Genomic DNA, 57,671 nt, shown 5'->3' with positions numbered 1-57,671 from the left:
GAGCCATCCCTTTCGGATCGCTCAACTCGTGAAACGGCATATTCAAAGACAGTCGCAAACGGGTCTTTTGCGGGACCACATCGACAAAGTTCGTCTCGGCTTTGAACGCTATATAGAGCTTGAGGACTTCTTCAGTGACGCTCGTGTCGAGCGCCAGGACTTCCTTTCGGAGCTGCTCAAATAGAGCGCGCATTGGGGTCCCGTTTGCGAGTTGAGGGTGATCCTCAAGGTTGTAGGCTTCTGGTTTGACGGCCACGTTGCGGTAGGTATCGAGGATCTCGTCCGGCAATACCGGAGCCGCCCAAACCCGCACCGCTTCCTGGGCCAGCTTGGCGGCCCGATTCTTAATTGAGTCCTCATTCCATGCTTCTACAGCTCCCAAGCCCTCGTTGAGCCGTAGAGGGCTTTGTTTGAATCCGCCCTGCATATCGCGCTTCTCGATGAAAGCTCGGTCGCTGTACTCTGAGTTGTAGCCCGTAAGAGTCAGATTACCCAGCGTATGCAGCCAGGTTTCATGCACACGCTTCCATTCCGGACCTAGCTCATCCTTCCATCTAGCAGACAGATTCTCATTCTTCGGCATGATGTGTTCGATCGTGTATTCGTCGACCGGAACCCGTTCCTTGCGCTCGAAATTCTCCAGGCGGCGTAACCAGTAACTCCGACTGCGGAAGTTATAGAGATCGCGTACTGCCAGTTCCCTTTTGAACTCTTCGTCATTCGGAAAACGCCTGTATGACTTCAAACCGAGCAGGTGAGCCTTGATGCTCTCCAGGTAACGGTTCTTCTGCAATGATTTGTGAAAGGTCGCAAAGCTCTTGTTCAGCGAGTTTGTGGGGATGGCACAAACGGCACGACGGAACACATAAGCCTCGATCAGCCGAATAGCGCTATGAAAGTCATCTCGGGACAGATTGTCTTGTTGGTAATCATGGTAAAGTTCCAGCAGAAACGGATATGCCACGTCGACTTTTAGTTCCCGCAGGTCCTTAAATGCCATTCCGAGCTGTTTATCTGTTTCTTTCCCCAATGCCATCGCACAAAAATACCGAGCGAAAGCATGTATTTCAGCAACCAATGAATCGACACCAGCACTCGCAACTTCGGCGCGACGTGAATGCTGTTTGAAAGCCTCGTATACCTCATCTAACCGTGGAATTTCCCCGGTTTTAACCGTGAGGTAGTGGCGCATGAAGCTGTCAAAGTAAACGCCATAGCCTTCTTGCCCGAATTCCACCTCCATCGGACGCCAGTGATCGCGATAGAGCCGAGTTTGATGCTTCGGCTCCAGTCCCATCAGCACATAGTTCCGGATCAGGTCAGCCTGGCTCAAAGCTTTTCCTGTGGAATTCATGCTCTCAAAAATGAGTTGCGGGTTATCCTGGTCTCGGCTCAGCGCAATATCAACGATGATGAGCTTTGAAAGGCCCCGGCAGAGGGTTTCCAGTTCCCCGTTAAGCCGCTGAATTTGGCTGTTGAAGAACTCGAAGTTTTCCTGGATTCGAAGAGAACCGTCATCAGGTAACGGCTTCTGCGTGACCAACGCCAGAAGGCTCTCTTTGTCCGTCTGGGTCAATAGCAGTTTGTACGCTCGCTCACCGTCTTCCAACGGGTTAAGCAGGTAGTAATTGCGCAGCTTCTTAGCCGAAAACCCCTCCAGAGGTTCTGTGTCCCCAAGGTGTCGAGATAGCGCCTCAAGAATCAGCATGGTGGTAGTCAGTCGCTGTTGCCCATCAATGACCAGCAATGGTGATTGACTGGACACCTGATAAAGCCCCTTCTCGATGTAGACCACCGAGCCAATGAAATGTGCTGATATACCATCGTTGGTACCGGCTCGCATAATGTCGTCCCACAGTTGACGACATTGCTGTTCAGACCAGGAATACGTTCTCTGGTAGATCGGAATGACAAATTGTGGCGACTTCTTCAGGAAGTCGAGCAACTTGGCTTCTGTAGCTTTCATAACGGACGTTATCCCTTTTTTGTTCTGTTACTGCGTCTCAACGCTGGTTTTGACCTGGTTATACACAGCCCGCATCAGGTACTGAGAAGCGATATTACGGAAGGACTCGTCGTTCATCAGGCGTATGAAGATGTCTTCGTTGCCGTCCATGCGCTCTACAAACAAGTTCTCAAGCTGCTTGTTAAATACCGGTTCGAAGTTCTCCAGGCTGTTGGCCATGACGGCCTGGCGAAGCTGCTCGTTGGCAACGGCGGTTTCCTTCACCTGATCGAAGAACAGCTGATCCGCCGGGGTAAACTCAGTACCAAACCGCTCATTGAGCTTGTCGACCAGTGTCGATAACTGCACCTCTTCCTCTGCCTGGCCGGTATCGACCTCGGTCGGGCCTTAATTTGTCCTTATCGCTTGAAAGCGTACTTACGCTCTCGCTCTTCGAATGCAAGTTGTCCCCCCTCTAGAACCTCGCAAATATGCTCTCTAATGCCGAATTTCTTAAGCAATGAGGGCGCATCTGGTTCGAAAAACGTGCACTCCATGGCGCCGGAAACATATTCGAATCTAAATTGCTCGTTTTCCATATCATGCTGCTGGCCAGCCTGATTCGCGACGATAACACATTCGGAATCTGTGGATACAACCATATTAGCGTTGTGAGTGACCATGATGATTTGTCTTCTCTCTTTCCTTTCCCTAATAAAGTCGCGGAGTTCATTATAAACTGTGCGGTTATCTAAATTATCTTCAGGTTGATCTATAAGTATAGGGTGAGAGGAATTGCTCAAGTGTAGTATGAGATGGAGAAGCACCAGTCCTCGCTTACCGGGCGACATGCTGATAATGTCGTCATTTTTATAAAGCAAGTTAAAAGATATGTAAAAGCAATCCTGAAGTAGATTTCTAAGGATTAGTTCCTCGTTCGCACTCTTTCGAACTTTATGGGCGATCTGGGAGAAATCTCGAACCTTCTCACTCAGGGTGAATATAGAGTCTAAATGCGTGTCTTTTGAGTAAATATAATTGTTTTCACTATCAATCGAGTCGCCTAGAATACTTGCAAGGCTTCCTCTGGCATCAAAACAGTTTATGAAAGAATCGAAACTATTGTGATCGAATTCCAGGCTAGCTTGAAGCGTTATATTTTCATTGTCGATCTTCGCAGCACCATTGAAAAGCGCCTCTATTTCACCATATGTGTCAAACAACTGCTCATACAGGGCTTTAAGCTGATCAGAAGCTGCTTTCCCTTGTTCGAGAGTGCTTTTGACCTTCTTGCCTGCTTCTTGAATAGCTCTAAGCTTAGCTTCTTCCCGTTTTTGCGCCTCTAGAAGTCCCTTCAATTCGTTTTGGCTTTTTACTTTAGACGAGAATTTTTCAAGACTTTCCGTGGTATTTATAATTCTTTCATCTAGCGAGCCTATCAAGCTATTAGCGCGGCGAATGTTCTTTCCCGCTTCTATTGGCAGGTCATCAATGATTTTCTGAATCTTAGCCAGTGTTATCTGAACAAGGCGGCTTCCAGTGTGAAACCGTTTTTTTTCTGACTCTTCAGAATTCGTCATAAGAGCTACGTTTCTAAACGAATCTTCCATCTCTCTTACTAATTCATTTTTTAGCTCAGTGTGTATTTCAATATATCTTAAAAGAGACGAACGCCTTTTTTCGCTAACTGACAATCTGTCGCTAAGCTTTTTATAAATTTTTCTTTCGTCAGGAGTAAAACCTGATGATTTTTTTATTTTTTCTATTTTTTCTTTTATTTTTTCTTTTTCATTATTTACCGAGTTCTCAGCTCCTATTTTTTCCTTTTCGCCCTTTTCTTTTGCATACTTGTGTCTGAGCGATACAAGTTTTGTAACCTGTGTGCTGATGCTCTCATTCAACGAATCACATTTTTTAAAAAGCTCTTCAGCACCTAGCTTTATTTCCCTGTCTTGATATAGAATTTCGAGTACAAGCTCATTGAGTTGATCTCGACCACTTTCCTCGGCTAATTTATTTATATATAGCTGAGGTATGTAGGTTATTGGTCGTTGTTCGTTTGTTTCTCTAAAGCTTTGTTTAGTGTTGTCGTTCCAAGTGATTTCAAAGTCGAAATTTGATTCATTTTCAAATTCTGGATAAGTACTTGCCTTTGCTAGATCACACTTCTTTACGGTTTCCTCTTTATTTGCCGTCCTTGAAATATGATAGAGTAAAAGCGATTTCCCTGAGGATTTGCCACCAATAATCGAATTTAAATCCGAATTTAATTCTATTTTATATTCAGGAAAAATATTTTTCCCACTGGAATCTTTGAATCGAACAGAGTCTATAACTTCATAGCTTACCTTATCGCCAGGGCAAGTATCTTGAATAGCAACCCGTGACCTCGGCTCAAATACTACCTGCTTGAGGCCCTCAAAAGTAAGATCAGCCTTTATCCAAGTGTTATTTTCTTCGTCAGGCTCAAAAAGTGTTTCGTATGCATGTGCATCGGAGCCCCATATACAAGCTTTAGGTAAGCCAAACTCTTTTCTGAAAGAGGAAGGATTATCGTGATAATCTCCGAGCAAGAAGCTTCTCGTACGCTTGTTAGATGAGAATATCAGTTGGCTCTGTTGAATAAGTGTCTTCCGCGTACCGTGACCGGCCGAGTTCCAACTTACTCTGCTAAGGTCTTCGTCACAAGGCAAAGCTAACAAGTAGTTTTTTTTGAATCTTCCATCTTCGGTGAGTAGTTCAGCTATTTCGCTTGTATTGACCGACGCATTGCAGATCCCTACCGCAAGGGCAGATTGGCCTCTAAACTCGGGGTGTTCTTCAATTAGTCTGTTACCATATTCTATCAAGTTTTCTTTGGTTAAGGCTCTTCTCTCTGCTTTGAGCCCTGTTTCAGCGTGAGTTTCAAACTGTATTCTAGATAAAAACTCGCTTTGGATTAATGTGGGAGACAATTCATTGGAAAGGATAACGTGGAAGTTGGTCCGCCTATTCCATTTTAAGTCGACCTCTTTGCCTACTACTAGTTTGTCCAAGCGAAACTCGAGATTCGGGAAAATAGCAATATTCTTAATTTTCCTGATTTCATCCTCATCAAATAGCTCAGCTAGTTTATCATCGTTGAGAATATAGTCTTCGACTACTTTTTTATAGCCGTCAAGAAGGCAATAGTCGGTCAGGCCAATGGCACTTACATTATGATCTATTGCTGATCGAAAGAGTTTTCTGACGTAATTGTCGAAGTCGTCGCCGAACTGGTTGTTCAGAATTGAAAATGGAGTATGGACATGGAGGTCCCACTTTCTCCAAATTGATCCTTTTGAGCAGTTTTTCACATATCCCTCGCAGTCAACCGTAAGAATTGCTTTTTATTGTCAAACTATCGTATACACAGGTCGGCGCGAATACAAAAAAATCTAGGCCTTTCGACAAGTCTTGTACCCAGAGCATTACGTAGTTCAAGCCAAATACTGTTTGTAATCATCCTCTAAAATAGATGCATAAAGCCCGTCGGAAGGGGACGGGCCTGAATGGTTTTTTGTTTAGGATTCCGGGGGCTGAAGGCCATCGAAGTGCGCCTCCAAATTGTCCAACTGCTTCAGGTTTGCCCTGACGAGACGTCGCATGTGAGTGAGGTTTGCATTCATGATACGCACTATCTCAAACCCGGCTTCGGTCTCCTCAATGATGGGCCTTTCCCAGTCGTGAGCGCGGTTAAATGCGGGTTTTGAGTACCGATGTTTCAGGGCTCGGCGGATGTGTTCACTGAAAACCGCATGCCCTTTACCGTTTTTCACTCTTACGAAGGTGTTGTAATACCAGTGCATCTCCAAGCTGCCGTGCAGCATTCTCACCCGGCAGCCGTGATGGCCAGGGTAGCCTCTCGTTTCCTTGGTTCGATGAGCCTCATTATGTGTCCAGAAATAGTCCGACAGTCGCTGAGCGAGATAGCGTAGGCGTGCTCGCTCCATATCCAGACTTTTGGATAGCGATTGTAGATACTGTCTGCATTGATCAAGCGCCATTCGGCGCCCCTGTTGATGGTCAAACTCCCCGGCGCGAGCCACCTCATGCCACTTATCGGTGATTTCCTGAATGGTTTTGGGTTTGCTCATTAGCATTCTCCTGTTGGTTGATGTTCAAGAGAAATGCTACTGGCCGCAGAGACAAACCCACGGGTCTGTAATTTGCCAATTTGGGCAAAAGTAGCCGTTTACCCCCAGATTATCTGGAATTTTTATCGACCTGGCGGCGTGTTTTAAACTTCCGGTTGAGAAATGCTTCCAGCTTGTCAGCATTCAGGTATGTGATGCCGCAGATCGCCAGGATAACGGCGACAAAGCCGAGGAAAGCAATGAGTGTGACGGACATATCGATCATGTGAGTTCTCCTGTTTTCGTTCTTTGATTGCAAATTGCAGCCTATGCTGCATCTGACTGCTTTTGTTCCTTTGCGACAGAGGCAATCAGATGGCGCGAACAACCCAGGATGTCCTGGATTTCACTATAGCTATGACCGGTGCGCAGTAAACTGGCGATGTGTTGTCGCCTCTTCAGATCAGGTTGGCGACCCTGATACTTACCCTCGCTGCGGGCCTTTTTGATACCCTGATTCTGGCGGCGGCGTCTGTCCTCGTAATCTTTGCGGGCTACCGCTGCCAGCATGTCGAGCATCATGCTGTTGACAGCCTGCAATATGGAATCGGTGAAGCCGGTGTTATCCTTCTTGTCCAGTGCAAGCCAACTCGTGGGCAGTTCTGGCGAGACAATTGCCAACCGTTTGGCTGACAGCTTCTGTTTGAGCGTATCCCAGTCCCGCTGTTTAAGGCGGGCAAGCCGGTCTATCTGCTCCACCAGTACAATGTCACCTTCACCGGATTCGGCAATCAGTCGCATCAGTTCGGGGCGATGCAATGTGGCTCCGGAGACATTCTCGGTATAAAAGGCAGCAATGCGCTGACCGTGTTGCTCGGCAAACTGGATTAGCGATGCTTTGGCCCGCTCGGCATTTTGTTCCTGGGTCGATGCTCTCAAATAGGCGCGTATAAACATTAATGCCTCCTCAGTCTGTTATAAGTGGTTCCGCTTGGCCGGTCTGTTTTAAATGGTTCCTTGTCATGTTGAACGGCCTGAATTGTTGGTTCTCCTGATGTGTACCCATAAGGAACCACCTCAAGAGTCGAAAAACTGCCCGAACGGATCATCCTCCCGGAGGATCGGATTGACTCTGAAGTCATCGAACAGATCGCCTGCGCCTTCTTGACTCCCGGTGTCGGAGGTTGTCGTGCTGCTTGGACCGTTTTCTTCCCTACCACCGCCTCGACTAAACGACGCCATCTTTTTCTCGAATTCAGGAAACGTCATTTCCCCATCGGGTCCCTTGTCGAAAACCGTCTTGTAAGCATCGACTGCGGCCATTGCGAAGCGAATGAGCAGTACGACCACCCAAAGCAGGAACAATAGATACCATGCGTAAAGCGCTGCATCGGTACCCCTTAAGGCGAGCTCCACAACGCCGATCCCGGCGAGCCCCACTGCTACTATTTTTATCACCCTCACCATGGTTTCAGTCCCCGATAGATCTTTACTTCGAAGCTACCAGAACCTGAGAAAATGCAAGTTTTGCCCGACGTCAGGCCGCAGCGGCTTGCCCGGCCAGCCATGGCAGTTTCACCTTGCTGTAGGCATCATTTGTCATCGCCCTCAAATCTTCCGTGTTCAGGCGTGAAACCAGCCACGCAGTGCCTTGATATCGAACGCGCGGATAGTTGGATGGCTGAAATACGCCATGAGGGAGGTCGTCCTCATCACCCAGCCACTGTCTGAGCCGCAGATCGATACACCAGCCCTGTTCGAGCTCAATCCAGCAATGGGGAGCGGTGGCTATTCGGCTCAGCCGGTCCTCTGCGTATCCGATACGACATTGATGGAAGATGCCTTGCTCGCTCAGGGCATTGCTGATCACAAAGGTCATGCAGTCGCTATCGATTTTGGCGTCTTCAAGCGGCAACAGAGCGAACTCAAGTTCATCATGCCAGTCACTCATGATCTGGCTCCTTGAACATCAGTCGCTGGCCCTGCTCGTAAAGCACAGGGTACGGCAGCGGTTCGCTATCCTGGATGACGGTGCCGGGAGGAAAATACATCAACATCCAGGATGGTAAGGCACCACTGACCGTGCGATAGAACTCATCCACAGGGAAGCTGAGTTGCTCACCTGATTGCCGGAAAACGAGGCGAGAATAATTCTCTGGATGATTAGCCGCGATGTTGTAGCTTTCGGGCTCAGCACCTTCCACGTAGGCTGGAGACTTCCAGAGATTCGGCGTTTTGATGTTGTAAGCAACCACACATTGACCTGCACCGCATCCATGCTCAGTGCTTTCAATGGACCAGAGCATCAGTGGATGGCCATCAATCTCAGGCGTCTCCACGTTACTGAGTTTGGTGGCGCTCAACGCCATATCATTGGCAGCTAATCGGATGGCCTGGTCCACCAGATCCACATACTGCTCATATGCCTGAGCCTCCGAAGTGGCCATCGACGCAGGCATCCATCCCATCAGGCTTGGTCTCGCCGACGGATCATCCGGTGTCATCATGATGTCAGTAGCGTTGAACAGAAACGTTTGGCTACCCGAGAGATGTCGAAGCGGTGCATCGAATGAAGTCGCCAGGCTGGCGAGATTCAGTAATGGCACCGACATGCCTTTGCTGTAGGAGCGAGAGCCATCCCCAGAATCACGCAAGTCCATATCGTAGATGCCACCGGCTCTTGCCAGGTTCAAAGCCCGAGACTCTTCCGGGTTGTAAGCTCGTGGGATGGCCGCGCAGCCAGCCAGGGCAGCGACGAATATTGCCGTAATTAAGGGTGCTACTCTTTTCATTATGTCCTCCTGCTTTTATTAAATATTCTCATGAGGTTGAGAATATGCAAGAGAAAAAACAAAAATAATCCTTGTAAATCAATAGTTTGTACTAACAGAACAAAGTTCCTTGAGCTCAAACATATAAATCGGCAGGTACACTGCCGTCACGTTGAAACTCATGCCATTGTAAAACACTATAAAATGATAGATGGTAACGGCGAGGGACGTACCAATTTACAAAGTTGATACAAGAGCATAAATCGAGGCAATAATGAACAAAGGATTTAACGATAATGAGGTCAGCACAACATTAAAAGACCTAATAGGCGACACTAGACTGGCTCGTTTATTCCATGATGACTCTCGACCATGCGCAGTACAGCTTTGGATTCTTCAAATTCTTTCCACAGAAACAACTAAAAACCGGATTATCTATGGTCGTGTAGTACCATACTCACATTCTAATAACTCTTGGTCTTTCAGCAATAACGACAAATTTTCGACTCTTGAACATTGCAGAGCGAAAATCACTCGCCTCAATCTTTACATCGATAGCAATTTGTTAAGTGATTTTCTGGAAATGCTTTGTAATGGAGTTAAGATTTCCACGATCAGCAATACTTTAGGTCTTGAGCGAAGCAATAAGTTTGATGATAAATTCGGCACAATATTTTTAGATCCAAAAAATTTAGTTTATAAACCCGTAACATATCTTATCAACAAGGATGCGTTCGAACTTCACTCGACTACTAGCCCCCATGGAGCAGCGGGTGCCATGAGCGCATCGATCACTCAAGTAGATAAATTATCTATCTTCCAAGCAGATCATAATTATCGATCCGACCTAATAAAGTTTATTGTCGAACATCTAAACTTTGACACTGGCTTGAACTTTGAACAGAACGATAAAGTGCGGTTTGGTGATATCGAATTTCTTGTCTTCCCGACTTTAGATGACAAAGAGAAAAATTTACTTGAAGTTTTTTGGGGCGATAAAAGACGAAAGTTAAGCGTTAAATTCGACTCCAAAAATCTTCCTAATTACTCTGGTTTTATATTCAGCATTAAGATCTTTAACAGCAGCCAAATTATATACTCAAGAATTGCAAATGCGAAAAAGTACGACAACCGCATGTATATGCGCGAATTCGATATTGATAAAACAATTAGATCCATCGCTGACTCTACTGAACTAGAAATCTATGGTTTTAATGCCGAAGATAACGAAGAAAATATATTATGTTGCAGGTGGCGTACCGGATATATTCGAGAAATTAACTTTCAAGCTAATGTGGCCGGTGGTAATTCAAGCTCCGTTAAATTTGATTGGTTAGATAACACGGTAAAAGAAAAGCAATCAAGCCGCGTGAAAGCAGTACTAACTAAAAACACAGGAAATCATGGGTTTGCTAGCCAAGTTGGCGGCCGAGAAGCCGACCCTTGGATTGCTATAAACCGCGAAATAAGCCCTATTTTCAACAAGCTGCACCCAAAAAAATCCGATGCAAGGTTTTTCGAACGTTATGGACCAAGCGATGGTGAAGGCCGTTTACAGTTTGTCGAATGGTTCAAATCTCTTTTTTCAAAATATAATGACAGTCAAATTATAATCTTTGATCCGTATTTTGATTCAGCCGGATTATCGTTGCTTTCTTTATATGCTGCGCCTAAATGTAATTACATTGTGTTTACTTCACTACCAAAGCAAAAAGGCGACGAAGAAAATCCTACTAATCGTAACAGAGTAGATGATCTAGTTACTGCTTGTGAAAACAACAAACGAACTCTCTCAAAAATAAACCTCAGAATCATTGGCTTAAAAGATGGTAAACTCCATGACCGATATATTCTGATTATAGGGAGCGACGGCCTACCAATAGCTGGATTTAATTTGTCTAACTCCTTGCAGAAGGTGGCAGAGAACTATCCCTTACTTATTACGCCGATACCATCTGATACTTTATTAGAGGTCGAAAAATATAAAAGCAGTCTTTTGAAAGAATTAGAGGCAAAAAAATCTGATTCTGAAGAAAATAACCCTGGATTAACCGAACTCTATGTTTCTTCCGATGCTCCCAGGAAAACTGTAAGATACGAGCCACTAAAGATACTGAATAATGAATTAGCAGGCGACATCCTATCAATATGGGCTAACGAGCCTTCATTAATAGGATTATACGGTGCACCACTGAAAGACAAGTTGATATCTCTTGAGCTATTAGAAGGGGACTCACTTAACTTGATCGATCCTCAGGGGTTCTTAGCCTGGGTAAAGAAAAAGGTCAGCTCTGAAGATTTCATGGATCAATGGGAAGTGGTTGGTGAATTTTTGGCAAACTCTAGAGCTGGTGATACAGATTTTCAAGAAATATTAAGTGAAACCTCGTTCTTAGAGAATCTCCTGGGGTACCTTACTAAATCGATACAGCGGACCCATAAAGATCTGGATTCTGATATAACTGTCTTAGAACCTCACCTATTTCAAAGACCAATTGAAAAGCTGCTGTGTAGCTCTTACCAGCTTCATCATATGTGTCATATGACTAAATATACAGCACTTACTTGGCCAGAATATTTTGCAATAAAACTGCTTTGGTCCTATGACCCAAAATCATTGTTAGAACTGGTTACTGAAGAATCGCCTAAAATTCCGAAAGAGCCGGATCATGCTGACATAATTAGGCTGTCATTGTTAAGCCAAATTGTTAGCGAGATCTCCCTATCCATAGAGCTGCTACCAAACTATTCCCGCACATGCACTTTATTGAATAGTTGTAACGGTTTAATTCGATGGATGGGCTTATATGCTCTAGAGCAGATGATTCATCAAACTAAAGACGTCACATCAGAGCTGGGCTTGCTTTCAAGATTTGACCACACGGAAAAGGTAAGATATTTAGGTTGGTTGGTTAACAGATCGGCAAATGATGAAAGAAAACGTGATCAATACGAGAAATTATTAGTCGCACTCAAAAACGAACTACCAGAACAGCTATCTGAAAGTGATTTGAGGCACGTAATCGATTCGATGAGAGGCCATATGCGCCAATTACCATGGACAGAACCGTGGTTGTTTCGGGATCTAGTTTTACCTCTACTTCAAAGTGAGCAAGCTGATACGGATGATGCCTGCAAAATCTGGCTCGAGGAAATCGTTTCATTGATAGGCCCAGCTGAAAGCAGGAATTCAAGACTGTTCCAACTTTCACGGGAAGGGCAGATGACAAATACTTGCGCATTTATCTTCGCTCATAGTACGCCTGAGCAACAAAGAAAAGTAATTGGTATGATTCGACCCATCTTAAATAAGCAGAAAAGAGTTTTACAACAACCTCTGGCAAGTACTTCCAACTGGTCTTGCTGGAACGATGCTTTGGTAGTCTCAATGTGGATATTGGCATTCACTAGGTGGTGCCAATACTATTTAACCGAACTGAAGCAAGCTAATGTAGAATTAGATAACTTGTCAGGAGACGCATACGACCTTGCTATGTTAAGACCTATGGAAGAATTGGAATCAGAGGGGGTAGGAAAAGACAGAGAGCTCGCCTTATTTCTATCCCAAGCTGAAGATCTTATTTCGAAGTCGGAGTAACTCTACTGTCATAGGGGCGAACAACTTGGCAGTCGGTCATACCACTCAATTAGGAGTGGATATTGACAGATGCAGAATAATCGAACAGGAGATACTTTATGTTCCCAGTTTCCCACTTTTCCCGGTTCATTGATGGGGCACCGGCATTCGGATCTACGGAAACTTGCAAATATTTACACTTTTTTTCGCACATTCCAGCACTCCGAGAGTGCTCCGTAAAACTTGCAAGTTACTGTTTTTAAAAGATAATAAACATTCTGTATTGGTAAGTAGCGCAACCAATAAAGTTATAAGTAAGATGGTGAATAACGTAACGGATAAGCCGTACTTACGTTAAGACGACAATTGTAAATAGAGAAGCGACCCAGTAATGAGCAAGCATTTTGAAATCATCGTTGGCACCATGTTAGGTGCCGCAGAATACGTGGCAGATGCCATTGCGGAAAAACTTGATGCGAGCGGGCACACCCACACTATTCACGCTGAACCAAATTTAGATGAGATTAAAACGGAATCAACGTGGATCGTGTGTACATCAACCCACGGTGCTGGCGAATTACCTGACAACATCCAGCCGTTCGCAAAACAGCTAGAGGACGCGGATTTAAGCGCAGTAAATGCCTATGTTATTGGGCTAGGTGACACCAGTTACGACACCTTTTGTTTCGGCGCAAAAGAAATGGAAAAGCATATTAAAAACGCAGGTGGCACGTTAATTACCGACGCGCTATACATCGATGTGCTAGAACACCCTATCCCTGAAGATGCCGCCGTAGAATGGTTTGACGAAAAGCTGGCCAATGCTTAACAAGCGTTTTTACGTGGAACCAATGCGATGAACAGCAACCTTACCCAAGCTGAACTAGCGGCGTTGCAATCTCCCCTTTCTAACGATTGCCGGGTACTGTATTTACTTGGGCTTCGAACAGGTGCAAATTCGGCAACGACATCGTCGGCACCTATTGATTATAAGCAATTATTGAATTTGCTAAACGGCGACAGCAAAGACGAGCCTTACCAACGCGGTCGTCAAATCAATAGCTTGGTGAAGCAGCTTGAACAAGTGGGTTTGGTTGCCCTGCCCCTTGAACTTGATCTTGAGCATACAATCAACGGGAAAACCCTACTTCTTCCGCTTCTAAGCGAGCCGCAGTCAGACTTCGACCAACTACATGTCCGTCATAGCGCCATGACCCCTAATTGGGCACCCAACAAGGCGTTGTTTGAAGAAATGGCCTCGCTACTTGGTATTATCGATAAAACATTTGATGACAACGAGGTGGGTGAATTCATTGCCTATTGGTTAGGAAGACCAAGTTCAGTGTTTAGCGAATTCCAATGGACACAAAAGTTTGCCAACAATATCAAGCGCAAGCGTCTCGCTTCAGGCTACGCCCCAACAAAGGTGGTGGGAACGCAACAAGTGAAAGTTGCAGCCGGCATAGAAGCAGATGATAATGCTAGAAAGCTGGTGGAAAAGTATGCCGCAACTAAGAAGAGTTAATTCGTTATGGATCGTATAACCGACAAAATTGCTAATTTAGCGAGAGCGCTCAACAAAGACGTCGATCCCAATCGTGAATACATCGACTATAAAACGCTGCGTAAGCAGTACGAGGCGAAAGCGAACGAAGAAGTATCACAACTACAGCAGCGTAGTAAAAAAGCGCGTGTAGAGGCTATTCATGGCCGTTCTGATCTGAATCCTAAATGGACCTTCGCCAACTTAGTTGAAGACAGTGACGATGTGATTGAAGCCGTATCTATAGCTCAGTCTTTTATTGCTGCTCATGACGACCCTGCATGGCGTCAAAGCGGCTCGCATATGATGCTGTTTTACGGCGATTACGGTCGTGGTAAATCACATATCGCCGGCGCCATAGCCCATCAACTTATAGAGCAGTACGAAATTTCAGTGCTTTATCGTCAACTGTCTACACTGCTTGAAATGCGCAATTTCTCGTTTGATTTTGGGGCTTCGGACAACGCGGGGCAGCGCTTCAGGGAGATCAATCAGGAACTGCTAGACGTTGATCTGCTTATTCTTGATGAGGTGTGTGTAAACGAAAGCGTGTTAAAGAAAAATGCGCAGAGTTGGTTTGGTAACCTGCTAAGACAACGCTTGGTAAACAAGAAAAACTGTATTTTGATCACCAATCACAATTTAGCCGAACTTGAAAATGCCCTTGGTCCTTACTGTTTTGAGTCGATTAAAGAGTACGATACTTACAAGGTTAGGTTCCAAGGCCCAAGCCGCCGTGAAGGCTTAACCATTGAACAAGAAGACATGCAAGGCTCTGTTTCACAGCCACGCTATCAACCCAACCAGGTGCGCTAATAGCACCTGGTTTCCTATCTCTCTCAAAACCTTGCCCTTACTCTGCTTGGTCTTTTCCTTCATTAAACCTTATTGCATGTTCCTGTTGTGCTAAGTAATAGCGAATCACTTAGTCTGTTGATCCCGCTTTTTACCAAAACGATACGGTTTCAATTCATAGATACACTCAACGATCTCCTTCAGTTAAACAAATAACCATTCTTTCAGACCCACTTCTACCTTATAAAAGTGACTGTATTTTGGTCAGCTCCTATGTTTTTCTCCTGAAAAATGGGCTGTTTTGAAAAAATAATCTTGTCGTTCATAAAAGCCTGCACATTTTTTGAAGATGTTGATAAATGCGATCGGGCGATCTAATCACAGCTTTTGGAAAAGATCTCCTCCACAATGAGATCACGCTATAACGCACGTAACTACACGATCTTTTGATCGCGATACATAAATAGCAAACATTTTATCCCCAGCTGGATCACATCTTGATCACCCCTGTGGATAGGATCCTACAAACCACTGTGTATAAGCTTTGATCGAAAAAAGAATAACTTTTCAAACGATTCGGGGTGTGGATAAAAAGGCCATTTATACACAAGTTTGAGGTAGGGTTATGGATCGGGGTTTCCCAATGTTATTGATCGCGTAACTTGATGATCTTTATGTGCTTTGATCGGTTACCCACAGATCTTGATGATCCTAATAAAAGTAAAAATAAACAGATCTAAAAGAGATCTTAAGATCTTATAATTCGATCACACCTTTTCAAAAACAGGTTTTGAGGAAAATTTAATCATTTTCTTTATCCAATAAGTCAGATAAAATACGCGCCCTTTTTTCAGCAGTCTCTGCGTGAGAAAAATTAGTTTTTAATCGGCTTATCGTAAGTTAATAGTGAGGTTTAACCATGTTTTATGCTGAAGCATTTGATGTCATCGTTGTAGGTGGTGGACATGCAGGTACAGAAGCGGCACTTGCAGCTGCTCGCATGGGTGCAAATACGCTGTTGCTCACTCACAATATTGAGACGATAGGCCAGATGTCGTGTAACCCTGCAATTGGTGGGATCGGTAAAGGCCATCTTGTAAAAGAGATCGATGCGTTAGGTGGTGCTATGGCACTGGCTATCGACAAAGGTGGTATTCAGTTTAGAACATTGAATTCTTCTAAAGGCCCAGCTGTTCGTGCAACGCGTGCGCAAGCAGACCGTACGCTTTACAAAAACGCTATTCGCGACATTGTTGAAAATCAAGAAAACCTAACCTTGTTCCAACAGAGCGTTGACGATCTGATTGTTGAAAACGATCAGGTATGCGGTGTTGTTACGCAAATGGGCTTGAAGTTTAAAGCCAAGTCAGTGGTACTGACAGTGGGTACTTTCCTTGGCGGAACCATTCACATTGGCCTTGAAAACTATCGCGGCGGTCGTGCCGGCGATCCACCGTCTATCGCACTTGCAGATAGACTACGTGCCCTTCCGTTTCGTGTTGACCGTTTAAAAACTGGGACACCTGCAAGACTTGATGCTCGCTCGTTAGATTTTTCTGTAATGCAGCCTCAACCTGGTGACAATCCTACGCCGGTATTTTCGTTCATGGGTGATAGAACCATGCACCCTACACAGATCCCGTGCTATATCACCCACACTAACGAAAAAACCCACGATATCATTCGCGGGGGATTAGATCGCTCACCCATGTTTACTGGGGTTATCGAAGGTATCGGACCGCGCTATTGCCCAAGTATCGAAGATAAGATCACCCGTTTTGCAGACAAGACATCGCATCAAATTTTTGTTGAGCCAGAAGGTTTAAACAGCATTGAAGTTTATCCAAATGGTATTTCAACCAGTTTGCCATTTGACGTACAGATGAACCTTGTCCGCTCGATCAAAGGTTTTGAAAATGCGCACATTGTTCGCCCGGGTTATGCGATTGAATATGATTTCTTTGATCCACGCGATCTGAAACAAACACTGGAAACGAAGTTTATTCGAGGTTTGTTCTTTGCTGGCCAAATTAACGGTACCACTGGTTATGAAGAAGCGGGTGCGCAAGGGTTAGTAGCAGGCGCAAACGCAGCGCTACAAGTTCAAGAAAAAGACCCGATGATTTTACGCCGCGACCAAGCATACATGGGCGTACTTATCGACGACTTAGCCACCATGGGTACGAAAGAGCCGTACCGCATGTTCACTAGCCGTGCTGAATACAGACTACTGCTTCGTGAAGACAATGCCGATAGCCGTTTAACCGCGATGGGCCGAGAGATTGGTCTTGTTGATGATGCGCGCTGGGCGAAATTTAACGACAAGATGGAAGCGGTAGAAAGTGAGCTACAGCGTTTACGCGGTCAGTGGATCCACCCTGATCACGCGGCAACGCCGGAACTTAATACCATGCTGAAAAATCCGGTGAGTCGTGAACATTCTCTTGAAGAGCTAATCCGTCGACCTGAAATGACTTACGGTCAGTTAATGGAAATTGAAAGTGTTGGCCCAGGTCTTGAAGATCCGATTGCTGCAGAGCAAGTGGAAATTCAAATTAAGTACGCCGGCTACATTGCCCGTCAAATGGATGAAATCGCGAAAACGCAGCGACACGAAAACACCCTGTTGCCGGTTGATATGGACTTCAGCAAGATTTCCGGCTTGTCGAACGAGGTTGTAGCCAAGTTAACCGAAGCCAGACCGGAAACTATCGGTAAAGCATCGCGTATTTCGGGCATTACCCCGGCTGCCATCTCTTTACTGCTGGTTTACCTTAAAAAACACGGCATGTTGCGCAAGCAAGAGAAAATCAGTGCGTAAAACACGCGCTTAACTCAACGCATTACTCGCAGCGCTTAGTTTTTCCTATTTATTCGCGTATTATGATAATCATAATTGCCTAAACTATGCGAAAACTAGAAAAACTCGGCGCTTTTCACACTGTCCCATTGCACCAATTTACATTCGTTGTGCGGCTTTGATTAATTTATGTGGCTTCTTCAAGCGCACTTGTATCGAGCATGAAGAGCTGCAGTAACAAACGGCTGTAAATGAGCGGCAAATAACGATTCGCCACGCGTGTTTATGGTATGGACTGTGTAGAGCAAAAAACATTAACGCGAACAGACAGATTTTTCGATGACGATACAGCAAGAATTGCACACCATTTTGGTGTCTGGACTCGATGCCCTTTCACTAGATTTAAGTGATAAGCAACAGCAACAGTTAGTTGACTATGTGCTGCTTATGGACAAATGGAATAAGGCGTACAACCTGACTTCTGTGCGCGATCCTAAGCAAATGATGGTGAAACACATTCTAGATTCGCTGGCGATTGTGCCCTTTCTTGATGGTAACAATATCATTGATGTTGGAACGGGCCCTGGCCTTCCAGGTATGCCGTTGGCAATCGCGTTTCCAGATAAATCATTCACATTGCTTGACTCATTGGGCAAGCGTGTACGGTTTATGACCCAATGTGTGCACACGCTTGGATTAACTAACGTAACTCCTGTGCAAAGCCGCGTTGAAGAGCACAATGGCGATACGCCTTACGATATTGTGCTAAGCCGAGCTTTCGCTTCGCTAAAAGATATGTTGCACTGGTGTCAGCATCTGGTAGATTCAGAAGGTCAATTTATGGCGCTTAAAGGTCAGTTTCCACAAGATGAGATAGACGAAGTGAGTGATCACTTCCATGTGAGCAAAACGGAAAACCTCACTGTGCCAAATTTGGTAGGCGAACGACATCTGGTTTGGCTAAAAAAGAAATAGCCAAAAAATAGACATAGACGAGAACAGGATCTAACGTGGCTAAGGTAATCGCGATCGCGAATCAAAAAGGTGGTGTTGGAAAAACAACCACCGCAGTTAACGTGGCAGCGTCAATGGCAGCAACAAAACGCAAAGTGTTGCTGATTGATCTCGATCCACAGGGTAATGCAACCATGGGAAGCGGCGTTGATAAATACGACGTTGAATCTACCGCATTTGAATTGTTGATTGAAGAAAAGCCAATTAACGATGTTATCGTTAAAGCGACAAGCGGCAAGTACGACCTCATCGCGGCGAACGGTGACGTAACCGCGGCAGAAATCAAGCTGATGGAAATGTTTGCCCGTGAAGTAAGACTTCGCAACGCGCTGAAGCCCGTTATGGATTACTACGATTTTGTCTTTATCGACTGCCCGCCTTCGCTAAACCAGTTAACGGTGAACGCCCTGGCGGCTGCCGATTCGGTAATGGTGCCTATGCAGTGTGAATATTACGCACTAGAAGGCCTCACTGCCCTTATGGATACCATTCAAAAACTGGCATCTGTAGTGAATCCAGAATTGAAGATTGAAGGTGTATTGCGTACTATGTACGACCCGCGCAACCGCCTTGCTAACGACGTTTCAGAACAATTGAAGCGCCATTTTGGTGAACAAGTTTATCGCACGGTTATACCGCGTAACGTTCGCTTAGCTGAAGCGCCAAGCTTCGGTACGCCAGCGATGTATTATGATAAATCATCGACAGGCGCTAAAGCCTACCTGGCACTGGCGGGTGAAATACTGCGTCGTAGGGATAAAACAACGCCTGCACAGGCAAAAGCAAGTTAAACGACAATAAGCTGAACACTATCAGCACATGCCATAGAGGACACTATGTCAGCACGTAAAAGAGGCCTTGGCCGCGGTTTAGATGCGCTACTCGCAACCAGCCAATCATCTGCTCAAAAAGAACAAGATGCCGCCGAGGTAAATTCAACCAACGGTGAGTTGAGTAAACTCCCTATTGAATACTTAGTGCCGGGCAAGTATCAGCCTCGTAAAGACATGTCGCCTGAGGCATTAGAAGAATTGGCATCGTCCATTCGTGCGCAAGGTATTATTCAGCCTATCGTAGTGAGAAAAGTCGACGAGCACCGCTATGAAATCATTGCCGGTGAACGTCGCTGGCGAGCTTCACAACTGGCACAGCTAGACGAAGTGCCTTGTTTGGTTAAGAACGTGCCTGATGAAGCGGCAGTGGCCATCGCCCTCATCGAAAATATTCAGCGTGAAGATTTAAATGCCATGGAAGAGGCGCAAGCCCTCGACCGTTTAATGAATGAGTTCGCGCTTACCCATCAAGAAGTTGCTGAAGCGGTGGGCAAATCACGCACCACAGTGACAAATTTACTTCGTCTGAATAATTTGAACGACGACGTGAAACTGTTAGTCGAGCATGGCGATATTGAAATGGGTCATGCTAGAGCGCTGCTAGCGCTAGAAGGTGATACCCAGTCGGAAACTGCGCAAGTAGTATCGGGCAAAGGTCTTACCGTGCGCGATACAGAAAAGCTTGTTAAAAAGCTTTTGGAGCCAGCTAAGCCTAAGCCTGAGAAGAAAGTTGATCCCGATGTGCAAAACCTTATGACACGACTTTCAGAAAATTTAGGCACTCCTGTGAGTATTGACCACAATGCGAAAGGCAAAGGCAAGCTGACAATTAGCTTTAGCGATCTTGAACAATTAGATGGAATTATCTCTAAAATTCAATAACTTAAAATAAAATTAGTAGAGAAATCCCCTTTGCCTACCCGCAATTGATACGCTGTTCGGTGCAAACACCGGACACTCTCCTTTCCGGTTATAGCAATAGAAAATTTTCAGAATAACTTTCAAAAAGCGTTGTACTGTTGAAAATTGTCGGTAAAACAGTATACTTCTGACGCTTTTTGTAAGACGTGAACAAGCTGCGAGTAAAAGTGACGAACAAGTTAGCAAAACGCGGGTTAGACCTCGCCAAGAAAGGGCTACTTTTTCAGGCTGTCACGGCCCTATTCGTTACCGCTTTCGCAGGCGCCGCAGGAGGAAGTCATTCCGCCATGTCGGCAGCGGCAGGCGCTTTAATCAGCATTTTGCCGAACAGTGTTTTTATGGCTTTCGCGTTTCGTTACGCAGGTGCCAGTAAAAACGACCTTGTTGCACGGAGTTTTAGCCAAGGCTCAAAATTGAAGCTGGCACTGACAATCATTTTATTTGTAATTGCTTTTAAAGGCTTAAATGCCGCGCCATTAGAGATTTTCATGGCATTTGTGATTACAACCGCTAGCCACGGGCTAGCCATGTTTCATTACGGTACGAAAGAATAAAGACAGCGCGAGGCGTTGCGATAACGAAAACAACGTATTCGACCGATTGAGACAAAAGAACCACTCACCAAATTTTTACACTTTACAACTTGGGTTAAACAATGGCATCTGAATACACTACCTCAGAATACATCAAGCACCACTTGACCAATGCCACCATGTGCTCAACTGACAACGGAATTGCTTTTAACAAAGCGTGTTCTGACGCCGGTTTTTGGGCATGGCATGTTGATACACTGGCATGGTCTATCGGTCTTGGTCTTCTTTTCCTAATCATCTTTAGAAGCGTTGCTTCAAAAGCGACAACCGGCGTACCTGGCAAAATGCAGGCGTTTGTTGAGCTAGTTGTTGAGTTTGTTGACGACAACGTTAAAAGCACCTTCCACGGTAAGAGCGCACTTATCGCGCCATTAGCACTGACTATCTTTGTATGGGTATTGCTAATGAACCTTATGGATTTGGTGCCAGTTGATCTAATTCCATGGGTGTCTGGTCTTATCGGCCAAGCGGCTTTTGGCATGGATCCACACGACGTTTACAATAAGGCAGTTCCAACCACTGACCTTAACTTAACGTTCGCACTGGCTTCAGGCGTGTTTATTCTTATTCTTTTCTACTCAATCAAGATGAAAGGCATCGGTGGTTTTGCGAAAGAACTTACTATGCAGCCTTTCGGTCACCCTATCTTTATTCCGGTGAACTTCATTCTTGAAACCGTTACTTTGCTTGCGCGTCCGCTTTCACTAGCGCTGCGTTTGTTCGGTAACTTGTATGCCAGTGAGCTAATCTTCATTTTGATTGCTACAATTGGTTATTTCCAGCTTCCACTGCACTTCATGTGGGCTGTGTTCCATATTCTGGTACTTCCGCTTCAGGCGTTTATTTTCATGATGCTTACCATCGTGTACTTAAGCCTGGCGTGTGAAGACCACTAAGCATTAACGGGTGTCGGTTTTGATTTTTAATCGACACCGTTTTTACAGAGTTTGACTTTTAAACATTAACTTTAAATTTAACTTAAATCGGAGACGTAAATGTTATACATCGCTGTTGCACTACTGATTGGTCTTGGTGCCCTAGGTACCGCTATTGGTTTCGGTCTACTAGGTGGTAAATTCCTTGAATCTGCTGCTCGTCAACCTGAACTAGCACCTCAACTACAAGTTAAGATGTTCATCGTAGCGGGTCTTATCGACGCCATCGCGATGATCGGTGTTGGTATCGCTCTATACCTATTGTTCGCTGTTGGTGCCTAATTCTACTAAACACTTTTTTAGCGAACTTTAAGAGGAGGGGCGATTGTGAATTTTAACGCCACTTTTATTGGTCAATTAATCGCCTTCGCTGTGTTCGTGGTGTTCTGCATGAAATATGTATGGCCTCCACTAATGGCAGCGATTGAAGAACGTCAGAAGAAAATTGCCGATGGGCTTGAAGCTTCTGAGCGTGCAGAGAAAGACCTAGAGCTTGCTCAAGCGAAAGCTACTGAGCAATTGAAAGATGCGAAAGCGCAAGCAGCTGAAATTATCGAGCAGGCTAAAAAGCGTGCCAACCAATTGGTTGACGAAGAAACGCAAAAAGGCCATGCGGAACGCGAAAAGATTATCGCTTCTGGTTATGCCGAGATTGAAGCTGAACGCAATCGTGCCAAAGAAGATTTGCGCAAGCAGGTTTCTGCACTTGCAGTAGCTGGCGCACAGCAAATCTTACAACGTGAAATCGATGCAAACGCACAAAACGACATTGTTGAAAAACTTGTCGCTGAGCTTTAATAGGGAGATGAGCCATGTCTGAATTGACAACCGTTGCTCGTCCTTATGCTAAAGCTGCTTTCGATTTTGCTGTCGAGAAAGACGCCGTTGCAAAATGGCAAGAAATGCTCGCCTTTGCAGGCGCTGTAGCAGCGAACGATGACATGCACCAGCTTTTGTCTGGTGCGGTTGCCGCTGACACGCTTGCCGACATTTTTAACAATGTTTGTGGTGAGCAACTCGACGAACACGGCCAAAACCTGGTTAAGGTTTTGGCTGAGAATAAACGTTTAGCCGCGTTGCCTGAAATTTCTACTTTGTTTGATGCATTTAAAGCAGATTACGACAAAGAAATAGAAGTGGACGTAACCTCAGCATCTACGCTGACTGATGCGCAACAAAATGAGTTGGTTGCATCTTTGGAAAAACGTTTGGCACGTAAAGTGAAGCTTAATTGTAACGTGGACCCTGCCCTGATCGCTGGAATGGTAATTAATGCCGGCGATACAGTTATTGATGGTTCCGTAAAGTCGAAATTGAACCGTCTAGCAGACGCGTTGCAAGCATAACGGGGATAAGAGCATGCAACTTAATTCCACTGAAATTGCTGAACTGATCAAGAAAAGAATTGAACAGTTCAATGTAAGCAGTGAAGCACGTAATGAAGGTACTATCGTCGCAGTAACTGACGGTATTATCCGCATTCATGGCCTTGCAGATGTAATGCAAGGTGAAATGATCGAGCTTCCTGGAAGCCGTTACGCAATTGCACTAAACCTTGAGCGAGACTCTGTGGGTGCAGTTGTTATGGGTCCTTATGCGGACCTTAAAGAAGGCGATAAAGTACAATCTACTGGTCGTATTCTTGAAGTACCAGTAGGTAACGCACTACTAGGTCGTGTTGTAAACACACTAGGTGAGCCTATCGATGGTAAAGGCGCAATCGATGCAGCTGGTTTCGAACCAGTTGAAAAAATTGCACCTGGCGTAATCGAGCGTCAATCGGTAGACCAGCCAGTACAAACTGGTTATAAGTCAGTTGACGCCATGATCCCAGTAGGTCGTGGTCAGCGTGAGCTTATCATCGGTGACCGTCAGTGTGGTAAAACAGCAATGGCTGTTGACGCTATCATCAACCAAAAAGGTACAGGCATTAAATGTGTGTACGTAGCGGTTGGTCAGAAAGCATCTACTATCGCTAACGTAGTACGTAAACTAGAAGAGCACGGTGCACTTGACCACACTATCGTGGTTGCAGCATCTGCATCTGAGTCTGCTGCGCTTCAATACCTAGCGCCTTACTCTGGTTGTACTATGGGTGAATTCTTCCGTGACCGCGGTGAAGACGCGCTAATCGTATATGATGATTTGTCTAAGCAAGCTGTTGCTTACCGTCAAATCTCACTACTACTTAAGCGTCCACCAGGCCGTGAAGCTTACCCAGGTGACGTATTCTACCTTCACTCACGTCTACTAGAACGTGCTGCACGTGTAAACGAACAATACGTTGAGCGTTACACAAACGGCGAAGTGAAAGGTAAGACAGGTTCATTGACTGCGCTTCCAATTATCGAAACGCAAGCTGGTGACGTATCTGCATTCGTACCAACTAACGTAATCTCAATTACCGACGGTCAGATCTTCCTAGAAACTGACTTGTTTAACGCAGGTATCCGTCCAGCGGTTAACGCTGGTATCTCGGTATCTCGTGTTGGTGGTGCTGCACAGACTAAAATCATCAAGAAGTTGGGTGGCGGTATCCGTCTAGCCCTAGCTCAGTATCGTGAACTTGCGGCGTTCTCGCAGTTTGCTTCTGACCTTGATGATGCAACTCGTGAGCAACTTGAGCACGGTGAGCGCGTAACTGAGCTAATGAAGCAGAAGCAGTACGCACCACTTTCAATTGCTGATATGGGTGTATCTCTGTTCGCGGTAGAAAAAGGTTTCCTTAAGGGTATCGAGCTTAACAAAATCCTAGATTTTGAAGCCGCTCTTCACTCTTACATGAACAGCGAACACGCTGACCTTATGAAGACTATCAACGAATCAGGTAACTACAACGACGAGATTGCCTCTAAGTTGAACGACGCTTTAACAAACTTTAAAGCGACACAAACTTGGTAATCAATGGTGCTGGTGTTTAACCACCAGCGCAATTCGTTGAGTAATCGGAGAGATAGTCATGGCCAGCGGTAAAGAAATAAAAGGTAAGATTGGGAGTATCAAAAATACTCAGAAGATTACCAGTGCGATGGAAATGGTTGCTGCGTCTAAAATGAAAAAGGCGCAGGAACGCATGGCTTCTGGCCGTCCATATGCACAAAATATGCTTAAAGTGATTGGTCACATTGCAAACGGTAACCTTGAATATCGCCATCCTTATTTGGAAGAGCGTGAAGTCAAGCGCGTCGGTTACATTGTGATTTCCACTGACCGAGGCTTATGTGGTGGCTTGAACACCAATGAATTTAAGCTCGTCACTCAAGACGTCAAAAAATGGCGTGAACAGGGTGTAGAAGTGGATTTCGCTGCATTAGGTTCTAAGGCGTGCAGTTTCTTCAACCGCTTTGGTGGCAAGTTGCTTGCTGCTGAATCTGGTTTAGGTGACAAGCCGTCTGTGAGCGATGTAGTGGGTGTTGTACGCGTTATGCTTAAAGCGTACGACGAAGGACAAATTGACCGAGTATTCTTGGTATTCAATGACTTCGTTAACACCATGACACAGAAACCTGTGATCAATCAGTTATTGCCTTTGCCAAAGTCAGAAGACGAAGAATATCAACATCGTTGGGACTACATCTACGAGCCAGATCCAAAAGAAATTTTGGAAGCACTAATGGTTCGTTACATTGAGTCTCAGGTGTATCAGGGTGTTGTAGAAAACGCGGCGTCAGAACAAGCTGCGCGAATGGTTGCCATGAAGGCAGCAACCGACAACGCCGGTAACCTCATTGATGAGTTACAACTGGTATATAACAAAGCGCGTCAGGCTGCGATCACACAAGAAATCAGTGAGATTGTGAGCGGTGCCGCAGCGGTGTAGGCAAAGGTTTAAAAGAGATAACGAGGACAAATTATGAGTCAAGGTAAGGTCGTCCAAATCATTGGCGCCGTTGTGGATATTGAATTTCCACAAGATGCGGTACCAAGAGTTTATGACGCACTACAAGTTACCGAAGGTGACTTGTCAGGTCTAACCCTGGAAGTGCAACAGCAATTAGGTGGTGGTGTTGTTCGTGGCATCGCACTAGGTACTACTGACGGACTAAAACGTGGTCTTGCAGTAGAAAATACCGGTAACCCAATCATGGTTCCAGTTGGTACGAAGACACTAGGTCGTATCATGGACGTATTGGGTAACCCAATCGACGAAGCAGGCCCAATTGGTGAAGAAGAGCGTATGTCTATTCACCGTGAAGCGCCTAGCTACGAAGATCAGTCTAGCTCGGTAGAACTACTAGAAACTGGTATCAAAGTAATCGACTTGGTTTGTCCATTCGCTAAGGGTGGTAAAGTTGGTCTATTCGGTGGTGCGGGTGTAGGTAAAACCGTAAACATGATGGAACTTATCCGTAACATCGCGATCGAGCACAGCGGTTTCTCAGTATTCGCTGGTGTTGGTGAGCGTACTCGTGAGGGTAACGACTTCTATCACGAAATGAACGAATCAAACGTACTTGATAAAGTATCGCTTGTATACGGTCAGATGAACGAGCCACCGGGTAACCGTCTACGTGTTGCACTTACCGGTCTAACAATGGCTGAGAAGTTCCGTGACGAAGGCCGTGACGTTCTATTCTTCGTAGATAACATCTATCGTTATACCCTAGCAGGTACTGAAGTATCAGCACTTCTAGGTCGTATGCCATCTGCGGTAGGTTACCAGCCTACTCTAGCAGAAGAGATGGGTGTACTTCAGGAACGTATTACGTCAACGAAGACAGGTTCAATCACTTCAATTCAAGCGGTATACGTACCTGCGGATGACTTGACTGACCCATCTCCAGCGACAACCTTTGCTCACTTGGATGCAACGGTAGTACTTTCTCGTGATATCGCGTCTCTTGGTATCTACCCTGCGGTAGACCCACTAGATTCAACGTCTCGTCAGCTAGACCCGCTAGTAATTGGTCAAGAGCACTATGACGTAGCACGTGGCGTACAGACTGTTCTTCAGCGCTATAAAGAGCTGAAAGACATCATCGCGATCCTAGGTATGGACGAACTATCTGAAGAAGACAAGCAAGTGGTATCACGTGCTCGTAAGATTCAGCGTTTCCTATCTCAGCCGTTCTTCGTAGCAGAAGTATTTACTGGTGCACCTGGTAAATATGTATCGCTAAAAGACACAATCAGTGGCTTTAAAGGCATCCTAGACGGTGAGTACGATCACCTTCCAGAGCAAGCCTTCTACATGGTTGGTTCTATCGAAGAAGCGCTAGAGAAAGCCAAGAAAGCATAATGACAGGGCTAGCAGTTGCTAGCCTAGCATCATGCTAACGTACCTAATCAGGAGGTTCACATGGCAATGACAGTACATTTGGACGTAGTAAGCGCGGAGAAAGCGATTTTCTCAGGTCGCGTTGAAGCGATTCAGGTGACAGGTAGCGAAGGTGAGCTGGGTATTCACCCAGGGCACGCGCCACTTATCTCTGCTATTAAACCTGGTATGGTGCGTTTGGTTAAACAGCACGGTGAAGAAGAAGTAATCTATGTTGCTGGTGGTGTACTAGAAGTACAACCTGGCAATGTTACCGTACTGGCTGATACCGCGGTTCGAGCTGAAGATCTTGACGAGCAGGCAGCAGAAGAAGCCAAACGACGTGCAGAAGAGCACATCGCCAACCCAGGCGCTGACTTTAACTACGCTGAAGCAGCTCACGAGCTTGCAGAAGCTATTGCTCAACTTCGTCTTATTCAGAAGTTACGCAAATAAAAAGCACAGCTTTGAAAAAACCCGCCAAATGGCGGGTTTTTTATTGCCGAACGAAAAGTGGTCGTTCACATTCTCTTACGTTTATTTTTATTGCTATCGCACTACACAAAGCTTATCGTTAGAGCGTTTTAACCGATTTAAATTAAAACGTAATCGGCGCTAATTCTAGTGCCACCTTTGCCTGTAACGAATTATAGAAATGAAGCTTAACCCGTATTCCAACATGCACAAAGGTGCCTCTATTGGATTTTTTCCTCTGCTAACAACACTGATTTTACTTTCAGTGCATTATTTTACGGGTGCGTTAGATTGGCCTGAAGTGGGAAATGTACGTGCACAGCGCGACTTCAACTCTGCTATTGGTATGTCGCTTATTACAGGATACTTTTGGTTTGCGCTTCGTTTAATGCATCAAAACGTGGCTAGCACCCTTATTTCTTTGCTTGTAAAAACCAATCAGCTTAGTCAGTTTTCGGCGCATAGGCGAGAACTCGCCATTGAATTTAGACACCATATTTTTAATGCAATCATCATTTCTATTATGATCACGATTGTGTACTGCATATTCGAAGGATTGATCACGGTAAAACAAGAAATACACGTTTTATTCTTAACGGCCACAGCCGTCCCCTTTTGGTTCTTGGCCATTTTATTTTTGTTTCAGATCTCCTCCAACATTAAGTACCTAACTTCTAAAGTTTTGCCCCAAGCCGGTGGGAATATTGACCGACTTAAGTCCATCATGACGATTTTAAAATTAGGAACAACCAACAGCATATTTGCGATGGGGGCACTGGCCATTTTTCCTATCTTTTGGTTGAAAAAAGACATTCCTTCCATTGATGTACTAGTAGTCACGTTCTTCACGGGCATAGTGAGCGTTTATCTATTTTGGCCGGTAATAAAGCTTAAAAGTATGCTTGAGAAAGAGCAGAAAGCTGCTGTTCTGCACCTTGAGGAAAACATAGAAGACGGTATTAAACGATGTGCAAAGCACGAAGAATTCTCTACAGCTGCGTCAATTGAGCAACTAGAAAGCGAAAAAGAACGAGTCTTAAAAATGGGGGCGCGGGTTTTTGCCCCAAGAGATAAGGCTAGAGTGGCTGCATGTATTGCGTTAATACCGATTTCTTGGGTTCTATTGTTCATTGTTGAATGGTTAATTCAACTCTCTCGCTATCATTAGTCTATTCGGGTCTGTTGTTCTTTGCCTTATCTTTTCGCAGCGGTCTATGTGGTATTTAGACAAGGCACGCTTAACCCCTTCTCGCACCCTAACAGCTATTAATAATTGTCGTATTCACATTGCGTTGGTATGGTAAATCTTCTTAGGTCATAGAGATATCATTATGCGAATATACGGCGACACGCGTTCAGGAAACTGTTACAAACTCCAACTGCTTCTTTCTTTGTTAGGTAAAACCTGCGAATGGATTGATGTGGACATTATGAAAGGAGAAACACGCGCTCCTTCTTTCCTAGAAAAGACCCCTAATGGGAAAATTCCGTTGCTTGAACTAGACGACGGCAGGGTGTTGTCAGAATCCAATGCCATCATGCACTACCTGGCATCTAACACTCCTTTAATCCCCTCTTCTCCCTATAGTTTTTCGCAACTTTTACAGTGGCAGTTTTTCGAACAATACAGTCACGAGCCTTATATCGCCGTTGCTCGCTACATCAATGTTTATTTAGGGCTACCCGAGGACAGGAAAGCGGAGTACGAATCTAAACAAGCGGGTGGATATCGAGCACTAGCTGTCATGGAGCATCAACTTAAAACTACCCCGTTTTTGCTAGGTGACACGTTAACTCTTGCGGATATTTCATTGTTTGCGTATACCCACGTTGCCCACGAGGGCGGGTTTGACCTTTCCGCCTATCCTGCCATTCGAAATTGGATAAGTTTAGTCAAAGATCAAAAGGGCTTCATTCCCATGAACGCGTAATGTGCGCTAAACGAAGTTCTACGCTACAAATGCCTTCTATGTGACATAGGGCCTTGCCACTTATCTTGTAAGGCTGTCTGCGCTCTGTAAAGCCCAGAAACGTCGATTTGATCTAAGCACTGTAGTGCATAAGCTGTTGCTTCTAGCGTAGAGAGGGCATTGCTTAATGTCGTATGACGAATAGCATAGTTAGAAGTGGGTGCAGAAATGAAGTGAAACGCTGGTAACTTTGTTAACCATGGGTTCTGTTTAACTAGACCAAATGCTTGTTTCCAACTTCCATCTATTAGAATTAGCGTTGTGATCTCAGAACGTGCAACGGCATCGACATTTTCTATCGGTGTACTGCATTCACTTGGGTAAACAAGCACTGAATGTCGACGTGAGCAGTGTTCGGATAGGGATTGCATAGCGACGACATCATTAGCAAGTATGATTCGCGTCGAAGGAATACACAATGAAACTAAGCGCGCCGTATTCTTGGCGTGAAGTGCTTCTTTTTCGTGTTGAATTATCACAATCTCTAACGATGTATCTACTGTGTTAATGTGAGAGCAAATACAGGTTTTTTGAGGATATCCACAGTGTTCACAATAAAGGCGCATAACTGAATTTCTTTATTCTCTTTTGAACGTTTATCGCACTTATTAACTAAGTAACTTAATAGATAGGATAATATACAACATGCCGAATGAAGCAGTACAATCTCGAGTAGAGAAAACGCTTTCTTTAGTGCCAGAGGGACAGGTAATAAGTTACGCCTTGCTCGCTGACCTGTGTGGATTACCCGGCAGAGCTAGAATGATGGGAAAGTGTTTAAGAGAGATAAATGCTGACTGCCACTGGCATCGCGTACTACGTGCTGACGGTAAAATTGCTTTTCCTGCTGGCTCTGATAAAGCGGATGAGCAGCGAGAGCGATTAGCAGAGGAAGGTGTGGTCGTTAAAAACTACCGAGTGAATATGACGAAGTTTGGTTGGAAGCCAGATTTACACACTATACTAGTAGAGTTAGAGTACTGAGCTTTCACTTTTTATATGAAAGCAGTTAGCAAATATATGGCGATTAATATAGTGCAGTGCATATAAGATGATAAAAAAGATTACTATTGATCAGTTAGTGCCAGGCATGTTTGTTCATCAAATTTTAGAGCAAAAAGGTGCGTTGAGGGTTACGAGCCAAGGCCGCGTTACGTCTGATGACGTGGTTAAAACACTTAGAAAGCGAGGTGTGAAAACCCTCGCCATTGATACAGATAAGGCGTTTAACGTTGAGCAACCTAGCTCATCGGCCACTGTGGAAAAGCACCAAAACTCGCCTTCTGATCAGCCGGTAAAATCAAAAAAAGTATCACTAGAAAATGAGCTGGTAAGAGCCGAAAAGCTTCACGAGCAAGGAAAGGCAATTCAAAAGTTGTTACTTGCCAATGTACAAAAAGAGACGCCTTTTGATGCGAGTATTCCCAAAGCATTTTCAAATAAGTTAGTCGAGTCGGTAGATAGAAACCCCGATGCGTTGCTTTGTCTAACTAAAATTCGAGAAAAAGACGACTATTTACTAGAGCATTCTCTGAACGTCGCTATTTTACTCGCCAATTTTGGCAAGTATTTAGGGATGTCTGAAGAAGAGGTGCAAGACCTTTCCTATGCTGGCTTTCTACATGACTTGGGCAAAATCAAAATTCCAGATGAAATTCTTCATAAGCCAGGCCGCCTCACAGACAGCGAAATGGAGATTATGAAAGGTCATGTAAAGCACGGGGTCGACTATTTAAAAAGTACGGAAATTGCGCAGCCACTGATTCAAGCGATTAGTGAGCATCATGAGCGATTGGACGGGTTAGGCTACCCTGCTGGGATCAAAGGTGAGGATATTAGTCAAGCAGGCCGAATGCTTGCCATTGCCGATATGTACGATGCACTCACCGCGGACCGGGTGTATAAGGCCGGTATGTCTAGCCAAAAGGCATTCTCTATTTTGATGAGTGATGCGCCAACGCGTCTTGACCAGTCGCTCGTTCAACAGTTTATAAAGTGTCTGGGCGTTTATCCCGTAGGAAGCCTCGTTCTATTATCAAATGATAAATTAGCGATGGTGCTTGAACAGAGAGACTCCCCGCTTACGCCACTCGTAAAGGTTTTTTATTCGGTTCGCAGTAACCACTATCTAACGCCGAAAGATGTTGACCTATCATCGGATAAAACAATCAGTATCAACAAAGCCGTCATAGCGTCTGACTATAAGATTGATGTGAACGCATTCTTTGAGCGTTCAGTTTCAATAGGCTAAAACGTTACTTTTTAGCAACACAGTGTAGTATTTACACTGTGTACCAACGCATTTTTTCTTCTTTATTCCAACGTTCATTTAGCTAACGTTCAGGTTTGATGTCCTACAATCCTCTAAACATGAAGTGCTGTAGTGCCTTTGAGTGCTGATCTTTAGGAAAAGTTAAGCAGGAAGCGAACTCGTGGCGCTCAGATACTCGTTGTTGCTTATATACAGAATATTTGCCAGTGGAACGCTAATTGCTATCACAGTAGTTGTTTAATGCAAAACTAACACTGAGCTTATTGAGAGTGGCAATGGATAAATGCAACTCATCAATATTAAGCTTTTAATTGAAATAAGAGGAAGTTATGAAAAAGACTCTTGCTGTAAGTTTGATTGCTGCGTCACTAACGGTAGCAGGTTGCGCAACCGATCCGAATAATACGCAAAAAGGTGCCGCTATTGGTGCGGTAGTAGGCGCATTGCTGGGTAAAGCGACAGGTGATAACGACAAAAGTCGTTATGCGTGGGGCGCTGCGGTAGGTGCAATCGCAGGTGGTGCGATAGGTAACTACATGGACAAACAGGAAGAAGAGCTTCGAAATGAGCTTTCTGATACCGGCGTTCAAGTTGTGCGAGAAGGCGATAATCTGCGATTGATCATGCCGGGCGACATTACCTTTGCTACTGACAGTTCTAGCATCAGCCCTAACTTCAATCCGGTTCTTCAAGACGTTGCCAAAGTCGTAAACAATTACGAAAAAACCGTTCTTATGATCAAGGGTCATACGGATGACACTGGCTCTGAGCAGTACAACCAGTCTTTATCTGAGCGTCGTGCAGGAGCGGTTAAGAATTTACTTATTAACTATTCCGTTAACCCGACGCGTATCACGACGGTAGGTATGGGCGAATACGCACCTAAAGTACCTAACAATAGTGCAGCAAACCGCTCGATGAACCGTCGAGTAGAGATGGAAATTCAACCACTCACACAGTCTAATACCTAAAGGTAGTTAAGACCCAAAGAGAAACAAAGGCCCCGTTACGTCGGGGCTTTTTTATTGCATGGTTTTAATTTGATTAGCAACGCTATCTGCAAGCGCGTTGGGGATAGGGATCGTTAAATGGTATTGGGTGACTTTCCACTTTGCTCCCTCTTTTATTAAGACACCCGTGCCTCGTGTTTCTCCCAGGCTTTCATTATCGAGCAGTTCATCGAACCAGGCTACATCGTGATTAGGGGAAAAATAGATATGCCTGTCTCGCGGGTGGTATGTCCATCCTCTGCCCTTGTCAAAGTGAGGTTTGGCATACGTCTTAAACGCTTCTTTGGTCCATACCTCAGATGCGTCGGTGCCAATAAAGATCGCGCTGTCGTGATACAAACCAAAATACTGCTTAAAGTCTGCAATAGACGCATTGTGATGTAGAGCATTAAGTGTCTGATTCACTGCGTCGCGGTCGTTGTTCGCAACGGCCGTCGTTGCAACAGCAAGCATGACCAGACCTAACAATAGATATTTCATAGTGACTCCGTTTTTCTTCTAATATTTCTTATTATGCTGTTGAACGCATCATTAGTATATTCGAAGCAAATAATTGCCACTGTTTACTGCAATGTTATAGCATTGGGTTAATCGTTTAACTATCGATGCTGTGAGTGGCTAAAACTACCGCTAAATTCTGAACGAAGTTGTGTTGATAGCAAATATTTCCTCCTTGATGTAATGGCTAAAATGTCTTCTAGTATTCAACGAAACCGTATTCGAAGCATCGATATGATGCGTGGCTTGGTCATGCTGATTATGCTTATCGATCACGTGCGAGAGCGCTTTTTTCTGCATTTGCAGGTATCTGATCCTATGGATATCGATACCACGTCACCTTCTCTATTTTTCACACGGTTAGCCGCCCATTACTGTGCACCCACATTCGTGTTTTTGACGGGGCTGTCTGCATGGCTCTATGCCAATCCAATGGACTCAACGAATAAGGCCAAGCCGACACGCAATGTCAGAGAGTTCTTAATTAAGCGTGGATTGTTTATTTTGTTCTTAGAGGTCACATTTATTACGTTTAGCTGGGGAGCGAGTTTCCAAACGCTTTATCTTCAGGTGATGTGGGCCATAGGTATCAGTATGATTGCTCTGGCTGTATTGAGTTATCTTCCAAGAACTCTGTTGCTCATTTTAGGCCTCTTAATTGTCTTTGGACATAATGCACTAACGCCAATTAGCTATGTTCCACATGAAACAGGCTATACGCTTTGGACAATGTTGCACGATAGAGGATATATACTTCAGTCAGCCGCCTTAAACTTTAAAGTGAGTTATCCCGTGCTTCCTTGGATAGGGGTAATACTGCTCGGTTATGCATGTGGGCCTCTTTACAGTCAACAGCTTGATAAAGTGCGACGCGGTCGGTGGTTGCTTGGTTTATTTGCAGTGTCGCTCAGCCTATTTTTCCTACTTCGCGGTTTAAATATTTATGGTGAGACCTTGCCTTGGGAGCTACAACAAAGTGCCATCACTACGTTGATGTCATTACTTAATTTGACCAAATACCCCCCATCTTTAGCATTTTTGCTCTTTACGCTGGCCGGCATGTTTCTATTGTTGTTTGCTTTCGAGCGCGTTAAAGATACGCAGTTTGCGTTTCTCGACACCTTTGGCTCGGTCCCGATGTTTTTCTACATCCTGCATTTGTACGTATTGCTGGTGATGTACGGTATTGCATTCTTTATTTGGGGGGCGAATAAAGGAAAATACGTGGGCGTAGACCATATTTATCAAATATGGTTAATAGCTGCTGGCCTTAGTTTAGTGCTTTATTTCCCTGTTAAATGGTTTAGCGCCTATAAATCAAAGCACCACGCCCCTTGGCTTAAATACTTGTAAGACAGGCCTTCGCGTCTATTATGGGGTGTACCATCATTAAGGTGGATAGCAAAGTGCGCTATTGGGAGCGAAAGGCACTTAATTGAAAGTTTTAATTAAGAGTTTAGATGAAGGTCGGTTTTCGACTTACCAGCTTGGCTTCATCCTTCATGTTTTACCGTAGATTCCCGAACAACCAAGGAAGGTTCGAAATACAGCTGAACGTTATTAGCCTGACCATATACTTTATTAAGAATGTACTTGGCTGACATTTCAGCCATTTCCGCAATTGGGTTACTGACCGTGGTAAGACGAGGAAAAACATGGTGGGCAAATACCACGTCATCGAAACCAACCACAGACAAGTCGTGGGGAAGGCTCATGCCTAAATCTCTCGCGCAGCTTATCGCACCCGATGCCATCCAATCGTTGGCGCACACTAAAGCCGTGAAAGGCACATCGCGCGCCATGAGCTCTAACAAGCCAATCTTCCCGTCTTCTTCAGAATAGTCGCCGTTAAATATCAACTGTGGGTTTATGGGCAACCCTGCTTCCGACAAGGCGCGTTTATGTCCTTCCAAGCGCAAGCTCGCGTCACACTTGTCAGTCGGTCCAGAAATATATGCAATGTCTTTATGGCCTAGCTCGAGTAAGTGGCGGGTAGCCAGATATCCGCCCTTTTCATTATCGAGGCTAGTGCATGCCTCAGGTAGCCCCTCCACCTGTCTGTTAACCAAAGCAACGGGAAGTTTCGACTGGTTTAACTCCAATAAATACTCATCGGATAATGCTTCTGCATGCATAATGAGTGCATCGCAGTTACGGCTAATAAGAAACTCTACCGCATCTTTCTCTGTTTCTAGGCAATTCCGTCCTACCGAAATAATGACATGTTTATCTGCGGCGCGCAGCGTTGACTCTACAGCTTGCATCAGATCGCCAAAAAACGGGGCGTTGAGTTCAGGTACAAGTACCCCGACGCTGTCAGTGCGGTTATTTGCCAATGAACGAGCGACAGAGTTTGGACGGTAATTTAGCTCTTTAACCGCTTTCTCTACGCGTTCTTTCAGTACTTTGTTTACCGAAGCCTTACCATTTAATACGCGGGATACCGTAGATAAAGAAACACCTGCACGCTCGGCAACTTGATAAATGGTGGGCACGTGATAAGACCTCGTTCTCTAAAACAATCACTCTAACTGACTGTATTATGCCGATATCGGCGGTTGTTCGCTACGTCGAGAGAGTAAAGCTTGTGTAACTTCTTTTTGTTTTTCGTCATTTAATGGGTACAGACAGATTAACGCCGCGCCAGCAAAGCCAAATAGCGCCGGTATCCAACTCATTAAAGACTTCATACCTGGAAGCGTTTGATTAATTGTATTGATATCAAGACCGTTATAGCCATAGCTTCCTAATACCAACAAGACGAGCGCCCCTGCGAAGCCTCCCCCTGTTTTTTGAACAAAAGAGCCTGCAGAGTAGACGAGTCCGGTGGCTCTTCGACCTGTCTTATATTCGCTGTAGTCTGCCGAGTCTCCTAGCATAGAGAAAAATAAGGTAGGCAATATGGCTGCAAAAAACTCTGCACTGCAACCTAGAAAGAATATCGCGCTCACGCTTTTCTGAGGAACAAAATAAATGCCAGAGGTCAATACGCTACTTGCTAACAGCGCGATAATAAAGAGCTTCTTGCGACCAAACATAGCGGCTAATTTGGACGTTGCTAATGCGCCGAAAATCGACACCACCAGCAGCGAAATGAAAAAGTAGCCTGTGAGTAGCTCATTGCCCATGTAATATTTGAAATAGTAGGCAATAACGCCATATTTGATGCCATTAAACATCATGGTTAGAAAACCCATTCCTAACAGAATTAGCCAGGGTTTATTGGAAAGCAGGTCGATAATATCCTGCTGAGAACGGGTGTTCTCGGCTTCCGGTCGGCGAGTTAACCGTTTAATTGCAATAGTAGTAAGCGCTATAACAGTAATGAAGATTGCCCCAGTTAAAACGTCTCGATAGTAAAAGAAGGCGGTTATCGCTGAAAGAGGAACTAGAATTAACGGTAGTTGCTTTCCCAAGTCGATGAGTTCAGATGTTAGTGAACGCGAAGCGGGCGCTACTTGGGTACCTGCCTCTGCTTTTGGAGAGGTTAGTTTAGTGTCTTGAGGCTTTGAAACCTGCTGCGACGTAACGCGCTCTTTCGTGGTAAAAACTGTTACACACATTAATATGACAAGCAACGTGGCAAACAACCACATGGTATATTGATACCCTACAGCAGTGTTCCCTTGGCCTAGCAAGTCCACCAGCATAGGCAAACATCCCATAACAAGCAGTCCACCAAAGAATGCCCCAGCAAAGCGAAAGCCAGACAAACTTGTACGCTCTCTATCATCACTGGTCATCACGCCCATTAGCGCTGAGTACGGTACATTATTAACCGTATACGCTAAGGTTAGTCCGATGTAGGTCAGGTAAGCGTAAATGAGTTTGCCTGAATACGAGAGATCAGGTGTGGTAAAGCAAAGGACCATGAAAAGGCCAAGAAAAGGAGTGGAGCCTAATATCCAAGGGCGAAACTTTCCCATCTTAGTCTGGGTTCTGTCAGCAATCATTCCCATGATAATATCGGTCACACCGTCAGAAAGACGAACGACAAGAAATAGCATCGCAGCTGCAGCGGCTGTAATACCGAACGTATCGGTATAAAATACCGCCAAATATGCAAGTGCGCCCCGCCAAACTAAATTGGCCGCAGCGTCGCCCATGCCATAACCCACTTTTTCTTTTAATGTCAGCTTATGGTTCATTGCTATTTCCACTGTTGTTATGTTCGACTTGCTATGAGCGCTTTATAAGCATTGGCGCTAAGTTTAAGCGTACGCTTTTGCGTTTCAAAATCCACATAAACTAGCCCAAATCGCTTTTCATAACCTTCCGCCCACTCGAAGTTATCAAGAAGGCTCCATGCGAAGTAACCACTCACTTCAACTCCATCAATTACTGCGTTGTGTACCATGTTTAAATGGGCATTGTAGTAATCAACCCGATCAACATCATTAACAAGACCATCTTTGAGTTCGTCTGCCATTGCAGCACCATTTTCAGTTATAAAAATGGGAGGGAGCGTGTACCGTTCGTTTAATGAAGTAAGTAAATCATAAAGCGCTTTTGGATAGATTTCCCAACCAATATCGGTCAATGGACCTTGATGAGGATGCTCGAAATACAATGCGCCTTTCTCTTTGGGCGCAGAATACTGTAATCGCGTGTAGAAATTTACCCCTAAGAAATCGATGGGCTGACAGATTGTCTCCATATCACCAGCTTCAACTGGTGGTCTATCCGCTTCGTCTATATCAAATAACACTTCGGGGTAGCTTCCCTCCATTACAGGCTGCATATACCATTGGTTGATATAGTCATCTGCTTTGCGGGTGGCTAATAGGTCTTCTGTCTTTTGTGTGGCGGGGTAGCATGGCGTAAAATTCAATACTATACCGGCTTCGCTATTTGGGACATTTTTTCTAAGCACTTTCATCCCAAGGCCGTGTGCTAGCAAAATGTGATGAGCCGCAGTTCTTCCGTATTTTCTACCCGTTCTGCCCGGGGCGTGTACGCCTATTTCATACCCTAAATAAGCACTGCAAAAAGGTTCATTGAACGTTGCATAGGAAAAAACGGACTCGCCTAACGCCTGCGTTATTTTGTCAACATAGTCTTCAAATGCAAAAGCAGTTTGTCGGTAAAGCCACCCACCCTTATCTTCTAAGTGCTGCGGGAGATCCCAGTGATAAAGGGTAACAAATGGCTTAATGCCTTTTTCATTTAACGCATCAACTAGCGTTTTATAAAAGGCAACGCCTTTTGGGTTTAGCTCACCTTCTTGAGTGATAACGCGCGGCCAAGAAATAGAGAAACGGTAAGCGTCTACATTTAAGTCTAACAAAATGTCGAAATCTTCTCTCCAGCGAGCAATATGATCACAGGCGACATCGCCATTGGAGTGATCAGCGATGGCTGAAGGCCGTTCACAAAATCTATCCCAAATACATTCGAGACGGTTATCGACATCCCCTTCTATCTGAAAACTTGACGTGGCAGTTCCATAAAGAAACGAATTTTTGAGTAAGGGACTGCCTGCGGGAAGCGAAATGTTTTTCATATGTCGATAACCTTTTTCTTACTGCACAAATTCTAAACGGATGCTGGCAGTACAATGAATCTGAAATAACAAAGCGGTTTATAGCACAAATAAAAAACAATTAGAAAGCGCTTTCTCATATTTATGTCATTTTTACGTTAATGGAATTAAGTGAATGATAATATTTAAATGACTATTACCGGAATCTAATGGAGCTTTGGTTTTCTTGTAAAGTATTGAATTAAGTTGTTTTTAATTTTCCTGTGAGAAGTTTGGTGTTCTCGATACAGTTGTTGCCTGTGAATTAATTGTAAAAAATGTGTTGATCTTAAACTTTTGTTGAATTAATGTTCGGAAAGCGCTTTCTTACGTCTGGGTGTTCTAGCTTCTCTTTGGGAAAGCCCTTTCTGGTAGCGCATAAGGTTCACAACTCACATAAAAGCCACTATTAAAGAGAGATAGACCGTGACACAAACAACACCAAATAAAAGCAAGATCGCAGCAAGTTTGTCATTGATACTCGGGACCGCTTTGAGTAGCGGTGTGATGTCATCTGCGACGGCGCAAGAAACAGAAAAAGACATAGAAGTTATTCAGGTATCAGGTATACGAAGTAGTGTTCAAGAGTCGATGGGTATCAAGCGTGACTCTGCTGGTGTTGTTGATGCCATCTCAGCAGAAGATATTGGTAAATTTCCTGATACCAACTTAGCAGAGTCACTACAGCGTATCACTGGTATTTCAATTAGTCGGAATAATGGTGAAGGAAGCCAAGTCACAGCGCGTGGTTTTGGACCTGACTTTAATATGGTAACGTTGAATGGACGTACGATGCCTGGTTCTGCATTACCTGGTGGTGGCGGAGCAGCAAATTCTCGCGCCTTCGATTTTTCTGACCTTGCTTCTGAAAGTGTTAGAGCGGTTGAAGTGTACAAAACAGGTAGAGCGAGTATTGCAACTGGGGGGATTGGGGCTACGGTAAATATACGAACAGCACGTCCCTTTCAAGCATCTGACAATGGTATTACCGCAAGTGTAGGCGCAAAAGCACTACATGATACGACTAACCGTGTAGGTGATGATGTTACGCCTGAAGTATCAGGCTTTGTCAATTACCTCAATGATGACAATACCTTTGGCGTTACGTTTACCGGTTCATTCCAACAGCGCGACAGTGCTGCACAAGGTGCGTTTGTGAACGAGTGGCGCGTAAACCCATTTGATGGCACGGTGCCCCAATCACCTGATCCAGCGAACCCAGATAGCGGTGACCCAATTGTGCTGAACAACGCACCAGCCATGGGACAGCTTTTCGCCATTCCCTCAGATTTACGTTATTACATGGCAGACCGAGAGCGTGAAAGAACGAATGCACAGCTAACGTTCCAGTTTGCTCCTTCAGAAAAAATGACGGCCACGCTTGATTACACCTATTCAAAGCAAGACTTATATGAAGCTCGAGCCGAGCAATCGATATGGATGGATGATAGGTACTTCACCGAACTAACCTTTGATGATGAAACGGTAAAAACGCCAGTATTGATAACTCAAGAACGCCGAGATTTGCTACCTCGTGATCTAGGCTTGGCGCTTCAAGAACTAAACCAAGTCAACGAAAACAAGTCGATCGGCTTAAACCTTGAGTACTTCGTAAATGACGAGCTAACTCTAGTCTTCGACCTTCATAATTCGACGGCAGAAGGACGCCCAGATGCGCCCTATGGAACGTGGACAAATCTTGGTTTAGGCGCAAACGTAGTTAAAGGGCAAGGTGTCGATTTCAGAGGCGACTTCCCTATTATGTTCGTCGATTTTGACGATGAAGCTCGTGATAATCTTAACGGTAATGGCGTGCTTGACCAAGATGACGTAGGTACATCGATATTGGACATGAATTTCTCGTCGCAAGACACCGAAATTACTCAAGCTCGTCTTGATGGCTCTTACGTTATGGATACCGGAAGCATTAACTTTGGTATTGAGTCACGCTCAATGGAGAGCACATCGCTCCAATCTCTAACCCGCCACACCATGGGCAACTGGGGAATTGAGAACCCGGGTGAGCTTCCTGCTGGTTCTTTAACACCGCTGGATTTGGCGAGTGAGTTTAGCGATTTCAATACTGAGGGGATGTTCTCTCAGGGCTTTACCGGTAGCGTTGCGCAAATTGGTGCATTTGCTGCTCAAGAATACGGTTTTGATTTTCTTGCCAACAACCCGTTTGCAACTAACCGTACTATTGAAGAAGACATAACTGCGGTTTATTTCGAATTGGATTTATCTGGCGAGTTAAACGGCATGGAGTACAACCTGTTGGCAGGTGTACGCTACGAAAATACCGATGTAACTTCAATTGCAAATATAAGTTTACCTAGCGGCATTGCGTGGGAAGGTAATAATGACTTCAACGTCCGCTTTGGAAGCGACATGGAAGATGTTGAAGTTGAATCAAGTTACGACCATGTACTTCCTGCATTAGATTTCGATATCGAAGTTGTTGAAAACATGATTGCGCGATTCTCTTACAGTAAGACAATAGCGCGACCCACGTACAACAACTTGAGCGCCGCTGCGACAGTATCGCCTCAAAGCGGGCCGACAATTCTTACTGACAGCATTACCGCCACCGCGAGTTCAGGTAACCCATCGCTGATACCATTAGAATCAGACAACCTTGATCTTTCATTCGAATATTATTTCGATGAGACAAGCTATGTGTCGGTTGGCTTTTACGATAAGCGTGTTAAGAACTTTATCGGTAATGAACAAGTTGAAGAAAATATCTTTGGGTTGAGAGACGTTACCAATGGACCGCGTGCAGAGGCGGCTCGCGCTGAATTAGAGGCGCGTGGTATTCCAATTAATGACACGTCATTGTTTAACATGGTTGCTGCGATGGAAAACGGTATCGAGTATGACTCATTGACTGACGAACAGTTTGAGCAGCAATTCGATGTGCTGCCCAATAGCGAAGATCCGTTGATTACCTTCATTAACTCTAAACCTGTTAACAATAAAGCGGCGAATATTTACGGTTTCGAACTTGCTGCGCAGCACTTCTTTGGTGATAGCGGCTTCGGGGTACTGGCTAACTACACCACAGTGCAAGGTGATATCGGTTTTGATAATGACGCAAATCCATCGATAACTCAGTTTGCCCTTGTGGGACTAAGTGACACAGCAAACCTCATCTTGATGTATGAGAAAGATGCTTTGCAAGCGCGTATTGCCTACAACTGGCGTGATAAGTTCCTTGATACAACCTCTCAGTACATTAATGAGCCGGGCTATACCGAAGACTATTCACAAATAGACTTCAATGTTTCTTACGACATCACTGAAGATCTTACGGTGTCATTTGAAGGGATAAACATCACAGATGAAAATATCCGTAGACACGGCAGAACAAGTGCTATGTTGTGGAAATTAGATGAGCTTGGCGCTCGCTATGCACTGGGAGTTCGCTACAAGTTTTAACGATTGGGGTGTGTTTACCCGCTAAAGTGCTTAGGGTTGCGCTTTAGCGGGTTTTTTTGTCATAGTGCTGTTTGAATAGTAACCAGAAAAACGACTGAACATGTTTGTAGAAGTGCAGTGGGGCATATCGTGGTTCTTAACGTATGAGTGATAACGAAAGTCATAGCAGTATGCACAGGGTCGTCATTGTCGGTGGTGGTACGGCTGGGTGGCTTGCAGCAGGGATAATTGCCGCAAAACTAAGCGCGAATCACACCGTTACCTTGATAGAGTCACCCAACATCCCTTCTTTAGGTGTGGGCGAAGGCTCTTGGCCGTCACTGCGCGATACCCTTCTTGATATTGGTATTAGTGAAACGGAATTCTTAACGGTGTGTCATGGTGCTTTCAAGCAAGGCTCCAGCTTTGTTAATTGGCGTAAAGGCGGGCACTGCTATCATCATCCATTTACCGTTCCAACAGGGTACAACGAACTTGATATTCATACTTGCTGGCAAGAACTCGCTCCCAATACGTCATACGAAGATGCGTTTTCGTTACAAGCCGCCATGTGTGCCGCAGGCAAGGCGCCCAAGCAAATTGCTACGCCGGACTACGCCCATGTGCTCAATTACGGTTACCATTTCGACGCCACAAAGCTTGCTGAGCTGTTAAAAAATCATTGCATAGACAAGTTAAATGTCGCTCATGTCGTTGGTCATGTTGACAGTGTTCACTCTCATCAAAACGGGGATATTGAAAGCGTATCAACAAAGGACGGGAAAAAAATAGTTGGCGATCTATTTATCGACTGCTCTGGCAGCAGCGGCTTGCTTATCAAGGAACACTTTAATATTCCCTGGGTACCGGTTAAGCGCACAATGCTCAACGATCGCGCCGTTGCGCTTCAAGTGCCTTATTCAAACGAAGATGCTGAAATAAAAAGTACCACAGTGGCCACTGCACAAACCTGTGGGTGGACGTGGGATATTGCGTTGCAGCACCGCCGAGGTGTAGGCCTAGTTTACTCTTCTCAATTCACAAACGAAGAGCAAGCAAAGCAGGTGCTGATTGACTACGTTCGTAAACGTTACCCTAGTGCACAAGATGCAGAGCTTTCTTTTCGTACACTCTCCTTTGAGCCTGGCTATAGATCACAGTTTTGGGTAAAAAACTGTTTGAGCTTAGGTATGTCTTCGGGGTTTGTTGAACCGCTTGAAGCATCAGCCATTGCCATGGTCGAACTTGGCTTACGTATGCTCTGTGAGGCTTTTCCGCAAAACAAAGCACACATGGAAATAGTCAGTAAGCGCTACAACTCGCGCTTTGCATATCGCTGGCAGCGCGTTATCGACTTTCTAAAACTACATTATGCTTTAAGCGATAGAGAAGAGCCGTATTGGTTAGCGCAAAGAGAGAAGACGTCCATACCCGATTCTCTCGCTGAATTGCTTGAACTGTGGAAGTATCAAAGCCCTTCACGCTTAGATCTTATCGAGAACGAAGAGATTTTCCCCTCTGCTAGCTATCAGTATGTACTATATGGAATGGGCTTTTCTTCTTCTACATCGCCTTTACGGCTAAATGAAAAGCATAAGCGTAAAGCAGTTCGCATTCGCGAAACCTTACAACAAACTAAAAACGCTTATCTGCAGGGATTGCCGTCTAACAGAGGTTTGCTCAATGATATTGCAAAGCGCTACAACAATGAAAAACAACACGTGCCCTCGCATGCTCAACGTGAAAAGAACGAACACGCTTCAGCTTCGAGTTGTAATGACATAAAAAATACTTCAGATAAAAAGGACACCTCTTATGACCGTATCGGGTTTAGATAGCAGTAAAAATCAAACGCCCGTTAAGAACGTAGTCATTGCGGGTGGCGGTACTGCGGGATGGATGGCGGCCACAGCGCTGTCACGGCTTTTGGGTAAGTCAATAAACGTTACGTTAGTCGAGTCGAAAGATATTGGTATTGTAGGTGTGGGCGAGGCGACTATTCCGCCTATTAGAACATTTCACAAGTTGCTTGGCATCGACGAAAAAGCATTTATGCGTGCCACACAAGCCACGTTCAAACTGGGTATTGAGTTTGAAAATTGGCGTGAACAAGGTCACAGCTATATTCATTCTTTTGGTATAACCGGAAGAGAGTGTTGGGCTGGCGAGTTTCACCATTTTTGGCTGAGGGCTAAAGAATACGGATTTGGTGGTGAATTTGGTGATTATTGCCCGGAACTTATTGCCGCTAAACAGAGCAAGTTCGCCACATCAGAAGCCATGCCGCTTAACTTTGCCTATCATTTTGATGCTGTTGCCTACGGTCGATTTTTAAAGTCTCTAGCGTGTGATGCTGGGGTAACTCACAAGGAAGGAGATATAGAAAAGGTCGTAGTATGCCCGCAATCAGGCAACATCCAGTCCCTTCGATTAGCAAGCGATGAAGTCATAGATGGCGACTTTTTCATAGACTGTACAGGCTTTAAAGGACTGCTTATTGAACAAGCCCTTCACACCGGTTACGACGATTGGCGACACTATCTTTTTTGCGATAGTGCGGTGGCCATGCAAACTGAGCTTACTGCCCCACCCGTGCCATACACCAAAAGTGTGGCACATCAGGCCGGTTGGCGCTGGCAAATACCTCTTCAAGAACGAATGGGTAATGGATTGGTATTTTGTAGCCGATTTATGAGCGATGAAGACGCCATCAATACACTTAAATCGCAGGTGACAGGCGCGCCCATTAATGAGCCGAGAGTGATTCGTTTTACTCCTGGAAAACGCAGGCGTGGTTGGAATAAAAACTGCGTGGCGCTAGGGCTATCCAGTGGCTTTATTGAGCCTTTAGAGTCGACCAGTATCCATCTAATCATGACTGGCCTTATACGCTTAATGCGCCTATTCCCTTTCGATGGCATAACCCAAAGCGCAATCGACGAATACAATAATAAGTTTGATAGCGAAATGTCGGCCATACTCGATTTTATTGTTATGCATTACAAGGTGACACAGCGCGAGGACAGCCCCTTTTGGCAGCAGTGTCAACGCATGGACATTCCGTCTTCTCTTAAACATAAATTGGATTTGTTTGCTGAATCTGGCCGTGTATTTTTAGATGACGGAGATATTTTCCGTGTTGATTCCTGGACCCAAGTATTAATGGGCCAAGGCATGACACCTAGCCAGTATCATCGTGTTGCCGATGAGATGAGTGAACAGTCTCTTAGGCAGTTTATGGCAGGATTAAAGCAGCAAGTGGATCATCACGTGGCTAAACTCCCCTCTCACGAGGTCTTCTTAACACAGTATCTGAGATGAGTTATTAGAAGCGTTTCTACGGCCCAAAAAAGCTATCCCTTCTTTACGCTTTAGGTCTTACGAATGTAGCAACCCGAAGAACTGTTCTTAATTCACGATAAATTTCTTTGTTACGTTAACTGAGAATGAGCAAGTCAGGTAGCAAGCGAAATATCGGCGACTACTTAGACTATTGTTATAAAAGTTTCTTTTAAGTCATAGGCATCGACAAGAGTATATAAATACTTTATGTAATATGTTATCGCTGATACTTGCTAATAGCTCCGTCGACGAAGGCTATTAGCTTTGAATTACTTAATAAGGGGAGCAGCGCTGAATGAAGCTGAAAACAACCTACTATTTCTTCTTGTTAATAAAGCGCAGACGAAGATGTTGAATTATGTCTTTTAATCAATATATTAACCTTGTCAAAATTAATAGCAGGGAAGAATCAAGGTAATGTCGGTAACGGATGAAATAAATAGAGTTAGAGTAGAACTTGGAGATACTGCGGCGACTTATTTAAGAAATAAACTAACAGGAGGAAAGAGTAATGAAAATGGTAGTCGCTACGAATCAAATTTTGCTGTCTTTAAGCTTTCTCAATGTATCAAAGAGTTGCAACTAAACCAAAATCGAGACATCGAACTTTTTTCTCAAGCACCTAGCTTTGTTGATGATTTTGTAGTCAAAGACAATGATTTATCACGTAAACAAAGCTTTCAACTTAAAAACTCTCCGAACATTAGTTGGAAAGGGGGGAGAAACCCTATTGCCTTAGATTTTCAGTATTGTCACCGAATGGATAAAGAAGAAGGGGTGGAAGATTCTGAAACAATCTTGACGGTAAGTGATCATGATTTACATGCTCGATTGTCTTCTACAATTCCCGATGAAATTGCACACCATACTTCTTGTGAACATTTTGAAGACTATATTTCGTCAAACAAAGCATTAATTGATAACCACGCTATTAAAGATGCTTTATCACAAATTTGCTGCATTAACGAAATAGATAAGCTTTGCCACATGCACTCAATAATTAAAGGCATATGGGAAGATCACAAGAATGAGGGCTGTTCAGTAAAAGATTTCGTTCAAAAAGTAATTGAAGTTAAGCCTGAATATTTACGTTCATTTGCCCCTCCTTTCGTGTTAGAATCGCGCGCCGCAGTAATATTGAACAATATTGTGGGGTTTTCGTATAGAATACTTGATAAAGTATTGAACTATGCGTACAGTTCTGATAGTGGCAACACGATTAACGGAACTTTACACCTCGATAATGACTCAAAGTTGGAAGAGTTTGCACAAAAGGTTATACAAAATAATCCTAGTTCATTTGAAGAGTTGTGGTCGTTGGGTGTCTTGGGGGACTTATGAAAAGCAGAACTTTAAAGTATGAAGACAGAGCAGATATAAATGCTAGCTTGTCTCGTCTTGTTATGCCTGTTACTCCATCAGAATATCAACATGAAATGCTGACGTTAGGCCAGTATTTGGCGGAAAAGTTGTCAAACCGATTAAAAGACGAAGAGACATATTGCGTAGCATCTACAGCAGAGGATGCTGATTTTTTGGCTAAAGGAGTTATTGATGGCCTTCTAGCGAGTGTAGCAGACGTTAAGTTAGCCTGTTTCTGGAATCATCACACAACACCTGTTAAAGGTGGAGAGAGCACGGCGCCTATTGTACGTAAGTTTTTTGAAAAAGGTGCTACAGACTGTCAAAACCTGATTATCGTGAAATCTGTAATTTCTGGCGCTTGCGTTGTTAAAACGAACCTTACAGATTTGATTCAAAAGATGAACCCTAACCGAATTTTTGTTGTGTCGCCAGTAATGCATGTTGATGCTAAAATGAAATTGTCGCGCGAGTTTCCTCCAGAAATTTCTAATAAATTTGATTTCGAATATTTCGCTACCGATGCAGAACGAGATGCGCTCACTAATGAAGTGAAACCTGGTATTGGTGGTGATGTTTATAAACTGTTAGGTTTTTCTTCTCAAGAACATAAAAACTCTTTTTTACCAGAGTTAGTTAAGTCGAAAATATTTTAAGTGAAGCCGGATGTCTATCCGGCTATATTTATTTAACTTATCAAAACAATAAAATTGAGCTTCGTTTTTCTGGCGCGGCCAAAATAATCTTTCTCTCTTTCTTATCTTAGCGGAACATCGAGACGTTTTGAGTCCACCTAACGCCTTTAATCGATTGGATAATACTCTTCCGTTTTTCTAGCTTTTATTTCAATACCTCGAAGATAAAATTGGTACAACCTTAAGTCATTTTTAAAAGTAGTCTTAGGGGCTAGTCTCGCCTCTTTTTTGTTAAAGGAGTCTTCTATTGGCCAGTAAAGTTAATTAAGCGTTTTTATGATTAATCTCAGTAAGCAGATATTGTGTTTTCAAAAGTCTGTCGTAGCCCTGTTAGTTTAATTTTTAGATTAACTTTTTCTCAGCTTATGAGTATTTTTGAACGCTAGCGAAACACTACTCGATATTCTGAATTTGCTCGCGCATCTGCTCAATCAGGACTTTAAGTTCAACCGCCGATTGTGTGATGTCGGTGCTGATAGACTTTGAACCTAACGTGTTCGATTCGCGGTTAAACTCCTGCATCATGAAATCAAGACGGCGGCCTACTGCTCCACCCTTTTTAAGGATATTGCGGGTTTCCTTAACGTGAGCATTCAGACGATCTAACTCTTCTGCCACATCTACTTTTTGCGCCAGCATGATCATTTCTTGTTCAAAACGGCCTGCATCAAGTTCAACCTTTGCCTCTTCAAAGCGGGTTTGCACTTTTTCTCGCTGCCACACCATGATTTCAGGCATACGTGCGGCCACTTTTTCAGCTTCCACTTCAATGGCATCTAGGCGCTGCGTGATCATACCTTTAAGGGCTTCACCTTCGGTAGCGCGGGCACTGATAAAATCGTTAAGAGCTTGGTCGAACGCGGTCATTACGTCAGCGTGGATGGCGTCCATATCGGCTTCTTCAGCGGCAATTACGCCAGGCCAGCGCAAAACGTCTAGTGGGTTAACCCCCGTGGATTGGCCATGGGATTGCACCCAGTCAGCGGCGTGAAGTACTTGTTTCGCCAACTCTTCGTTTAAGCTTAGCTTGGTTACAGCAGCATCGTTGGCGGTAAAACGCAGCGCACATTCCACCTTACCTCGGGCTAGCTTTTTACGGAATCGTTCACGTAAAACCGGCTCCAATGAGCGAAACTGTTCCGGCAGGCGAAAGTAAGTTTCTAAAAAGCGTTGGTTGACCGAGCGTATTTCCCACACGGCTGAGCCCCACTCTTTTTTGGTTTCTACGCGTGCAAACGCTGTCATGCTGTAAATCATAAATATCCTTTAAATTTAACTGAAAGCCTGCAAAAACAACCCGAATGTCGTGTTGTATACGTGAATATCTACAGCAGGTTTTCTTGTATTTTGTATATTAGCGCACATTTACGTAATTCAATAAGCAAACATGTAAAGTTCGTTTTTAACGGCCGCGGGTATTGCGTTATACTTAGGCGCAATTTCGTAGCTACATCGAATTTATAGGTTTTGACCGCGAATTGGGCTTTCTATTCACATATCGCCAATAAAACCTGTAAAACGCTACCCTTTTTTAAGCACTTACGTTGTGGAGAACACTATGCGTCCAAGCGGCAGAACCGCCAGTCAAATTCGCCCTGTTACAATTACTCGCCAATACACTTGTCACGCAGAAGGCTCTGTTCTTGTAGAGTTTGGTAACACTAAGGTGTTGTGTAATGCGACGGTAGAAGAAGGTGTGCCACGCTTTATGAAGGGCCAAGGGAAAGGCTGGATTACAGCTGAGTACAGCATGCTTCCACGTGCTACTCATACGCGAAGCGGCCGTGAAGCGGCGCGCGGTAAACAAGGCGGCCGCACGTTAGAGATCCAGCGTCTAATTGCGCGTTCACTACGCGCAGCGGTAGATTTAAAACTTCTGGGCGAAAACACCATTACGTTAGACTGCGACGTTATTCAGGCCGACGGCGGTACGCGTACAGCGTCAATTACCGGTGCGTGTGTAGCTCTTGTTGATGCACTTACTTACATGCGTGCAAAAGGCATTATCAAAACTAACCCGCTTAAACATATGATTGCCGCCCTTTCAGTAGGTATTTACGAAGGTACGCCAATCGCTGACCTTGAGTACACAGAAGACTCTGAGGCAGAGACAGATATGAACATCGTAATGACCGAAACCGGCAAGCTGATTGAAGTTCAAGGTACTGCAGAGGGCGAACCGTTCTCGTTTGAAGAGCTTGACGAGATGCTGAAAATTGGTAAGCACGGTTTACGTGAATTGTTCGACATTCAAAAAGCGGCGCTAGCGTAAGCGAGTCATCGACACGTAGTTAGAACCAACGCGTAAATTAGAAATTAAGAGGTCATCATGAAAGCGTTTCAGCGTGATTTTATTGAGTTTGCCATTGAACGTGGCGTACTGAAATTTGGCGAATTCACTTTAAAGTCAGGCCGCGTTAGCCCGTACTTTTTCAATGCCGGTTTGTTTAATCGCGGTGGCGATTTGGCTAAGTTGGGGCGTTTTTACGCTGATGCGTTAATGGACGCAGGCGTTGCGTTCGATGTACTTTTTGGTCCAGCCTATAAGGGCATTCCTATTGCGACAACAACAGCCGTTGCATTGGCCGATAGCCACAAGCTTGATGTCCCTTATTGCTTCAACCGCAAAGAAGCGAAAACCCACGGTGAAGGCGGCAATCTAGTTGGCAGCCCACTAGAAGGTAAGGTTATGCTGGTGGATGACGTGATCACTGCGGGTACGGCTATTCGCGAATCGATGACCTTAATCGAGCAACAGCAGGCTAGCTTGTCTGGCGTGCTGATTGCGCTAGACAGACAAGAGCGCGGTAATGGCGAACTGTCAGCTATTCAAGAGGTCGAGCGCGACTTTGGCACTCAGGTTATCTCTATTGTATCGCTTGCCGATGTCGTGGCTTATCTGACCGAGAAAGGCGGGTTTGATAGCGAAATCAGCGCCATTAACACCTATCGTGAAAATTATGGCATCTGATTTTGACAGCGCATTTAGCGCGGCTAGTCAGCATTTAGATGCGCTAGGATTGCGTTGCCCAGAGCCAGTAATGATGGTGCGTCTGAATATTCGAAAGCTGGCCGATGGGGAAACTTTATCGGTCACGGCTGACGATCCCTCAACGGCCAGAGATATTCCTAGCTTTTGCCGCTTTATGGACCACACGCTGGTTGCGTCTCAAACCGAGACCATGCCTTACCAATACGTTATTAAGAAAGGGCGCGCTTGAGCGCCTTTTTTGTTACTGTTTCTATTCGCGGCCGCTAGCAGCCTGCAATAAAAGTTGCTTCAAAACCTGCTTGCTTCGCGAACAGGTACAGTGAATATCTGTCATGTGTAGCACTTCACCATTAAGCATTTTTTGAAGTACAGAAGCTCTAACGTTTAATGAGACAAAGCCGTCTTCGCTTGAAATTTGTTTCGACGCCATAACTATCTCCTTTTATCTAAAGTATTTAATGCACGGCCACAGAAGCGAGTCGTTTGCTTGCTTGGGGGACATAGGTTTGCTCAAGGGTATGCTGAATGGCCGCGATTAGCCTGCATATAGAAGGATTGGTGGCATGCAGGGGTAATATGGCAATAAGCTGTTGCTGACATTCTTGTAAAATAGCGTGAGATTCTCGCTTCCTATGTTCTTCGGCAAGCAGAGAAGATAAGTACATTCCCATAGTGGAAAAAGCGAGTACGTCTTCTTGAACTACACTGACTTTCTGCAAAGAGGTAGGCTGAAGCGCATTAAGGATAACCTTTGCGGCCTCAAAGGTTTGATAGCCTAACTCTCTCGCATAATCCAATCTGCCCTGTTGATGGGCTTGCTGCGTCTGCGCTTGCATAGCATAGCGATGCTGTCGCGCGTTTGAAGGGTTTAGCTGTAGCCACTTTTTGTAAACTGGGCATAGCCGCTGAACATTCATATAAGCACCTCCTGTTTTTTATTACATTAGTGCAAATAAGAATCATTATCAAATGTAAAGTTCAAAAAATCTATTGGGTTGATTTGATATTTACGTTGTCGTGAACCAACGGCATCGTTTGTCTCGCCTATTAAGTGCTTTGAGTCACTAGTACAGGCGAGCTTATTAGCTGATTAAATTTGAAAGCCACCATAAAAGAAGCACCGCAACTGTGATAGCAATAACCGCTTTCATTTTGTAGCGCTTAATGAGCTGCTCAGCTTTGTCTCCTGTGTAATAAACCACGGCTGCGAGTCCGAAATAGCGAATTGAACGTGCAATAACAGTAGCTAAAAGAAAAAGCGGAAGTGAGTATTGGGTTGCACCTGCTGCAAGCATCGCAACCTGAAAAGGAATAGGGGCAATACCTAAGGTCATTACGAACCAAAAACCTTGGTTTTGCATCTGCTGTTTTACATTGTCGAATTGCTCTTGGCTAAAAAAAGTATCTATAAGCCACTGACCAACCATATCGAAGAGGTAGTAACCGAGGGCATAGCCGAAGACTGCGCCAATCACACAGCCTATGGTGGCCATTAATGCAATTTTCCAAAGCGACTCCCGTCTTGCTTGCATTAGTGGCACCATTACGGCTTCTAGTGGTATGGGAACAATGGTTGATTCTAAAAATGAGGCAAGAGTGATGCCCTTTAACATATGCTTAGAATCGACAAGTTTTTTGGTTTTGTGCTTAACCTTTTTACCTAGTTCCATGTAATCCCTACCACTTTATTTTTTCTACTGCTTGTAAACGACTCCGTCTTTCATCACAAAAGACACGCTTTCCATAAGCGATATATCGTCAAGCGGGTTGCCTTGAACCGCAACAATATCAGCCAACTTACCCTCTTCCAGCGTGCCAAGAATATCGCTGATACCTAGTAAATTCGCGCTATTCACGGTGGCACTTAGCAGCGCGTCGGCAGGCTTCATACCAGCTTCAACCATTAATGAGAACTCTTGCGCATTGTCGCCGTGGGCTGATACACCACTGTCTGTACCAAAAGCAATTTTTACGCCTGCTTTATGTGCTTGTTCAAAGGTATTTTGGATAAGCGGGCCAATGGCTGCAGCTTTCGGGCGCACCAATTCCGGAAAGAAGCCATCAATTTTGGCTTTGTCTGCTACAAACTTTCCTGCCAGTATTGTTGGTACATAGTAGGTGCCGTGCTTCTTCATTAATTTGCGGATTTCGTCATCCATATAAGTGCCGTGTTCGATAGAATCTACACCGGCTTCAATAGCCCGCTTCATTCCCTCTTTCCCATGCGCGTGCACCGCCACTGTCATACCGTAGTCTTTTGCCGTTTCAACAATTGCTTCTAATTCATCGGTCATGAATTGTGGGTTTTGGCCGCTTTTAGCAACGCTCAATACGCCGCCGGTTGCGGTGATCTTGATTAAGTCCGCACCATCTTGGTAACGAGTTCTTACTGCTTCACGGGCTTCAGCTTCGCCATTAACCACACCTTGCTTAGGGCCTACGTCTGGGCGAAGTAAATGAGATAAGCCATTACTTGGATCGGCGTGCCCGCCTGTAGTGGCAATAGATTTGGCAACGGTATAGATTCGCGGACCTGTAGCATAGCCTTTACTAATAGCGTTCCTTAGCGCAACGGTTTCGTTGTAGCCATCCCCTAAGTTGCGAACCGTGGTGAAGCCCGAATCTAACGTAATCTTAGCGTAGTTCGCTGCCCGTAATGCATAGTCGGCTTCATTTAGTGAAAAGCGCTCCAGATACGTTTGTGGACCACCGTGCTGCGACGATAAATGAACGTGCATGTCCATCAGTCCAGGCATAACGGTTGACGACCTTAAATCGATGACAGTGTCGCCTTCTTGGGCTTCAGCAAACCCCTTTTTTACTGCTTTGATCTTGTTGTCTTCAACAACAATAGTCACATTTTCCTGAAGAGAGTTTGATGTGCCAGTAAACACTTTTCCTGCATGAATGAGCGTGTCGGCTACAGTGGAAAAGGGCGATGAGAGTAAGGCACTGGCAACAGCCAGCGTAATCAGAGGCTTTTTCATGATATAGGTCTTCTTGTTGATTGTTTTATAGACTATATCGAATGTAATGCAGTCAGAGGTATAACGCAAAACAAAGCGCTGTTAACGGTGCTTTATTGAAGATGAATTACGTTTTGATATGTTCGAAGAGACAGAAGCAACAAAGTAGGCTAGTTGCTTACTTCACCTAAAATAAAGATGATGCCGTTTGACTGAATACTAAATTGCGTGCCGGCTTCATCCGGTTTTTCATCAGCTTGTTCAAGCAGTTGATAATAGGCATTTTGATGTAGTCTTGCCCACAAGTTTCTGCGAACGCATAGGTAGGGAATGGGCGTTGCCTCTGGATCTTGTATGGCTTTAGGCGGAACGCGAAGTTCGAGCTGATCAGCACGCTCTAACCTTACAATGTCGCCTGTTTGTGTGGTAAACACATAGGTGTTATCACTCGCTGATTCACCCTCTTCCCTATGCCATTGAGTTACAAGAAAAGGTGTGTCTTCAACGGTAATGCCTACTTTCTCTACGGGAGTAACTAAGAAGTACTTGTCACCTTCCCGCTTTAACACCGAAGCAAAAAGCTGAACCAAGCTTGCGCGCTCAATAGGACTGCCTTCATAAAACCATCTTCCATCAAGCGCTATAGTTAGATTAATGTCACCGCAAAAATCGGGGTTCCATTGTTCAACAGGAGGTAAAGGGCGCGCTTTTGACGACGTGCCCTTAAGCTGCTGCTGAAATCTAGTTAGATCCACGCTCTTCAACCAATACTTTCAGTTCGCGTAGCTTTGCCTTTATGCGACGCATGTTATCTGGGCCAGTACGAAGAAGTTGTTTCTGTGGCTCGTTTAAACTCTCTAGACGATCATCAGCATACTTGTAGGCGACCGAGTCGGTATAAACCTCTACAGGAACCGGCACTTCAGGTGTATCAAGAAGCTGATCAATCGCTTCTAGTAATACGCTGTTGAAGTTTTGGTCAGGGCTTCCAATTTCGGCGTACTTCGCCTGAATGTCGTCTTTATAAATACCGTATATGTTAAGCAGTGCTTCGTTATTGAATGACTCCAACATATCTACGTATGGTGTATAACGTTTATAGCTTGCAGCATCAATCCATTGCTTGCCTGCTTGAGAGTATACGCGGAAGTTCTGCTCAGGTGGCGTTAGTAACTGGTGATTAGGCGCCATTTCATCATTTGCTAGATTCGTAACCGACACCACAAAGCGTTGAATTAGACCTTCGTCAACCAGCATGCGGTTAACGGTTTCTTCGCTCGCAGACGAACTCTCAATAAGTGAAGCTTTCACCGCAGGATCGCTGGTATCCAGAGGTTCCGGTTCTGGTTCAACTGGCTCAGGAAGCGGCTCAACCTCGTCTTTTTCTTCAAGCTCTACTGTTGGGGCGGGCTGAGTAGGCTCAAATACTTCAGGCTCTTCTGGCGTAGTCACTTCAGGTTCAGTCACTTCGGGCTCAGGAGTAACTACAGGCTCAGGCTCATCGTCGCTGGGCCAAAACACAACAGCCAGAATTACAACAAGAAGGATGCCTACAATGATAAAGTGTGGGCCTAACGATTTCTTTTCCGACGATTCGCTCATAATGACTCCGCTACAAAACTATCCTTTTGGTAATACTACCAGAGATAACACCCAAATTTAGAAAATCAATCAAGAGAAATGTTCCCTTAGATTGTAAATTCCTTATTTTGAACACTTTTTAACGTAAAAAAGTCACTTTCCGATTTCTTTTTATACAAATTTAGTGGAAAACCCTCATTTTTTCTTCTCATTCACATTCGATATTATGTAAATGCAAAAATAATTTTAAAACAAATGTTTAACAAATTGGGTTTGTGTACTAATGTGTTGATTAGTCATTGAAAAGCAAATGCTAGCTCGTTGTTATCTACAATAATTAATGAATATTTCGAGCCTCACGACCCCGTTTCAACTTAAATGTGCCCTTATAGGATAATTAGCGTGAGTAAGTTTAGACAGTATCACCCTAAATTACACCGAGCAGTAAAACGCTACAGTGTTATGCAGCATCTAATCATGCTGGGAGTAATGCTTTATCTCCTTTTAAATATCAATAACTTGTCAACTAAGCATCAGATCATTGCTGTAGCGACTGTCATTGTTATGAGTATACAAAATGGCTTTATACTGTCCAAAGCGAAAGTCGCTTTAGCTGTTGAAGGCCCTAGGTTGCTGGTATTTCCATTACTATGGATTGCTTCTGGAATGGGAACGGCGGCGTTCCTATACAGTGCCTGCTCTCTTGCATCCTTACTGGTGTTGGCAAATGCAGTACGGTTTAAAAACCATCGACCTCCGCTAGATCTATCTAATGAACCTGAGCACCTTGCCTAACGTATATATTCTGCTTTTTAGCCCTAACTTCCATCATTAAATAAGAATATAGGGCGTGCAAGGTGCATACTTGGTTCATGAGGTAGAAAAATGCAGAAGTTCTATTTTCGAGATATTGAAGAGTCGCCAACCGCGATAGATTATCTGGAAGTTCAGTCGTATGAGATGAATGTTTACCTGGTTTATCTCACTATCGGCAGTCAAAGTGGCATGCTTTACGACAACAAAGATAAGCCCATGCGTTTTTTTAGTGCCGGCCACATTCGCGAAGCCTTCGCGCATTGTCATGTTCAGCAGGCGGTGATGAAGCACGATACGCCTTACGATGAAATGATTGGCAACCCGCCAAAAAGTAAAGAGCAGATGGCGTTACCGTTCAGCATGGATTTGCCTTACTAGACTGTTGTACGAGTGCTATAGGCTCTTGAAGTGGGTCCTATTTGAGTTCTGTAAGGTCGCAGCGCAACGTTTTCACAGTAAAACATGGCACAGCACCGCAAAACCGATCCAAACGATAGATAAGCTGTGTAATAAGTAGTTTCTTACTCGCTTAACACACCAACGAAGTGCAGGTTATAGATTCAGCCATGTGCCTGCTGCCTTTCGCATATCTACTTTAGCTTTCAATCGTTTAGCCAACAGAAATAAGCCACCTAGCTTCCTGTGTATAAACAGGGCATCTACTGGCGGCGTATGCCAAAAATTGTGCTCCATAGTCAGCGCCATTCCCTTTTCGTGAAGCCTTGCAATGAGATCGCTTTGGCCAAAGTCATAAGCGCCCTCGCAGCGAATCGCTTCACACGCCTCCATACCAATGTTTATGACGGCGTCGACTTGCGTTTGAGAGTGGCTTTCGTCAATTAATCCTATGCGAAACGCGGCTTGCTGCATCATCGCTCTATCGTTGGCTGCGGCGCTGTTGAGTAACGCTTGATACTGGGCTGAAATGGCGTCAGGCACATCCCGTGTAGCACCAAAATCTAACAGAACGATTTCTTTTGTATCGGGTTTAAACTGATAGTTGGCTAAGTTAGGGTCGCTCTGCAGCAGCTTAAAATGAAAAATTTCATTAAAAAATAAAGTCATTAGCGCCGTCATCACGGCATCTCGGACGTCCTGAGGCTCGTTTAATAGCGCATCTAAGTCTTGCGCCTCTATGAAATCCATCGCTAACACGGTACTGGTGGTAAGGGGAGCAAAGGTTTGCGGAATGACAAACGCATTACTCCCCTTGTTTTGGATGTCGGTGCTTTCAACCAACGCGCGATAACGGTTGAGCATGTCAGCTTCTCGCACATAATCAGCTTCTTGGTGAAGCTGAGCTTTAGCTTCTTGTAAAAGCGGGTTGATATCTAATGATTTGGGTACCAAGCCAGTGAGTTTTATAAGTGTAGCTACGTTGTCTACATCGCTATCTATGCTTTTTTTCACACCAGGATACTGCACTTTTACTGCTAACATCCGACCGTCCATCGTAATGACTTTATGCACCTGACCAATAGAGGCCGCAGCTATAGGGGCAAAGGAAAAGTAAAGTAAGTCATCTTGCCATTTTTCGCCCCAAGACTGATTCAACGTAGCAATTAACTGGTCTTTTGGCATCGGGTCAGCGTCGTCCCGTAATCGGCCTAAAATTACCGCGAGCTCTTCGGGGAGAAAATCTCCTGCATCCATTGAAATAAGCTGCCCGAGCTTCAT

General features: G+C 44.6%; 55 protein-coding genes (2 of these 55 running past the window's edge). 33 read left to right on the top strand and 22 right to left on the bottom strand.

The window, feature by feature from the left end; all coding sequences use genetic code 11:
* The 9 genes from MHM99_RS01940 to MHM99_RS01900 all read right to left on the bottom strand — a co-directional run.
* A protein-coding gene (locus MHM99_RS01940) for a DUF262 domain-containing protein (protein ID WP_239217937.1) crosses the window boundary here: on the bottom strand, positions 1–1,966 show its 5' portion. It extends 134 nt beyond the left edge of the window; 1,966 of the gene's 2,100 nt are visible here — the first part of the coding sequence; its start codon is at positions 1,964–1,966; its stop codon lies off the left edge, out of view.
* 27 nt (positions 1,967–1,993) lie between these two features.
* Positions 1,994–2,314: a hypothetical protein gene (locus tag MHM99_RS01935; RefSeq protein WP_034819426.1), complete on the bottom strand. Its 321-nt coding sequence runs from the start codon at positions 2,312–2,314 to the stop codon at positions 1,994–1,996.
* Positions 2,315–2,364: 50 nt separating this feature from the next.
* Positions 2,365–5,280 carry a TrlF family AAA-like ATPase gene (locus MHM99_RS01930; protein WP_034819435.1) on the bottom strand — a complete coding sequence of 972 codons (2,916 nt, stop codon included), beginning with the start codon at positions 5,278–5,280 and terminating at the stop codon, positions 2,365–2,367.
* 207 nt (positions 5,281–5,487) lie between these two features.
* On the bottom strand, positions 5,488–6,060 hold the full coding sequence (gene mobI / locus MHM99_RS01925) for a conjugative transfer protein MobI(A/C) (RefSeq protein WP_034819437.1): 573 nt from the start codon (positions 6,058–6,060) through the stop codon (positions 5,488–5,490).
* A 109-nt stretch (positions 6,061–6,169) separates the two neighbouring features.
* Entirely contained in the window at positions 6,170–6,325 is a 156-nt protein-coding gene (locus tag MHM99_RS01920) for a hypothetical protein (protein ID WP_162838081.1), read from the bottom strand.
* 41 nt (positions 6,326–6,366) lie between these two features.
* Positions 6,367–6,996 (bottom strand): recombinase family protein, encoded by a 630-nt coding sequence (locus MHM99_RS01915; RefSeq protein ID WP_034819439.1) that lies wholly within the window; start codon positions 6,994–6,996, stop codon positions 6,367–6,369.
* A gap of 120 nt (positions 6,997–7,116) precedes the next feature.
* Positions 7,117–7,506, bottom strand: a complete 390-nt coding sequence (locus MHM99_RS01910) for a hypothetical protein (RefSeq protein ID WP_034819441.1) — start codon at positions 7,504–7,506, stop codon at positions 7,117–7,119.
* 70 nt (positions 7,507–7,576) lie between these two features.
* Positions 7,577–7,990, bottom strand: a complete 414-nt coding sequence (locus MHM99_RS01905; protein WP_034819443.1) for a hypothetical protein — start codon at positions 7,988–7,990, stop codon at positions 7,577–7,579.
* Positions 7,983–8,831, bottom strand: a complete 849-nt coding sequence (locus MHM99_RS01900; RefSeq protein ID WP_034819445.1) for a hypothetical protein — start codon at positions 8,829–8,831, stop codon at positions 7,983–7,985. The genes MHM99_RS01905 and MHM99_RS01900 overlap by 8 nt, the downstream gene beginning before the upstream one ends.
* Before the next feature lie 253 nt (positions 8,832–9,084).
* Here MHM99_RS01900 and MHM99_RS01895 point away from each other — a divergent pair, with 253 nt between their 5' ends.
* The 19 genes from MHM99_RS01895 to MHM99_RS01805 all read left to right on the top strand — a co-directional run bounded on the left by MHM99_RS01895 (position 9,085) and on the right by MHM99_RS01805 (position 29,483).
* Positions 9,085–12,408, top strand: coding sequence for a VPA1262 family protein (locus tag MHM99_RS01895; RefSeq protein ID WP_239217935.1), 3,324 nt, complete (start codon positions 9,085–9,087; stop codon positions 12,406–12,408).
* A 370-nt stretch (positions 12,409–12,778) separates the two neighbouring features.
* Positions 12,779–13,216 (top strand): FMN-binding protein MioC, encoded by a 438-nt coding sequence (mioC, locus tag MHM99_RS01890; RefSeq protein ID WP_239217933.1) that lies wholly within the window; start codon positions 12,779–12,781, stop codon positions 13,214–13,216.
* Positions 13,217–13,243: 27 nt separating this feature from the next.
* Complete coding sequence (locus MHM99_RS01885; RefSeq protein ID WP_187446846.1) at positions 13,244–13,912, top strand: DnaT-like ssDNA-binding domain-containing protein; 669 nt, start codon at positions 13,244–13,246, stop codon at positions 13,910–13,912.
* Positions 13,913–13,918: 6 nt separating this feature from the next.
* Positions 13,919–14,746 (top strand): ATP-binding protein, encoded by an 828-nt coding sequence (locus MHM99_RS01880; RefSeq protein ID WP_014951458.1) that lies wholly within the window; start codon positions 13,919–13,921, stop codon positions 14,744–14,746.
* An 898-nt stretch (positions 14,747–15,644) separates the two neighbouring features.
* Positions 15,645–17,546 (top strand): tRNA uridine-5-carboxymethylaminomethyl(34) synthesis enzyme MnmG, encoded by a 1,902-nt coding sequence (mnmG, locus tag MHM99_RS01875; RefSeq protein ID WP_039228881.1) that lies wholly within the window; start codon positions 15,645–15,647, stop codon positions 17,544–17,546.
* A 318-nt stretch (positions 17,547–17,864) separates the two neighbouring features.
* The gene (rsmG, locus tag MHM99_RS01870) at positions 17,865–18,500 is read left to right on the top strand and encodes a 16S rRNA (guanine(527)-N(7))-methyltransferase RsmG (RefSeq protein ID WP_239217931.1); all 636 of its coding nucleotides are present in this window, start codon (positions 17,865–17,867) and stop codon (positions 18,498–18,500) included.
* Between the two features lie 35 nt (positions 18,501–18,535).
* Entirely contained in the window at positions 18,536–19,330 is a 795-nt protein-coding gene (locus MHM99_RS01865; protein WP_014951455.1) for a ParA family protein, read from the top strand.
* A 45-nt stretch (positions 19,331–19,375) separates the two neighbouring features.
* On the top strand, positions 19,376–20,254 hold the full coding sequence (locus MHM99_RS01860; RefSeq protein ID WP_014951454.1) for a ParB/RepB/Spo0J family partition protein: 879 nt from the start codon (positions 19,376–19,378) through the stop codon (positions 20,252–20,254).
* 206 nt (positions 20,255–20,460) lie between these two features.
* Entirely contained in the window at positions 20,461–20,847 is a 387-nt protein-coding gene (locus tag MHM99_RS01855; protein WP_239217921.1) for an ATP synthase subunit I, read from the top strand.
* A 101-nt stretch (positions 20,848–20,948) separates the two neighbouring features.
* Positions 20,949–21,782: a F0F1 ATP synthase subunit A gene (gene atpB, locus MHM99_RS01850; protein WP_012520223.1), complete on the top strand. Its 834-nt coding sequence runs from the start codon at positions 20,949–20,951 to the stop codon at positions 21,780–21,782.
* Positions 21,783–21,881: 99 nt separating this feature from the next.
* Positions 21,882–22,103 (top strand): F0F1 ATP synthase subunit C, encoded by a 222-nt coding sequence (gene atpE, locus MHM99_RS01845; RefSeq protein WP_012520222.1) that lies wholly within the window; start codon positions 21,882–21,884, stop codon positions 22,101–22,103.
* A 45-nt stretch (positions 22,104–22,148) separates the two neighbouring features.
* A complete protein-coding gene (gene atpF, locus MHM99_RS01840) occupies positions 22,149–22,619 on the top strand; it encodes a F0F1 ATP synthase subunit B (protein WP_014951452.1) in 471 nt (156 codons plus the stop codon).
* Between the two features lie 14 nt (positions 22,620–22,633).
* Entirely contained in the window at positions 22,634–23,167 is a 534-nt protein-coding gene (atpH, locus tag MHM99_RS01835) for a F0F1 ATP synthase subunit delta (RefSeq protein WP_014951451.1), read from the top strand.
* 13 nt (positions 23,168–23,180) lie between these two features.
* Positions 23,181–24,722 (top strand): F0F1 ATP synthase subunit alpha, encoded by a 1,542-nt coding sequence (gene atpA / locus MHM99_RS01830; RefSeq protein WP_014951450.1) that lies wholly within the window; start codon positions 23,181–23,183, stop codon positions 24,720–24,722.
* Positions 24,723–24,780: 58 nt separating this feature from the next.
* Positions 24,781–25,641 (top strand): F0F1 ATP synthase subunit gamma, encoded by an 861-nt coding sequence (atpG, locus tag MHM99_RS01825; RefSeq protein ID WP_012520217.1) that lies wholly within the window; start codon positions 24,781–24,783, stop codon positions 25,639–25,641.
* A 33-nt stretch (positions 25,642–25,674) separates the two neighbouring features.
* Complete coding sequence (gene atpD / locus MHM99_RS01820) at positions 25,675–27,060, top strand: F0F1 ATP synthase subunit beta (RefSeq protein WP_039221268.1); 1,386 nt, start codon at positions 25,675–25,677, stop codon at positions 27,058–27,060.
* Positions 27,061–27,120: 60 nt separating this feature from the next.
* The gene (locus MHM99_RS01815; RefSeq protein WP_014951448.1) at positions 27,121–27,534 is read left to right on the top strand and encodes a F0F1 ATP synthase subunit epsilon; all 414 of its coding nucleotides are present in this window, start codon (positions 27,121–27,123) and stop codon (positions 27,532–27,534) included.
* Positions 27,535–27,733: 199 nt separating this feature from the next.
* Positions 27,734–28,720, top strand: a complete 987-nt coding sequence (locus tag MHM99_RS01810) for a hypothetical protein (RefSeq protein ID WP_239217919.1) — start codon at positions 27,734–27,736, stop codon at positions 28,718–28,720.
* 163 nt (positions 28,721–28,883) lie between these two features.
* Positions 28,884–29,483 (top strand): glutathione S-transferase family protein, encoded by a 600-nt coding sequence (locus MHM99_RS01805; protein ID WP_039228873.1) that lies wholly within the window; start codon positions 28,884–28,886, stop codon positions 29,481–29,483.
* 23 nt (positions 29,484–29,506) lie between these two features.
* Here MHM99_RS01805 and MHM99_RS01800 read toward each other — a convergent pair whose 3' ends face one another.
* On the bottom strand, positions 29,507–30,088 hold the full coding sequence (locus MHM99_RS01800) for a tRNA-uridine aminocarboxypropyltransferase (protein ID WP_049586383.1): 582 nt from the start codon (positions 30,086–30,088) through the stop codon (positions 29,507–29,509).
* Between the two features lie 79 nt (positions 30,089–30,167).
* Between MHM99_RS01800 and MHM99_RS01795 the strand changes: the two genes are divergently transcribed.
* The 3 genes from MHM99_RS01795 to MHM99_RS01785 all read left to right on the top strand — a co-directional run bounded on the left by MHM99_RS01795 (position 30,168) and on the right by MHM99_RS01785 (position 32,765).
* On the top strand, positions 30,168–30,506 hold the full coding sequence (locus MHM99_RS01795) for an MGMT family protein (RefSeq protein ID WP_014951444.1): 339 nt from the start codon (positions 30,168–30,170) through the stop codon (positions 30,504–30,506).
* Between the two features lie 67 nt (positions 30,507–30,573).
* The gene (locus tag MHM99_RS01790) at positions 30,574–31,773 is read left to right on the top strand and encodes an HD-GYP domain-containing protein (protein ID WP_049586384.1); all 1,200 of its coding nucleotides are present in this window, start codon (positions 30,574–30,576) and stop codon (positions 31,771–31,773) included.
* A 350-nt stretch (positions 31,774–32,123) separates the two neighbouring features.
* Positions 32,124–32,765, top strand: a complete 642-nt coding sequence (locus MHM99_RS01785) for an OmpA family protein (RefSeq protein WP_014951442.1) — start codon at positions 32,124–32,126, stop codon at positions 32,763–32,765.
* A 51-nt stretch (positions 32,766–32,816) separates the two neighbouring features.
* Here MHM99_RS01785 and MHM99_RS01780 read toward each other — a convergent pair whose 3' ends face one another.
* Positions 32,817–33,284 carry a nuclear transport factor 2 family protein gene (locus MHM99_RS01780; RefSeq protein ID WP_239217917.1) on the bottom strand — a complete coding sequence of 156 codons (468 nt, stop codon included), beginning with the start codon at positions 33,282–33,284 and terminating at the stop codon, positions 32,817–32,819.
* A 201-nt stretch (positions 33,285–33,485) separates the two neighbouring features.
* Between MHM99_RS01780 and MHM99_RS01775 the strand changes: the two genes are divergently transcribed.
* Complete coding sequence (locus tag MHM99_RS01775; RefSeq protein WP_239217915.1) at positions 33,486–34,655, top strand: heparan-alpha-glucosaminide N-acetyltransferase domain-containing protein; 1,170 nt, start codon at positions 33,486–33,488, stop codon at positions 34,653–34,655.
* Between the two features lie 140 nt (positions 34,656–34,795).
* Here MHM99_RS01775 and MHM99_RS01770 read toward each other — a convergent pair whose 3' ends face one another.
* The 3 genes from MHM99_RS01770 to MHM99_RS01760 are packed head-to-tail and all read right to left on the bottom strand — an operon-like array spanning position 34,796 to position 38,805.
* Complete coding sequence (locus tag MHM99_RS01770; RefSeq protein WP_014977832.1) at positions 34,796–35,797, bottom strand: LacI family DNA-binding transcriptional regulator; 1,002 nt, start codon at positions 35,795–35,797, stop codon at positions 34,796–34,798.
* 45 nt (positions 35,798–35,842) lie between these two features.
* Positions 35,843–37,450 carry an MFS transporter gene (locus MHM99_RS01765; protein ID WP_239217913.1) on the bottom strand — a complete coding sequence of 536 codons (1,608 nt, stop codon included), beginning with the start codon at positions 37,448–37,450 and terminating at the stop codon, positions 35,843–35,845.
* A gap of 17 nt (positions 37,451–37,467) precedes the next feature.
* Positions 37,468–38,805: a GH1 family beta-glucosidase gene (locus MHM99_RS01760; RefSeq protein WP_239217911.1), complete on the bottom strand. Its 1,338-nt coding sequence runs from the start codon at positions 38,803–38,805 to the stop codon at positions 37,468–37,470.
* A 525-nt stretch (positions 38,806–39,330) separates the two neighbouring features.
* On the opposite strand from MHM99_RS01760, the gene MHM99_RS01755 reads away from it, so the two are divergent.
* The 5 genes from MHM99_RS01755 to MHM99_RS01735 all read left to right on the top strand — a co-directional run bounded on the left by MHM99_RS01755 (position 39,331) and on the right by MHM99_RS01735 (position 47,600).
* Complete coding sequence (locus MHM99_RS01755; RefSeq protein WP_239217964.1) at positions 39,331–42,261, top strand: TonB-dependent receptor; 2,931 nt, start codon at positions 39,331–39,333, stop codon at positions 42,259–42,261.
* 143 nt (positions 42,262–42,404) lie between these two features.
* Positions 42,405–44,078, top strand: coding sequence for a tryptophan halogenase family protein (locus MHM99_RS01750; RefSeq protein ID WP_239217909.1), 1,674 nt, complete (start codon positions 42,405–42,407; stop codon positions 44,076–44,078).
* Positions 44,056–45,561 (top strand): tryptophan halogenase family protein, encoded by a 1,506-nt coding sequence (locus MHM99_RS01745; RefSeq protein ID WP_239217907.1) that lies wholly within the window; start codon positions 44,056–44,058, stop codon positions 45,559–45,561. The genes MHM99_RS01750 and MHM99_RS01745 overlap by 23 nt, the downstream gene beginning before the upstream one ends.
* Before the next feature lie 438 nt (positions 45,562–45,999).
* A complete protein-coding gene (locus tag MHM99_RS01740) occupies positions 46,000–46,923 on the top strand; it encodes a hypothetical protein (protein ID WP_239217905.1) in 924 nt (307 codons plus the stop codon).
* Positions 46,920–47,600 carry a hypothetical protein gene (locus tag MHM99_RS01735; RefSeq protein WP_239217903.1) on the top strand — a complete coding sequence of 227 codons (681 nt, stop codon included), beginning with the start codon at positions 46,920–46,922 and terminating at the stop codon, positions 47,598–47,600. The genes MHM99_RS01740 and MHM99_RS01735 overlap by 4 nt, the downstream gene beginning before the upstream one ends.
* 432 nt (positions 47,601–48,032) lie before the next feature.
* Here the strand turns inward: MHM99_RS01735 and MHM99_RS01730 are convergent, their stop codons facing one another.
* A complete protein-coding gene (locus MHM99_RS01730; protein WP_075177157.1) occupies positions 48,033–48,896 on the bottom strand; it encodes a YicC/YloC family endoribonuclease in 864 nt (287 codons plus the stop codon).
* Positions 48,897–49,197: 301 nt separating this feature from the next.
* Between MHM99_RS01730 and rph the strand changes: the two genes are divergently transcribed.
* The 3 genes from rph to tusA are packed head-to-tail and all read left to right on the top strand — an operon-like array spanning position 49,198 to position 50,860.
* Entirely contained in the window at positions 49,198–49,911 is a 714-nt protein-coding gene (rph, locus tag MHM99_RS01725; RefSeq protein WP_014951432.1) for a ribonuclease PH, read from the top strand.
* A 57-nt stretch (positions 49,912–49,968) separates the two neighbouring features.
* Positions 49,969–50,610, top strand: coding sequence for an orotate phosphoribosyltransferase (pyrE, locus tag MHM99_RS01720; protein WP_039228851.1), 642 nt, complete (start codon positions 49,969–49,971; stop codon positions 50,608–50,610).
* A complete protein-coding gene (gene tusA / locus MHM99_RS01715) occupies positions 50,600–50,860 on the top strand; it encodes a sulfurtransferase TusA (protein WP_014951430.1) in 261 nt (86 codons plus the stop codon). The genes pyrE and tusA overlap by 11 nt, the downstream gene beginning before the upstream one ends.
* Before the next feature lie 21 nt (positions 50,861–50,881).
* Here the strand turns inward: tusA and MHM99_RS01710 are convergent, their stop codons facing one another.
* The 6 genes from MHM99_RS01710 to MHM99_RS01685 all read right to left on the bottom strand — a co-directional run bounded on the left by MHM99_RS01710 (position 50,882) and on the right by MHM99_RS01685 (position 55,199).
* Positions 50,882–51,061: a hypothetical protein gene (locus tag MHM99_RS01710; protein ID WP_014951429.1), complete on the bottom strand. Its 180-nt coding sequence runs from the start codon at positions 51,059–51,061 to the stop codon at positions 50,882–50,884.
* Positions 51,062–51,086: 25 nt separating this feature from the next.
* Complete coding sequence (locus tag MHM99_RS01705) at positions 51,087–51,548, bottom strand: hypothetical protein (protein ID WP_014951428.1); 462 nt, start codon at positions 51,546–51,548, stop codon at positions 51,087–51,089.
* Positions 51,549–51,713: 165 nt separating this feature from the next.
* Positions 51,714–52,301, bottom strand: a complete 588-nt coding sequence (locus MHM99_RS01700; RefSeq protein ID WP_131137210.1) for a VTT domain-containing protein — start codon at positions 52,299–52,301, stop codon at positions 51,714–51,716.
* 24 nt (positions 52,302–52,325) lie between these two features.
* Entirely contained in the window at positions 52,326–53,618 is a 1,293-nt protein-coding gene (locus MHM99_RS01695; RefSeq protein ID WP_239217901.1) for an amidohydrolase family protein, read from the bottom strand.
* Between the two features lie 149 nt (positions 53,619–53,767).
* Positions 53,768–54,352, bottom strand: a complete 585-nt coding sequence (locus tag MHM99_RS01690; RefSeq protein ID WP_239217900.1) for a DUF1285 domain-containing protein — start codon at positions 54,350–54,352, stop codon at positions 53,768–53,770.
* Positions 54,339–55,199 (bottom strand): DUF3014 domain-containing protein, encoded by an 861-nt coding sequence (locus MHM99_RS01685; RefSeq protein ID WP_239217899.1) that lies wholly within the window; start codon positions 55,197–55,199, stop codon positions 54,339–54,341. Before MHM99_RS01685 ends, MHM99_RS01690 begins: the two co-directional genes overlap by 14 nt.
* 381 nt (positions 55,200–55,580) lie before the next feature.
* Here MHM99_RS01685 and MHM99_RS01680 point away from each other — a divergent pair, with 381 nt between their 5' ends.
* Together MHM99_RS01680 and MHM99_RS01675 are read left to right on the top strand one after the other, a co-directional pair.
* Positions 55,581–55,973, top strand: coding sequence for a hypothetical protein (locus MHM99_RS01680; RefSeq protein ID WP_014951423.1), 393 nt, complete (start codon positions 55,581–55,583; stop codon positions 55,971–55,973).
* Positions 55,974–56,063: 90 nt separating this feature from the next.
* The gene (locus tag MHM99_RS01675) at positions 56,064–56,372 is read left to right on the top strand and encodes a DUF6482 family protein (RefSeq protein WP_014951422.1); all 309 of its coding nucleotides are present in this window, start codon (positions 56,064–56,066) and stop codon (positions 56,370–56,372) included.
* A gap of 174 nt (positions 56,373–56,546) precedes the next feature.
* Here MHM99_RS01675 and MHM99_RS01670 read toward each other — a convergent pair whose 3' ends face one another.
* On the bottom strand, positions 56,547–57,671 hold the 3' portion of the coding sequence (locus tag MHM99_RS01670; RefSeq protein ID WP_239217897.1) for an AarF/ABC1/UbiB kinase family protein. Its footprint extends 243 nt past the window's final position; only the last 1,125 of its 1,368 coding nucleotides appear in the window; its start codon lies off the right edge, out of view; the stop codon is at positions 56,547–56,549.

Source organism: Alteromonas sp. MmMcT2-2 (assembly GCF_022348305.1).
In the GTDB taxonomy this organism is placed as follows: domain Bacteria; phylum Pseudomonadota; class Gammaproteobacteria; order Enterobacterales; family Alteromonadaceae; genus Alteromonas; species Alteromonas macleodii.
The sequence above is the reverse complement of the archived record's forward strand: the minus strand, read 5'-3'. Positions and strand labels throughout refer to the sequence as shown.

Excerpts from the sequence above, each read along its gene's own strand:
- MHM99_RS01705 (WP_014951428.1), bottom strand. The coding sequence starts at position 51,548 with ATGAATGTTCAGCGGCTATGCCCAGTTTACAAAAAGTGGCTACAGCTA.
- MHM99_RS01915 (WP_034819439.1), bottom strand. The coding sequence starts at position 6,996 with ATGTTTATACGCGCCTATTTGAGAGCATCGACCCAGGAACAAAATGCC.
- MHM99_RS01795 (WP_014951444.1), top strand. The coding sequence starts at position 30,168 with ATGCCGAATGAAGCAGTACAATCTCGAGTAGAGAAAACGCTTTCTTTA.
- atpG (WP_012520217.1), top strand. The coding sequence starts at position 24,781 with ATGGCCAGCGGTAAAGAAATAAAAGGTAAGATTGGGAGTATCAAAAAT.
- MHM99_RS01885 (WP_187446846.1), top strand. The coding sequence starts at position 13,244 with ATGAACAGCAACCTTACCCAAGCTGAACTAGCGGCGTTGCAATCTCCC.
- rsmG (WP_239217931.1), top strand. The coding sequence starts at position 17,865 with ATGACGATACAGCAAGAATTGCACACCATTTTGGTGTCTGGACTCGAT.
- MHM99_RS01695 (WP_239217901.1), bottom strand. The coding sequence starts at position 53,618 with ATGAAAAAGCCTCTGATTACGCTGGCTGTTGCCAGTGCCTTACTCTCA.
- MHM99_RS01780 (WP_239217917.1), bottom strand. The coding sequence starts at position 33,284 with ATGAAATATCTATTGTTAGGTCTGGTCATGCTTGCTGTTGCAACGACG.
- MHM99_RS01700 (WP_131137210.1), bottom strand. The coding sequence starts at position 52,301 with ATGGAACTAGGTAAAAAGGTTAAGCACAAAACCAAAAAACTTGTCGAT.
- MHM99_RS01785 (WP_014951442.1), top strand. The coding sequence starts at position 32,124 with ATGAAAAAGACTCTTGCTGTAAGTTTGATTGCTGCGTCACTAACGGTA.
- MHM99_RS01790 (WP_049586384.1), top strand. The coding sequence starts at position 30,574 with ATGATAAAAAAGATTACTATTGATCAGTTAGTGCCAGGCATGTTTGTT.
- MHM99_RS01815 (WP_014951448.1), top strand. The coding sequence starts at position 27,121 with ATGGCAATGACAGTACATTTGGACGTAGTAAGCGCGGAGAAAGCGATT.
- MHM99_RS01895 (WP_239217935.1), top strand. The coding sequence starts at position 9,085 with ATGAACAAAGGATTTAACGATAATGAGGTCAGCACAACATTAAAAGAC.
- MHM99_RS01880 (WP_014951458.1), top strand. The coding sequence starts at position 13,919 with ATGGATCGTATAACCGACAAAATTGCTAATTTAGCGAGAGCGCTCAAC.
- MHM99_RS01900 (WP_034819445.1), bottom strand. The coding sequence starts at position 8,831 with ATGAAAAGAGTAGCACCCTTAATTACGGCAATATTCGTCGCTGCCCTG.
- MHM99_RS01745 (WP_239217907.1), top strand. The coding sequence starts at position 44,056 with ATGACCGTATCGGGTTTAGATAGCAGTAAAAATCAAACGCCCGTTAAG.
- MHM99_RS01860 (WP_014951454.1), top strand. The coding sequence starts at position 19,376 with ATGTCAGCACGTAAAAGAGGCCTTGGCCGCGGTTTAGATGCGCTACTC.
- tusA (WP_014951430.1), top strand. The coding sequence starts at position 50,600 with ATGGCATCTGATTTTGACAGCGCATTTAGCGCGGCTAGTCAGCATTTA.
- MHM99_RS01685 (WP_239217899.1), bottom strand. The coding sequence starts at position 55,199 with ATGAGCGAATCGTCGGAAAAGAAATCGTTAGGCCCACACTTTATCATT.
- MHM99_RS01810 (WP_239217919.1), top strand. The coding sequence starts at position 27,734 with ATGAAGCTTAACCCGTATTCCAACATGCACAAAGGTGCCTCTATTGGA.
- atpA (WP_014951450.1), top strand. The coding sequence starts at position 23,181 with ATGCAACTTAATTCCACTGAAATTGCTGAACTGATCAAGAAAAGAATT.
- atpB (WP_012520223.1), top strand. The coding sequence starts at position 20,949 with ATGGCATCTGAATACACTACCTCAGAATACATCAAGCACCACTTGACC.
- MHM99_RS01765 (WP_239217913.1), bottom strand. The coding sequence starts at position 37,450 with ATGAACCATAAGCTGACATTAAAAGAAAAAGTGGGTTATGGCATGGGC.
- MHM99_RS01755 (WP_239217964.1), top strand. The coding sequence starts at position 39,331 with ATGTCATCTGCGACGGCGCAAGAAACAGAAAAAGACATAGAAGTTATT.
- MHM99_RS01805 (WP_039228873.1), top strand. The coding sequence starts at position 28,884 with ATGCGAATATACGGCGACACGCGTTCAGGAAACTGTTACAAACTCCAA.
- atpD (WP_039221268.1), top strand. The coding sequence starts at position 25,675 with ATGAGTCAAGGTAAGGTCGTCCAAATCATTGGCGCCGTTGTGGATATT.
- MHM99_RS01730 (WP_075177157.1), bottom strand. The coding sequence starts at position 48,896 with ATGATTTACAGCATGACAGCGTTTGCACGCGTAGAAACCAAAAAAGAG.
- MHM99_RS01800 (WP_049586383.1), bottom strand. The coding sequence starts at position 30,088 with ATGCGCCTTTATTGTGAACACTGTGGATATCCTCAAAAAACCTGTATT.
- MHM99_RS01735 (WP_239217903.1), top strand. The coding sequence starts at position 46,920 with ATGAAAAGCAGAACTTTAAAGTATGAAGACAGAGCAGATATAAATGCT.
- MHM99_RS01775 (WP_239217915.1), top strand. The coding sequence starts at position 33,486 with ATGGCTAAAATGTCTTCTAGTATTCAACGAAACCGTATTCGAAGCATC.
- pyrE (WP_039228851.1), top strand. The coding sequence starts at position 49,969 with ATGAAAGCGTTTCAGCGTGATTTTATTGAGTTTGCCATTGAACGTGGC.
- mobI (WP_034819437.1), bottom strand. The coding sequence starts at position 6,060 with ATGAGCAAACCCAAAACCATTCAGGAAATCACCGATAAGTGGCATGAG.
- atpH (WP_014951451.1), top strand. The coding sequence starts at position 22,634 with ATGTCTGAATTGACAACCGTTGCTCGTCCTTATGCTAAAGCTGCTTTC.
- MHM99_RS01675 (WP_014951422.1), top strand. The coding sequence starts at position 56,064 with ATGCAGAAGTTCTATTTTCGAGATATTGAAGAGTCGCCAACCGCGATA.
- mioC (WP_239217933.1), top strand. The coding sequence starts at position 12,779 with ATGAGCAAGCATTTTGAAATCATCGTTGGCACCATGTTAGGTGCCGCA.
- MHM99_RS01740 (WP_239217905.1), top strand. The coding sequence starts at position 46,000 with ATGTCGGTAACGGATGAAATAAATAGAGTTAGAGTAGAACTTGGAGAT.
- MHM99_RS01910 (WP_034819441.1), bottom strand. The coding sequence starts at position 7,506 with ATGGTGAGGGTGATAAAAATAGTAGCAGTGGGGCTCGCCGGGATCGGC.
- MHM99_RS01760 (WP_239217911.1), bottom strand. The coding sequence starts at position 38,805 with ATGAAAAACATTTCGCTTCCCGCAGGCAGTCCCTTACTCAAAAATTCG.
- rph (WP_014951432.1), top strand. The coding sequence starts at position 49,198 with ATGCGTCCAAGCGGCAGAACCGCCAGTCAAATTCGCCCTGTTACAATT.
- MHM99_RS01710 (WP_014951429.1), bottom strand. The coding sequence starts at position 51,061 with ATGGCGTCGAAACAAATTTCAAGCGAAGACGGCTTTGTCTCATTAAAC.
- MHM99_RS01750 (WP_239217909.1), top strand. The coding sequence starts at position 42,405 with ATGAGTGATAACGAAAGTCATAGCAGTATGCACAGGGTCGTCATTGTC.
- atpE (WP_012520222.1), top strand. The coding sequence starts at position 21,882 with ATGTTATACATCGCTGTTGCACTACTGATTGGTCTTGGTGCCCTAGGT.
- MHM99_RS01905 (WP_034819443.1), bottom strand. The coding sequence starts at position 7,990 with ATGAGTGACTGGCATGATGAACTTGAGTTCGCTCTGTTGCCGCTTGAA.
- mnmG (WP_039228881.1), top strand. The coding sequence starts at position 15,645 with ATGTTTTATGCTGAAGCATTTGATGTCATCGTTGTAGGTGGTGGACAT.
- MHM99_RS01920 (WP_162838081.1), bottom strand. The coding sequence starts at position 6,325 with ATGATCGATATGTCCGTCACACTCATTGCTTTCCTCGGCTTTGTCGCC.